We start from the raw sequence: 54,301 nt of genomic DNA, 5'->3' as shown, positions 1-54,301 counted from the left end.
GGGCGCGGGGGTGTCGTCGGTGGCGTGTACGACGAGGGTGAGGCCGGTGTCGGTGTGGGCGGGGGAGATCCTGTGGCCGGCGAGGATCTGCGGGGCGGGGACCTGGAGGCCGGCGGCCGGGGTGGCCTCGCCGAGTTCCGCGTACCGGTCGAGCCCGGCTCCGGACAGCCGGACCTGGACCTGCCACCGGCCCTCCCCGAGCGGTCCGCCACCCGCCGCGTGCCGCGGGTCGATCGTCACGGTCCCGGTGACGAGGGGGCGTACGAGCGTGCGGCCGTCGGCGCCGACCTCCTCCTCAAGGACGAGGGACGTCCGGTGCGGGAGGACCCACACATGCGCGGTCTCCGTGTGGCGCAGCAGAACATCGACCTTGAAGGTCTTCAACTCGCGTGTCACGTCGATGGGTTCGTCGACGATGCCGTCCGTCAGATACGGCGCGAGGAAGTGCCGGTCGCCGTCGCGGGAGAGGACGAGCCCCGAGCCGCCGGGGCTCTCCTCGAAGCGCGCGGTGAACGCGACCTTGAGCCGGTCGCGGTTCCAGGTCGCGGACTCCGCTGTGCACCGGGCCCTGAGGTCCGTCTGGCGGAGGGTGAACTCCTCCAGTTCCCCCGGCCGGTTCTGCCGCAGCAGTGTGGAACGGACCCGCAGGAGCGGGGACAGACCGTCGTGCATTCCGTCGGTGACGAATTCCTCGGCCAGTTCGCGTACCGCCTCGAACGGGTCGCCGTCGAACCGGGGGTCCATGAGAGCGCCACGGGCCGGTACGCCGAGCCTGGACAGCATCTCCACCCGGTAGAAACGGCGGAGAAGGCGGTCGCGATCGGCACCCGGCCCGGTGCCCGCGACCACGGTCGCCATGATCTGGCGCAGATTTCCGTAGTACCAGCGCGGGTCCATGAGCGCGGTGCCGGCGTTCTCCTCGTCCTCCCGCGCCCAGTACGAGTACGTGACGTAGTCGCCCACCACCGAGACGACGGACGCCTTGAGGTAGGAGCGGACCATGAAGAGCTGGTCCTCCAGGATCCAGGGACCTTCCGGGTGCACGATGCCGTGCTCGCGCAGGAACGCGGTGCGGAACATCTTGTGCGGCGTCAGGCTGTCGATCAGCGGCGCGTTCCAGACGGTGCAGGACTCACGGGTCCGGCTCATCAGGCCGTAGGGAACCCCGCGGCTGCGGAAGTTGCTCGCGACCTTCCCGATGACGATGTCGGAACCGTTGCGCTGCCCCATGGCGCAGAGCCGCTCAAGTGCTTCGGGCGCCAAGCGGTCGTCGTGGTCGGCGAACTGCACGTACTCACCGTCGGCCTGATCGACGCCGACGTTGCGGGGCCTGCCCGGCCATCCCGAGTTCGGGATGCGGGTCATCCGGAAGTGGTCGTGCTCGCCGACCAGGGCCTCCAGCCGCGCGGGGGTGTCGTCGGTCGAACCGTCGTCGACGAAGAGCACCTCGAACTCGTCCGCGGGCAGCGTCTGCCGCAGCAACGAATCGACCAGTGCTTCGATGTGGCTTCCCGAGTTGTACGTCGGGACCACCACCGTGACCTTGACCGCCATCCCACCCCACGCTTTCAGCCGCACACAAGTCCGTCACTTCGGACCCGCAGACCCTACACAGGTGAGTTCGCAGGCGTCGACGACGTCACCGCGGGGCCCCGGTGCGGAGCGCGGTGTCCGGGGCGTCGACGGCCACGGCCCGGTCCGGCGGCAGGGCGGCGCAGGCGGCCGCGCCGTGGCGCGGTACGCGGGGAGGGGTGAGGAGGAACGGAAGGCGGACGGGATCCCCGGCCCGGGTCAGGCGGCGGGGGCGGTGGCGGCCGCCGAGGCCTGGAGCTCGCCGCGGCGGTGGATCTGCCGGAACGTGAAGTTCGTCAGGTCGTTGCCGGTGGTGTAGACGTTCTTGTCGGCCGTGGTGACGCTCTTGCCGTTGGTGAACCCGCTGATGGCGAAGTAGGCGTAACGGCCGTAGGAGTTGGCGGTGCGGCGGCAGACCGAACCGGCGGGGCAGAAGGCCGGCACGCCCGAGCCGCTCAGCGTGGCGATGCTGCCGCTCGCCTGCCGGGCCGCCTTCTTGGCCTGGGCCTCCGACGGGAAGACCGCGAGGCCGACGGTGACGGCGACGCCGTCCTTGCTGTAGGTGGCCCGGATCACCTGGTCGCAGCCGTTGTTCACGAGGACCGTGCCGAGCGCGCCCTTCGTGGTCGCGGCGCAGTGCTTGGTCTGCTGCGTCGCGCCCTTGGCGTAGACGCGGTCGCCCATCGTCAGCTTCTTGCCGGGGAAGAAGGTGTCGACGGTGATCGGCGCCCGGTCCTTCTTCGCGTCGGAGATGTAGTCCTTCGGGTTCGGCGGGGGCGGCGGCGCCACCGAGGAGAAGGACGGTTCGGGCTCGGCGGTCTCGCTCGGCAGGTCGCTCGGCGCGGGCAGCTCGCCGGCGTTCTTGCCGGAGCCGGTCGGGCTGTTGTGCTTGTTGGCCGAGATGACGGCGGTGGCCACGATCGCGCCGATCGCCGCGGTGGCGAGCACGCCGCCGCCGATCAGCAGCCACCTCTTGCGTCGCTTGCGCGCGGCGGACTCGTCGGCCAGCGCTGCCCAGTCCGGAGTCTGTGCGCCCCCGGGCCCCCATGAGGGCTCCCCTTGCCCAAAGCTCATGCCGCGATCCTAGAGGAGACGTAAACCGGTTGGGCCAGGGCTTCGCGGGCCGTGACAATGCTGTGTATGGGACATCTTGAAGCGGGCCACCTGGAGTACTACCTACCGGACGGGCGGGTGCTGCTCGGCGATGCTTCGTTCCGGGTGGCGGACGGGGCCGTGGTCGCCCTGGTGGGGGCCAACGGGGCCGGCAAGACGACGCTGCTCAGGCTGCTCGCCGGGGACCTCCAGCCGCACGGCGGCTCCGTCTCGGTGAGCGGCGGGCTCGGCGTGATGCAGCAGTTCGTGGGCTCGGTGCGGGACGAACGCACGGTCCGGGATCTGCTCGTCTCCGTCTCCCAGCCGCGCATCAGGGAGGCGGCCCTCGCGGTCGACCGGGCCGAGGAGCTGATCCTCACCGTCGACGACGAGGCCGCGCAGATGAAGTACGCGCAGGCCCTGAGCGACTGGGCGGAGGCGCGCGGGTACGAGGCCGAGACCGTCTGGGACATGTGCACCATGGCCGCGCTCGGCGTCCCGTACGAGAAGGCGCAGTGGCGCGAGGTGCGCACACTCTCCGGCGGTGAGCAGAAGCGGCTGGTGCTGGAGGCGCTGCTGCGCGGGCCCGACGAGGTGCTGCTGCTCGACGAGCCGGACAACTATCTCGACGTGCCCGGCAAGCGATGGCTGGAGGACCGGCTCAAGGAGACCCGCAAGACGGTCCTGTTCGTCTCGCACGACCGCGAGCTGCTCTCCAGGGCCGCCGAGAAGATCGTCAGCGTGGAGCCGAGCCCGGCGGGCAGCGACGTGTGGGTGCACGGCGCCGGCTTCGACACGTACCACCAGGCGCGCAAGGACCGGTTCGCCCGGTTCGAGGAGCTGCTGCGGCGCTGGGAGGAGGAGCACGCCCGGCTGAAGGCGCTGGTCCACCGGCTGCGGCAGCAGGCGGCGATCAGCCCCGACATGGCCTCCCGCTACCGGGCGATGCAGACCCGCTTCAAGAAGTTCGAGGACGCGGGCCCGCCGCCGGAGCCGCCGCGCGAGCAGGACATCAAGATGCGGCTGCGCGGCGGCCGGACCGGGGTGCGCGCGGTGACCTGCAAGAACCTTGAGCTGTCCGGCCTGATGAAGCCGTTCGACCTGGAGGTCTTCTACGGGGAACGGGTCGCCGTCCTCGGCTCGAACGGATCGGGCAAGTCGCACTTCCTGCGGCTCCTGGCGGGCGAGCAGGTCGCGCACACCGGGGAGTGGAAGCTCGGGGCCCGGGTCGTACCGGGCCACTTCGCACAGACCCACGCCCACCCCGAGCTGCTCGGGCACACCCTCGTCGAGATCCTGTGGACCGAGCACGCCAAGGACCGCGGCGGGGCGATGTCCGTGCTGCGCCGCTACGAGCTGGAACGGCAGGGCGACCAGCCCTTCGAGAAGCTGTCCGGCGGCCAGCAGGCACGGTTCCAGATCCTCCTTCTGGAGCTGGCCGGCACGACCGCGCTGCTGCTCGACGAGCCGACGGACAACCTGGACCTGGAGTCGGCGGAGGCCCTCCAGGACGGCCTGGAAGCCTACGAGGGGACCGTGCTGGCCGTCACGCACGACCGCTGGTTCGCGAAGTCCTTCGACCGCTACCTGGTGTTCGGTTCCGACGGAGTCGTACGGGAGACGGCGGAGCCGGTGTGGGACGAGCGGCGGGTGGAACGGGCCCGGTGACGCGGCGGCTCCCCGGCCGGGATCCCGCACCGGCCGGCCCGTCCGGCGATCGAGGACGAAACCCCCGGCAGCGGGGCCGGCCGGGCCGGGGAACCCCGCTGCCGCCCGCCCGGGGCCACGCGTTTTGACCCGTCCGGGGCGGGGCGGGTAGTCTCGTCGATTGTTATGCGTATTGGCTTCGTCGTTCTCACGCGTAGGGCCCTTACGTAGGTTCTCTGGAGCAGTTACCAGTGGCTCGCATACGGGCAGCGTCCCCGGCATTGTGAGCCCCAGCTGCATGATCGCTTCAGAGGTGCCATGTGTCTGGACCCCATCCACTGAAGAAGCGAAGGCTACGAAGTGCGTACGTACAGCCCCAAGCCCGGCGATGTGACGCGCCAGTGGCACATCATTGACGCGCAGGACATCGTCCTGGGCCGTCTTGCCACCACGGCTGCGAACCTCCTCCGCGGCAAGCACAAGGCGATCTACGCCCCCCACATGGACATGGGCGACTTCGTCATCATCATCAACGCCGAGAAGGTTCACCTCTCCGGCAACAAGAAGACCCAGAAGATGGCGTACCGCCACTCCGGGTTCCCGGGTGGTCTGCGCTCCGTCCGTTACGACGAGCTGCTCGCCAAGAGCCCCGAGAAGGCCGTCGAGAAGGCCATCAAGGGCATGATCCCCAAGAACAGCCTGGGCCGTCAGATGCTCTCGAAGCTCAAGGTCTACGCGGGCGACCAGCACCCGCACGCTGCGCAGCAGCCGGTCCCGTTCGAGATCACCCAGGTCGCGCAGTAGTTCCGGCCTCCCCCTAAGACCAAAAGAAAGATCTGAGGAGAATCGTGGCCGAGACCACTGTTGAGAACCCCATCGAGGGCACCGAGGGCGAAGAGGTCTTCGCCGAGGTGACCACCTTCGAGTCCGAGGTTCCCGTCGAGGGCGAGTACACCAGCGAGTCGCTGGCGTCCCGCTTCGGCGACCCGCAGCCCGCCGCCGGCCTTGGCCGTCGGAAGAACGCCATCGCCCGCGTCCGGATCGTTCCGGGCACCGGCAAGTGGAAGATCAACGGTCGCACCCTTGAGGACTACTTCCCCAACAAGGTGCACCAGCAGGAAGTCAACGAGCCCTTCAAGGTGCTTGAGCTCGACAACCGCTACGACGTCATCGCCCGCATCTCGGGTGGCGGCGTCTCGGGTCAGGCCGGCGCCCTGCGTCTCGGCGTGGCCCGTGCGCTGAACGAGGCGGACGTGGACAACAACCGCGCCCCGCTGAAGAAGGCCGGCTTCCTCTCCCGTGACGACCGTGCGGTCGAGCGCAAGAAGGCCGGTCTCAAGAAGGCCCGCAAGGCCCCGCAGTACAGCAAGCGCTAAACCGCCTGCTCATCCGCTTTACACGTTCGCCCCGGCGGCACTTCTCGTGCTGCCGGGGCGTTCGTTTATCGGCACCCTCAGGCGTATAACGGCATAAGACGTTCATAGGCTTGTTTGTGACGGCTTTGTGTTGCCCGGCGGTCCGTGCGCGGTGTTCCGCGCATTCTGTTGCGGTGTTGCTTTGCTTTGGTTGATTTGGTTGTGCGGTTTCGGAGCATCTTCGGAGGACACCAGTGGGACGACTCTTCGGCACGGACGGTGTGCGCGGTGTCGCCAATGCGGATCTGACGGCCGAGCTGGCGCTCGGTCTCTCGGTCGCGGCGGCGCATGTACTCGCCGAGGGGAGCACCCTCGACGGGGCCCGGCCGACAGCCGTGGTGGGCCGTGACCCACGCGCGTCCGGAGAGTTCCTGGAGGCCGCCGTCGTGGCCGGTCTCGCCAGCGCCGGCGTGGATGTGCTGCGGGTCGGTGTGCTGCCCACCCCGGCGGTGGCGTATCTCACCGGTGCGCTGGGCGCCGACCTCGGTGTGATGCTCTCCGCGAGCCACAACTCGATGCCGGACAACGGTGTCAAGTTCATCGCGCGCGGCGGTCACAAGCTCTCCGACGAGCTGGAGGACCGCATCGAGTCGATCTACCAGCAGCACCGCTCCGGCGAGCCGTGGGAGCGCCCGACCGGTGCCGGTGTGGGGCGCGTCACCGAGTACGCGGAGGGCTTCGACCGTTACGTGGCCCACCTCGTCGCGGTCCTGCCGAACCGGCTCGACGGGCTGAAGGTCGTGCTCGACGAGGCGCACGGCGCGGCCTCCCGGGTGTCGCCCGAGGCGTTCGCGCGGGCCGGCGCCGAGGTCGTCACGATCGGCGCGGACCCGAACGGCCTGAACATCAACGACGGCTGCGGTTCCACCCACCTGGAGCCGCTGAAGGCTGCCGTCGTCGAGCACGGCGCCCACTTCGGTATCGCGCACGACGGCGACGCCGACCGCTGCCTGGCCGTGGACGCCAACGGCGAGGAGGTCGACGGCGACCAGATCCTGGCCGTCCTGGCCCTCGCCATGCGCGAGGCCGGACAGCTGCGCAAGGACACCGTGGTCGGCACCGTCATGTCCAACCTCGGCTTCAAGATCGCGATGGAGCGGGAGGGCATCCAGCTCGTCCAGACCGCCGTCGGCGACCGCTACGTACTGGAGTCGATGAAGGCCGAGGGCTACGCGCTGGGCGGCGAGCAGTCCGGCCACGTCATCGTCCTGGACCACGCCACGACCGGCGACGGCACGCTGACCGGCCTGCTGCTGGCGGCCCGGGTCGCCGCCACCGGCCGTACGCTCGCCGATCTGGCCGGGGTCATGCAGCGGCTGCCGCAGCTGCTGATCAACGTCCGCGACGTCGACAAGTCCCGGGTCGCGACCTCCCCGGAGGTCGCCGCAGCCGTGGCCGAGGCCGAGCGCGAGCTGGGCTCCACCGGACGCGTACTGCTGCGCAAGTCGGGCACCGAGCCGCTGGTGCGGGTCATGGTCGAGGCGGCCGACATCGAGCAGGCCCGGGCGATCGCCGAGCGGCTGGCCGATGTGGTGAAGTCCGCGCTGGGCTAGAGGGCGTCCGGCCGATGCCTGCGGCGTCGCGGGGTCAGCCGCCGGACGGGTCCGTGGCGAGGGCCGTCCGGCGGCGGTGGGCGGCCCACAGGGCCTTCTGGACCAGCAGGGTCAGCGTTCCCGCGACCACGATTCCGCCCAGGTTCGCCAGCAGCTGGGCCGTGGAGCCGGACATCTGGTGGTAGTCGCTGTAGCTGAACGCCACCGCCGCGTTGGCCGCGGCCGGCACGGTCGTCACCGAGATGGCGACGCCGATCAGCGCCCCGGACTTCGCCGAGGTGAGCGAGAGCGTCCCGGCGATCCCGGCCAGGAACGCCACCACGAACGACATCGCGTCCGGCTTCCAGATGAACGCCGTGTTGGGGCGGTCGGCCTCGATCATCGAGCGGGTGAACAGCCCGGAGGCGTCCATCAGCCAGGCGAACCCGGCCGTCAGCACCATCGCCGCGGCGAAGCCGCCGATCAGCGCGTACAGGGAACGCAGCGCCAGCCGTGGCGCGCGCTGCACCAGAGCCGTGGAGATCCCGGCCAGCGGGCCGAACTCCGGGCCGACCGCCATCGCGCCCACGATCAGGATCGCGTTGTCGAGCATCACACCGCAGGCGGCGAGCATCGTCGCGACGGTGAGGAACGCCACGTACGTGACGCTGAACGTCGACTCCTCGTGGGTGGCCTCCGTCAGCTCCTCCCACAGCACCGCGTCCGCGCCCTCGCCCGGCGCGGCCTCCTCGGCCCGGTCGGCGTGCGCGGAGAGCGTCAGGTCCATGTTCTCGACGGTGATCGAACCGGACTTGTCGATCCCGAGGCGGCGCAGCGCGGAGATCAGCCCGTCGCCCGCCTCACGGGCCACGTCGCACAGGATCATGTCGCCCGCCGGGTCGCGGGCGGCTCCGGTCAGCACGACGAGATGTGTCGTGCCGAGGGTGTTGTCCACCAGGTGCAGCACCTCGTCCGTACGGTCGGCGGGGACGATCAGGCGCAGATGCAGCACGTGGGGACTCCCGGAGGGCTCGCAGGCTCAGAGCTTGCGCAGGGACAGCCGCTGGACCTTGTGGTCCGGGCCCTTGCGCAGCACCAGGGTGGCACGGCCCCGGGTGGGTGCGACGTTCTCCACCAGATTGGGCTTGTTGATGGTCCGCCACATCGTCGCCGCGTACTCCATGGCCTCTTCCTCGGAGACCTGGGTGTACTTGCGGAAGTACGAGGACGGGTCCTGGAACGCGGTGTCGCGCAGCTTGCGGAAGCGGTTGAGGTACCAGGTCTCGATGTCCTCGGTGCGCGCGTCCACGTACACGCTGAAGTCGAAGTAGTCGGCGAGACCGACCCTGGTCCGGCCGTCGCTGCCGGGCATCGCGGGCTGGAGCACGTTCAGCCCCTCGACGATCAGGATGTCGGGGCGGGCCACGGTGAGCCGCTGGTCCGGCACGATGTCGTAGATCAGGTGTGAGTAGACGGGTGCGGTCACCTCGTCCTTGCCGGCCTTGATGTCGGCGACGAACCGGGTCAGGGCGCGCCGGTCGTACGACTCGGGGAACCCCTTGCGCGACATCAGCCCGCGGGCCCGGAGCTCCTTCATCGGCAGCAGGAACCCGTCCGTGGTCACCAGCTCGACGCGCGGATGCTCGGGCCACCGGGCCAGCAGGGCCTGGAGGATGCGCGCGGTGGTGGACTTGCCGACCGCGACACTGCCCGCGACGCCTATGACGAACGGCGTGCCGCGCTGTGCGCCGTGGCCGTTGCCCGCGTCCCCGAGGAAGGTGTTCAGGGCGCCGCGCAGGCCCGAGGTGGCCTGGACGTAGAGGTTGAGGAGCCGGGAGAGCGGCAGGTAGACGTCCCGCACCTCGTCGAGGTCGATGACGTCCCCGAGTCCGCGCAGCCGCTCCACCTCGTCGGCGGTCAGCGGCAGCGGAGTCTTGTCGCGCAGCGCGCTCCACTCGGCGCGGGACAGATCGACGTACGGCGTCGCCGCGTGCTCGGCGCGTCGGTGGGTGCTCCGTGGCGGCGAAGTGATCACGGGTTCATTGTCGCGGGAGTTCTGCCGCAGTGGGGGGTGGGCTCGGTCACGTGGGGTGGGGCGGAATCGGCGCCGGCCGGTGGCGACGTCATGGTGCACCCGGGGCCGTGCGCCGCCGTCGGCGGGTCCGGTGTCCGCCCTCCCCCCGCGGCGGACACCGACCCCGGTCCACGGCCCCGCAGGGATCAGGGCTTCTCGCCCTCGGCGTCGACGACGGCGGCCTCGACCCGGGCGTCGCTCGTCAGGATCTGCCCCTTCTCGAACCTGAACACCGGGCCCTTGGCCCCGTCGACGGCGAGCTTGTACGTGTGGTCCTCGGTGACCACGGCACGCGTCCCGAGGTAGCCGAAGTCGTGCGGGTCGAGCAGGATCTCCCGCTGTTCGCGCCGGTCGTCCTCCTTCCGGGTGATGGCGATGGCCTCGCGCCCGGCCGCGTCCTTCACCAGGTGGCCGGTGACGCGCACACCGGGGACGGTGGCCATGGCCCGGTAGATCCGGGCGAGGGCGGCCGGGGCGATCGGGTACGCCTCGGCCATCAGCCCGATCGCGCGGAAGCTGTGCTGCGCCTCGCGCTCGGGCGGGTTCCCGGCCGTGTGACCGGTCGGGTAGAGGGAGCGGAGTTTCGCCAGCAGCCGCGCCGGGTCGTCGGGCAGCGCGTTCGCGGCCCGGTGGACCTCGCGGGCGGTGCGGTAGTCGGAGTCCTTGCCCTTCGCGGCCGCGGCCGCGTTGTCGTACGGCACCCAGTCGGCGTCGTACGTGACGGGGCCGAGGGACGAGCCGTTCCCGTTGCCCTGCGAGGCCACCTGCGCGGTCCTGGTGTAGATCCACTGGTCGTCGCGCGGCTCCGGTCCGGCCGACTGCTTCTCCAGTGCGTCGGCGGCCCGGTTCAGCACCTCGGCCGGGCTGTCCAGCCGCAGGGTTCTGGTGGTCGACGCGGGGGCGGAGCGGGAGGGTGCGGCGGCGTCCCCGAGCCGGGTGCCGAGCACCGCCGCGACGGTGATCGCCGCGGCCGCGCCGACCACGGCGAGCCGCCGGCCGGCGCGCAGCCGGCGGACCCGGCGGCCCGGGGCCGCGGCCTCGGTGAGCCGCCGCCGGCCGGGGGCGAGCGTCGCGCGGTCCGGAACGGGTGCGCCGGCGCGGAGCCCGCGCAGCTCGGTCATTTCGTCCATGACGGGCTCAGCTCCATGGCGTCGGGAGTGAACGAGGGGTCGGTGCTGAGGGCCGCGCGGACCCTGCGGCGGGCGCGATTGAGCCGGGACCGTACGGTGCCGAGCGGGATGCCCAGTGCCTGGGCGACCTCCTGGTACCCGAGATCGGCCCAGGCGACGAGCAGCAGTACATGGCGGTCGCCGGGGGAGAGCGCGGCGAGCGCCGCCGCCAGCGGTGCCCGGGCGGCGATCCGGTCGTCGCAACGGTCGCTCCAGGACGCGGCCACCGGGTCCTGCCCGGTACGGGCCAGGGCCCGCAGCCCGCGCTCCTCGCTGCGCCGGTGCTTGCCGATGAGGTTCGCCGCGATCCCGTACAGCCAGGGGCGGGCGCTGCGCCGGGAGCGGTCGAAGCGGCGCCGGGTGCGGAAGGCGATGAGGAAGGTGTCCGCCGTGATGTCGTCCGCCGCGCCCTCCCCGAGGCGGCGGGCGGCATAGCGGTGGATGTCCGGGGCGTGACGGTCGTAGAGCCCGGCGAAGATCTCGGGTTCCTCCAGCGACTGCGCGATGACCTCGGCATCGTCGTCGGGGCTGGCCGGCGGTCCGGTCACATCGGCTCCTGGGGCTTGTCCGGTGGGCGGGTCACCCCTTGTTCCCCGCAGGGGCCGGAAAGGTTCACAGGGTAGGCGGAGCGGTGCGGGTGCCCGGATCCGTCACGCCGCCCCGCCCCTTCGCCGGCCCCCGTGCCTCTCCCGCGGGCTGTCGAGCGCAGGAACGGGTACGGGCCGGAGACAGGGCCTGCTGGCCCCCATCGGGCGGCCGGGCCCCGGGCCCGGCCGCCCGCCGCACGCACCACGCCGTCCTCCCCGCCGCCCTGTTCGCCTTCTGCGACGATGCGGAGAAGAAGGGGGATTGGCCAAGAAGGGAACGGTATGTGCGGAATCGTCGGTTACGTCGGTGGGCAGTCGGCGCAGGACGTCGTCGTCGCGGGGCTCAAGCGCCTTGAGTACCGGGGTTACGACTCGGCGGGCATCGCGGTCCTCGCGGACGGCGGCCTGGCCGCGGCGAAGCGGGCCGGCAAGCTCGTCAATCTGGAGAAGGCGCTGGCCGAGACACCTCTCCCGGCCGGGACCACCGGGATCGGGCACACCCGCTGGGCCACCCACGGCGCCCCCACCGACGCCAACGCCCACCCGCACCTGGACAACGCGGGCCGGGTCGCCGTCGTGCACAACGGGATCATCGAGAACTTCGCCGCGCTGCGCGCCGAACTCGACGAGCGCGGCCACGACCTGGCCTCCGAGACCGACACCGAGGTCGTCGCCCATCTGCTCGCCGAGGCGTTCTCCTCCTGCGCCGACCCGGCGGAGGCGATGCGGCAGGTCTGCCGCCGGCTGGAGGGCGCCTTCACTCTCGTCGCCGTGCACGCGGACGCGCCCGGCACGGTGGTCGGAGCCCGGCGCAACTCACCGCTCGTGGTGGGGGTGGGGGAGACCGAGTCGTTCCTGGCCTCCGACGTCGCCGCGTTCATCGCGCACACCCGCTCCGCGATCGAACTGGGCCAGGACCAGGTGGTCGAGCTGCGAAGGGAGGGCGTCACCGTCACCGACTTCGACGGACGGCCCGCCGAGGTCCGCAAGTACCACGTGGACTGGGACGTCTCCGCCGCCGAGAAGGGCGGCCACGACTACTTCATGCTCAAGGAGATCGCCGAGCAGCCGAAGGCCGTCGCCGACACCCTCCTCGGACGGATCGACGGCGCGGGCTCGCTCCGCCTCGACGAGGTCCGCATCCCGCCGCACGAGCTGCGGGAGGTCGACAAGGTCGTCATCGTCGCCTGCGGCACCGCGTTCCACTCCGGGATGATCGCCAAGTACGCCATCGAGCACTGGACCCGCATCCCCTGCGAGACCGAGCTGGCCAGCGAGTTCCGCTACCGCGACCCGATCCTCGACCACCGCACCCTGGTCGTCGCGATCTCGCAGTCCGGCGAGACGATGGACACCCTGATGGCCCTGCGGCACGCCCGCGAACAGGGCGCCAAGGTCCTCGCCATCTGCAACACGAACGGCTCCACCATCCCCCGGGAGTCCGACGCCGTGCTCTACACGCACGCCGGTCCCGAGGTCGCCGTCGCCTCCACCAAGGCCTTCCTCACCCAGCTGGTCGCCTGCTACCTCGTCGCCCTGTACCTCGGGCAGATCAGGGGCACGAAGTGGGGCGACGAGATCCGCACCGTCATCCGCCAGCTCTCCGAGATCTCCGGCGCGGTCGAACAGGTCCTGGAGACCATGGAGCCGGTGCGCGAACTCGCCCGCTCCCTCGCCGGTCACGACACCGTGCTCTTCCTGGGCCGCCACGTCGGCTACCCCGTGGCCCTGGAAGGCGCGTTGAAGCTCAAGGAGCTCGCGTACATGCACGCCGAGGGCTTCGCCGCCGGTGAGCTCAAGCACGGCCCGATCGCGCTCATCGAGGACGGCGTCCCGGTCGTCGTGGTGGTCCCGTCGCCGCGCGGCCGGTCGCTGCTGCACGACAAGATCGTGTCGAACATCCAGGAGATCAGGGCCCGCGGCGCCCGTACCGTCGTCATCGCCGAAGAGGGCGACGAGGCGGTCGTCCCGTACGCCGACCACCTGATCCGGATCCCCATTACGCCTACGCTGCTCCAGCCGCTGGTGTCGACGGTGCCGCTCCAGGTCTTCGCCTGCGAACTGGCCACGGCCCGCGGCAACGATGTGGACCAGCCACGCAATCTGGCGAAGTCCGTGACCGTGGAGTAGCGAGGGATGAGGGGACGCGCGTGATCATCGGGGTCGGGATCGACGTGGCCGAGATCGAACGGTTCGACGCGGCGCTGGAGCGTACGCCGCAGATGGCCGAACGGCTCTTCGTGGAACGGGAGTTGCTGCTGCCCAGCGGTGAGCGGCGGGGCATCGCCTCGCTCGCCGCCAGGTTCGCCGCCAAGGAGGCCCTCGCGAAGGCGCTCGGCGCGCCCGCCGGACTGCTCTGGACGGACGCCGAGGTGTACGTCGAGGACAGCGGGCAGCCCCGGCTGCGGGTCGCCGGCACCGTCGCCGCCCGCGCCGCCGAGCTGGGCGTACGGCACTGGCACGTGTCGCTCAGCCATGACGCGGGGGTGGCGTCGGCCGTGGTGATCGCGGAGGGTTGAGCACATGCGTAACGCCTACAGCGTCCAGACCGTACGGGCCGCCGAACGGGCCCTGATGGCCCGGCTCCCCGAGGGCGCGCTGATGCAGCGCGCCGCCGCCGGACTCGCGGCGGCCTGTGCCGACGTGCTGCGGCGGCGCGGCCGGGTCTACGGCTCACGGGTCGTCCTCCTCGTCGGCAGCGGCGACAACGGGGGCGACGCGCTGTACGCGGGCGCCCGGCTCGCCCGTCGCGGCGCCGGAGTGCGCGCCGTGCTCACCGCGCCCGGCCGCGCCCACCCGGGCGGCCTGGCGGCCCTGCTCGCGGCCGGCGGGCGGGTCGCGGAGGGGGCGCGGGGCACGGATGCCTGGGGCGGCCACATCGACCTCGTCGTGGACGGGATCACCGGCATCGGCGGCCGCGGCGGGCTGCGGCCGGACGCCGCCGAGCTGGTGCGGGCCTTCGCGGCGACCGGCGCGCCGCTGATCGCCGTCGACCTGCCCAGCGGGGTCGAGGCCGACACCGGCGAGGTGCTCGGCGAGGCGGTGCGCGCCGACGCGACCGTCACCTTCGGCACGTACAAGCCGGGCCTGCTCATCGACCCGGCCGCCGAACGGGCGGGCGCGCTGCACCTCGTCGACATCGGGCTCGGACCCGAGCTTCCCGCCGTGCCCGAGCTGGAGGTGCTCCAGTACGCGGACGTCGCCGCGCTGCTGCCGGTCCCCGGCGCGGAGAGCGACAAGTACCGGCGCGGGGTCGTCGGCATCGTCGCCGGGTCCGCGCGCTACCCGGGGGCGGCGGTGCTGGCCGTCTCCGGGGCGCTGCGGGGCGGCGCGGGGGCCGTGCGGTACGTCGGTCCGGGCGCCGGAGCGGTGATCGCCCGCCATCCGGAGACGCTGGTCCACGCGGGGCCGCCGTCGAAGGCGGGGCGGGTGCAGGCGTGGGTCGTCGGGCCCGGACTCGGTGACGGAGCGGAGGCCGCCGAGGCGGTCCGCGACGTGCTGGCGGCAGAGGTCGCGGTGCTCGTGGACGCGGACGGGCTGCGCCTGCTGGACGCCGGTGTCCTGCGCGAGCGCACCGCGCCGACCGTCCTGACCCCGCACGCCGGTGAGGCCGCCGCGCTGCTCGGCGTGCCGCGCGAGGAGGTCGAGGCGGGGCGGCTCGCCGCCGTACGGGAGCTGGCCGCCCGCTACCGGGCCACCGTGCTGCTCAAGGGGTCGACGACCCTGATCGCCACCGACGACCCGGACACCCCCGTACGGGTCAATCCGACCGGCACCTCCTGGCTGGCCACGGCCGGCAGCGGCGATGTCCTGTCCGGGCTGACCGGCTCCCTGCTCGCCGCGGGCCTCGCCCCGCGCGACGCCGCGTCGGCCGGTGCCCATCTGCACGGACTCGCCGCCCGGCACGCCTCCGACGGCGCGCCCGTCGCCGCGCAGGACGTCGCGGAGGCGATCGGTGCGGCGTGGCGGGACGTACGGGCCTGAGTGATCCTGGGTGCAGCCGGCACCGACCGCAGCCGACAGGAGGGCCGACCGTGGGCAGCAGCAGCGACGTACGCGTACGCCGGGTGTACGAGCCGAAGGAGGACGCCGACGGCACCCGCGTCCTGGTCGACCGGCTCTGGCCGCGCGGCGAGTCCAAGGAGAGGGCCGCGATCGACAAGTGGCTCAAGGACATCACCCCGTCGAACGAGCTCCGTGACTGGTACCACGAGGACCGCACCGCCATCCGCTACGACGAGTTCGTCGACCGCTACCGCGCCGAACTGACCGACCCCGTCCACACGGCGGCCGTGCGGGAACTGGTCGAACTCGTCCGGGAGGGCGGCCCGGTGACGCTGATCACGGCGGTCAAGGACGTACCCCACAGCCATGTCCCGGTCATCGTCGACCATCTGGAACACGAGCTGCGCGACCACTGAGGGACGGCCGGGTGACCTGCCGCCCGAGGGCCCTGCCGGGCACCTCTGAGAGACTGGGCGCGATGAACGAGACAGCGTCCTTGAGAGCCCGTGCCGAGATCGACCTCGACGCGCTGCGCGCCAACGTGCGTGTGCTGCGCGCGCGGGCGGCGGGCGCGCAACTCATGGCCGTCGTCAAGTCCGACGCTTACGGGCACGGGGCGGTGCCCTGCGCCCGCGCCGCGCTGGAGGCCGGGGCGACCTGGCTGGGCACCGCGACCCCGCAGGAGGCGCTCGCCCTGCGGGCCGCCGGACTCGGCGGCCGGGTGATGTGCTGGCTGTGGACCCCGGGCGGTCCCTGGCGCGAGGCGATCGAGGCCGACATCGATGTGTCGGTGAGCGGGATGTGGGCGCTGCGCGAGGTGGTCGCCGCGGCCGCGGAGGCGGGCGTCCCGGCCCGGATCCAGCTCAAGGCCGACACCGGCCTCGGGCGCAACGGCTGCCAGCCCGCCGACTGGCCGGAGCTGGTCGCCGCCGCCCGTGCCGCCGAGGCCGGGGGCACCGTCCGGATCACCGGCCTGTGGTCCCACTTCGCCTGCGCCGACGAGCCCGGCCACCCCTCCATCGCCGCCCAGCTGGCCGTGTTCCGGGACATGGTGGAGCACGCCGAGAAGGCGGGCGTCGAGCCCGAGGTGCGCCACATGGCGAACTCCCCGGCGACGCTGACGATCCCCGAGGCCCACTTCGACCTGGTGCGGACCGGGATCGCGATGTACGGCATCTCGCCCAGCCCCGAGCTGGGCACCCCGGCCGACTTCGGGCTCCGCCCGGTCATGCGGCTGGTCGCGTCGGTCGCCCTGGTCAAGCAGGTGCCGGCCGGTCACGGGATCAGCTACGGCCACCACTACACGACCTCCGCCGAGACCACGCTGGGCCTGGTGCCGGTCGGCTACGCGGACGGCATCCCGCGCCACGCCTCCGGCCGGGCGCCGGTCCTGGTCGGCGGCGTCGTCCGGCGGATCGCCGGCCGGGTGGCCATGGACCAGTTCGTCGTCGATCTCGGCGGCGACCGGATCGAGGTGGGCAGCGAGGCGGTGCTCTTCGGCCCGGGGGACCGGGGCGAGCCGACCGCCGAGGACTGGGCGCAGGCCGCCGACACGATCGCGTACGAGATCGTCACCCGGATCGGCGCCCGCGTACCGCGCCTGCATCTGCACGCCACCCCGGCCGAGTCCTGACCGATCGATCGCCGCTGACCAGGCACGATCGGATCACGACCGGGACGGACCGGCCCTGACCTGACGGATACGACCGACGAGGAGCGCGGCACGGTGAGCGAGATCGGTGCGGGGGACGCTGTGACGACGGCTGCTGCGGCGGTCGGCTGGCGCCGGGCAGGTCTCGCCGGCGCCGCCATAGGCGTGATCGCGGCGGGGGCGGCGGCCGGTGTCGCGGTCGAGCGGCTCACCGTCGGCCGGGGCATGCGCAGACGGGCCAGGCTGGCGCTGGACGCCACCGGGCCGTACGGCTCGCTGCGCGGGCTGCCGGGCCGGGCCGCGGCGGACGACGGCACCGAGCTGTACTACGAGGTCGACGAGGTCGAACCGGACGGCGGCACGGACACCGCCGACGGCGGCAGCGGCACCGGCTCCCATGCCGCCACGGGCACCGGCACCCGCCGCCGCAGGCTCTTCGGCCGCAAGGCCCCCGCACCGGTCACCGTCGTCTTCAGCCACGGCTACTGCCTCAGCCAGGACTCCTGGCACTTCCAGCGGGCGGCGCTGCGCGGCCTGGTCCGCACCGTCCACTGGGACCAGCGCAGCCACGGCCGCTCCGAGCGGGGCCGGGCCCAGGCGCAGGGCGTCCCCGTCGGCATCGACCAGCTCGGCCGCGATCTGATGGCCGTGATCGAAGCGGCCGCCCCCGAGGGGCGGCTGGTGCTCGTGGGGCACTCGATGGGCGGCATGACGATGATGGCGCTGGCCGACCAGTTCCCCGCGCTGATCCGGGACCGGGTCGCCGCCGTCGCCTTCGTCGGCACGTCGAGCGGGAAGCTCGGCGAGGTCGACTTCGGACTGCCGGTCGCGGGCGTGAACGCGGTGCGCCGGGTGCTGCCCGGGGTGCTCAGGGCGCTCGGCTCCCAGGCCGAGCTGGTGGAACGGGGCCGCCGGGCGACCGCCGATCTGTTCGCCGGGCTGATCAAGCGGTACTCGTTCGGTTCGCGGGACGTCGATCCGGCGGTCGAACGGTTCGCCGAGCGGCTCATCGAGTCCACCCCGATCGACGTGGTCGCCGAGTTCTACCCGGCCTTCACCGAGCACGACAAGAGCGGCGCGCTGCCCGCCTTCCGGGCCGCCCCGGTGCTGATCCTGGCGGGCGACAAGGACCTGGTGACGCCCAGCTCGCACAGCGAGACCATCGCGGACCAGCTCCCGGACGCGGAGCTGGTCATCGTCCCGGACGCCGGCCACCTGGTGATGCTGGAGCACCCCGAGACGGTCACGGACCGGCTGGCGGACCTGCTGGTACGCGTCGGTGCCGTGCCGGCAACGGCTAACGTTGGCGGACATGGAAGCACCGCACAACAGCCCGGCGACTGAGCTCGCCGAGGGCGCCGCGTCCGACGCCGTCACCCTGAACCTGGCCGTCGAGTCCCCCGAGCAGATGCAGGCGCTCGGCCGCCGGCTCGCCGGGATCCTGCTCCCCGGCGACCTCGTGATGCTCACCGGAGAGCTGGGCGCCGGGAAGACGACGCTGACCCGGGGCCTCGGTGAGGGCCTCGGCGTGCGCGGCGCGGTCACCTCCCCCACCTTCGTGATCGCCCGTGTCCACCCCTCGCTGACCGGCGGCCCGGCCCTGGTGCACGTGGACGCGTACCGCCTGGGCGGCGGGCTCGACGAGATGGAGGACCTGGACCTCGACGTGTCGCTGCCGGAGTCGGTGGTGGTCGTGGAGTGGGGCGACGGCAAGGTCGAGGAGCTGTCCGAGGACCGGCTCCAGGTGGTGATCGACCGCGCGGTCGGCGACACGGACGACGAGCGGCGCGAGGTGACGCTGATCGGGATCGGCGCGCGCTGGGCGGGGCTGCGCGAGTTCTAGGGCCTCTTGTCCGGATCATGCCGGGCTCGCGGTGCCCGGTGCCGCGCCCCGCCGTGTCGTCGTCGGTCACCGACGACCCGCGTCGGCTTCCTCCCATGCCCCGCGACGCGCGACGCCGGGCCCCGCTCCCGGATCCGGCCTGATCCGAACGGAGGACCCCGGGCCGTGTCCGGCGGATCCGGGCGGGGCCGGATTCCGACAGGCTGTCGGCAAATTGTTGCGCCGGGCGGCACGGGCGTGGTCACATGGATGACGAGAGCGGGTTAGGCCTGCCTAACCACGCCTTCCACCGGAGCCTCAGGAGGCATCCATGACGACGTCCGCCGAACGTGAAGTGCCGCCGCCGCCATCGATGAGAGACCTGCTGGCGGCCTGTGCCGCGGCCACGGCGGTCTCCACGCCGCCACCGTCCGCGGACCGGGACGACGAAGCCCCGGCCGCCGCTCCCGTACCCCGTCCCGGGGCCGGTCTCGAACGACGGGCGGGGTGACCCGGCAGGCCGGGTGAGCCGCCGGGCGGGGCGTCCTACGGGACGACGACCACCTTCGTGCCCACCATCGCGAAGTCCCACATGGCGTCCCCGTCGGCCCGGGACATCCGCACGCCACCCGTCTTCAGCGTCGGGTCCGGGCTCTCCATCGAGCCGTCCACCGCCGCGCTGAACCCGATGGCCACGTTGTCCACCACCGCGAACCGGACCACGTGCTCGATCATCACGCCGTCCGAGCCCTTGGTGGGGGCTCCCGAGCGCGGGGTGTTCACCTTGTAGGTGCCGGGGAGCGGATTCAGCGCGCTCGGCATGACCTCGAAGGTCCGGTCCACCTCCCCGTCCTCGTCGACGAGCCACACGTGGCGGTCCTCCAGCGCGTACACGACCCGCTTCCCGGTGCCGGAGCCCTTGGGGAGCGGGGCCGGGCGCGACTTCTCCTTCGGCTTCGCATGCTCCGTGGCGGTGGCGGAAGCCTTCGGTTTGGGGGCCGCGAGGTTGTCGGGAGCGTTCGCCGATGCCTGGAAGGCCAGGACGCCGACGGCGACGAGTGCCGCCGCAGTGAGCCCGGCCACGATTCCCGAGCTGCCCCTAGACACCGTGCGCGCCCCTTTCGCTTCCGCATGTCGTACAAGCGTTTAGCGTGTACGTCGTACCCGCCGTGTGCACGGTGACGGTAGCAGCCGGGGCCGGTCGGGCCGGGACGCCGTACGGGGCGCCGTACCCCCGTCGGCGGAGCCGTAGGCTGTTTGCGTGCTCTTGCTCGCCGTGGATACCGCCACCCCCGCCGTCACCGTCGCCCTGCACGACGGGACCTCCGTCGTCGCCGAGTCCGGGCAGGTCGACGCCCGAAGGCACGGGGAGCTGCTGCTGCCCGCCGTCGACCGGGTGCTCGCCGAGGCCGGGGTGAGACTCGACGCCGTGACCGGCGTGGTCGTCGGCGTCGGCCCCGGACCGTACACCGGGCTCCGGGTCGGTCTGGTCACCGCCGCGACCTTCGGCTCCGCCCTCTCCGTCCCCGTGCACGGGCTGTGCACCCTGGACGGCCTCGCGTACGCCGCGGGCCGGGCCGGGCTGGAGGGCCCGTTCGCCGTCGCGACGGACGCCCGCCGCAAGGAGGTCTACTGGGCGAGATACGAAGACCCGCGCACCCGGGTCGCCGGGCCCGCCGTCGACCGGCCCGCCGACATCGCCGAACGGCTCGCCGGGCTTCCCGTCGTCGGAGCGGGCGCGGTGCTCTACCCCGAGGCGTTCCCGGATGCCCGGGGACCCGAGCACGTCGGCGCCGGAGCGCTGGCCGCCCTCGCCGCCGAGCGGCTCGCCGCGGGCGCGGAACTGCTGCCGCCGCAGCCGCTCTACCTCCGCAGGCCCGACGCCCAGGTGCCGAAGAACTACAAGGTGGTCACTCCGAAGTGACGACCACGACTGCCGTTCTGCGCGAGATGCGCTGGTGGGACATCGATCCGGTGCTGGAGCTCGAACACGAGCTGTTCCCGGACGACGCCTGGTCGGCCGGCATGTTCTGGTCCGAGCTGGCGCACTCCCGCGGCCCCCGGGCCACCCGCCGCTATGTCGTCGCCGAGGACCCCGTCACCGGCCGGATCGTCGGCTACGCGGGCCTCGCCGCGGCCGGCGACCTCGCCGACGTACAGACGATCGGGGTCACCCGCGACCACTGGGGCGGCGGCCTCGGCTCGGTGCTCCTGACCGACCTGCTGAAGCACGCCACGGCCTTCGAGTGCGCCGAGGTGCTCCTCGAAGTCCGCGTCGACAACACCCGGGCCCAGAAGCTGTACGAACGCTTCGGCTTCGAACCGATCGGCTTCCGACGCGGCTACTACCAGCCGGGCAACATCGACGCACTCGTGATGCGCCTCCACGTACAGGAACACGTGCGAGAGCACGTACAGGGAACAGAGACTGACTGATGGCTGACGAACCGCTCGTACTCGGCATCGAGACCTCCTGCGACGAGACCGGCGTCGGCATCGTCCGGGGCACCACCCTGCTCGCCGACGCCGTCGCGTCCAGCGTCGACACCCACGCCCGCTTCGGCGGAGTCGTCCCGGAGATCGCCTCCCGCGCCCATCTGGAGGCGATGGTCCCCACCATCGAGCGCGCCCTGAAGGACGCCGGGATCAGCGCCCGCGACCTCGACGGCATCTCGGTCACCGCGGGCCCCGGCCTCGCGGGCGCGCTGCTGGTCGGCGTGTCGGCGGCGAAGGCGTACGCGTACGCGCTGAACAAGCCGCTCTACGGGGTGAACCACCTCGCCTCGCACATCTGCGTGGACCAGCTGGAGCACGGCCCGCTGCCCGAGCCGACGATGGCGCTGCTGGTCAGCGGCGGCCACTCCTCGCTGCTGCTCGCGCCGGACATCACCAACGACGTACGGCCGCTCGGCGCGACCATCGACGACGCGGCCGGCGAGGCCTTCGACAAGATCGCCCGGGTGCTGGACCTGGGCTTCCCCGGCGGCCCGGTCATCGACCGGCTGGCGAGGGAGGGCGACCCGGCCGCGATCGCGTTCCCGCGCGGACTCACCGGTTCGCGCGATGCCGCCTACGACTTCTCCTTCTCCGGCCTGAAGACCTCGGTGGCCCGCTGGATCGAGGCCAGGCGCGCGGCGGGCGAGGAGGTGCCGGTACGGGACGTGGCGGCGTCCTTCCAGGAGGCCGTGGTCGACGTGCTCACCCGCAAGGCCGTCCGGGCCTGCAAGGACGAGGGCGTCGACCACCTGATGATCGGCGGCGGGGTCGCGGCCAACTCGCGGCTGCGGGCGCTGGCCGAGGAGCGGTGCGAGCGGGCCGGCATCCGGCTGCGGGTGCCGCGCCCCGGGCTGTGCACCGACAACGGCGCGATGGTCGCGGCGCTGGGCGCGGAGATGGTCGCCCGCAACCGGCCCGCCTCGGACCTGGAGCTGTCCGCGGACTCCTCGCTGCCGGTCACCGACACCCACGTACCGGGCGCCCACGCGCACACCCACGACCACGACCACGTGCACGAGATCAGCAAGGACAACCTCTACTCATGAGCGGTACGACCGTCGCGCTGATGTGGGAGGCCCGTGCCGTGGCCGGCCGGGGCGCCGAACTCCTGGAGTGGGCGCGGGCCCGTTCGGCGGAGCAGGCCCGCGAGCCGCTCCGCCGCGAGCTGCTGCGCGCCCCGCAGGACCGGGTCCTGGTCATCACCTGGTGGGAGGGCGCCTACGGTGACGAGCTGCCCGAACTCCCCGAGCCGGACGCCGGGCTGATCACCCGTCCGGTGCACCGCTGGCGCTTCGAGTCGCTGGGGGACTTCGGACCCGCCGGGGGCTGATCGCCGGGGGACTCCCGGCCTGCCGGGGGCCGACCGGTCCCTCAGCCGGTGCCGGACCCCCGGCCCAGCAGACCCCGGATGATCGCGTCGAGTTCGTCCGTCACGTCGTAGTCGGCGGCGTACGCGCGCCAGTCGTCCTTGATCGCGGCGAGCCGGGGCAGCGCCGCCGTGTCCTGATCGGTCACCATCTCGGGGAAGAAGCGCCTGCTCGGCGGGGTCTGCGCGCGGCGTTCGACCGCCCGGCGGAATATCAGGTCGCCGTAGACGTAACTCCAGATCGTCCGGTACGCGCGTACCGCCTGGGCCGGGGAGAGGCCGCAGGCGAGCGCCGAGTCGATGATCTCCTCGACCATCCACAGCGCGTTCTTGTCGGTCAGCTCGCCCAGCGCCAGGATGTCCAGCACCCACGGGACCCGCTCCAGGATGCCGTGCATGTGCACGGCCACGGCCAGCAGCCGCTCGCGCGGGTCCTCGGGCAGTTCGGGGCGGGGGAAGGCGGCCGCGGTGCCCGACAGGGTGAGCATCAGCAGCTCGTCCTTGTCCTGCACGTAGTGGTAGAGCGCCATCGGCGTGGAGCCGAGCTCCTTCGCCACCCGCCGCATGCTCAGGGCGTCCACGCCCTCTTCCTCGATGATGCGGCGCGCGATGGAGACCATCGCCTCCGGGTCGAGCCTGCGCGGCCGCCCCACGGATCGTTTGGCAGGAGCCCGGTTCGCAGCCGGTGCCTGCTTCTTCTCTGTCCCTGACACCTGGACATTGTCTCGCGTGCCGCCCTGCCCGTGCCTTCCGGGGCCCTCCCGCGGCTAATTTCTATATGCGTACAATAATTATCGACCGGATGATCGCGGAGGAAGGGAAAGTCGTGGACGAACAGTCACGGCACACGCGTTGGCTGCTGGTGGTGGCCCTCGCCGTGCAGTTCATGGTGGCGTTGGACATGTCGGTGGTGAACGTCGCGCTGCCGGACATGCGAAGCGATCTGGGCTTCACGCCCCAGGGGCTGCTCTGGGTGGTGAACGCCTACGCGCTGGCCTTCGGCGGGCTGCTGATGCTCGGTGGACGGCTCGCCGATCTGCTCGGCAGCCGCCGGGTCCTGATGGTGGGCCTGGTGCTCTTCGGCGTGGCGAGCCTGGTCGGCGGGCTGGCCGGTTCGCCCGGCACCCTGATCGCGGCGCGGGCGGTGCAGGGGGTCGGGGCCGCCGCGCTCGCGCCGGTCGCCTTCGCGCTGATCGCCCTGGCCTTCCCGGCCGGTCCGGCCCGCTCCCGGGCCCTGGGGATGTGGGGCATGGCGGGCGCGGCGGGCGGCGCGGTCGGCGTGCTCGCGGGCGGGATGCTCACCGACGCGGCGGGCTGGCGCGCGGTGATGCTGGTGAACGTGCCGATCGTGGCCTTCGCGCTGGTGGGCGCCGTGCGCGCCGGACTGCCGGGCGACCGGGGCCGAACCGGCGGCCGGCTCGACGTCACGGGAGCGCTGCTGGCCACCACCGGTACGACGCTGCTGGTCCTCGGGATGGTCCGCACCTCGACCGACGCCTGGGGATCCTCCCGGACCCTGGGCACCCTCGGCGCCGCCGTACTGCTGCTGATCGCCTTCGTCGCCGTCGAACTGCGCACCAGCACTCCGCTGCTGCGCCCCGGGCTGCTGAAGGGGCGGCCGGTCCTGGCCGCGAATCTCTTCTGCCTGCTGCTCAGCTCCGGGCAGTTCGCCTCGTTCTACTTCGTCTCGCTCTACATGCAGCAGGTGCTCGGCTACGGGCCGACCGCCGCCGGTGTCTCCTTCCTGCCGTTCACGGCGGGCGTGGTGACCGGCTCGGTCATCGCCACCCGCACGGTCGCGACGTTCGGCACCGGACGGCTGCTCGCGCTCGGCGGCGTCCTGGCCGCGCTCGGCCTCGCCGGATTCGCCGCGACCGCCCGGGCCGACGGCAGCTTCCTGTACTCGATCCTCGGCCCGTCGCTGGTCTGCAGCGTCGGCGTCGGGATGTGCTTCGTACCGCTCGGCACGGCGGCCACGACCGATGTGGCGCCCGACGAGACGGGGATGGCCTCCGGGCTGCTGAACAGCGCCCGCCAGGTGGGCGGCTCGCTGGGGCTCGCGATGCTGGTCACCGTCGCCGCCCGGGTCACCGGCGACGGGCACCGCCCGGCCGACCTTGCGGCCGGGTACTCGGCGGCGTTCTGGGTCTGTGCCGGACTGCTCGTGGTGGCGGCGGCCGCGGCCCTGCTGCTGCTTCCGAAGACCTCGGCGCGGGGCGCCGAGGCCACCGCCGAGGCAGCCGCGGATGCCGTCCCGGATGCCGTTCCGGTGGCCGGTCAGGAAGATTCTCAGAAGAATTTCCAGGGACCTGTCGATCCGGCCCGGGCCCGTTCGACGCAAGGGTGAGAGACGGGGAGAGCCCCCGCCCTCCCGACCGAGGAGTCACCATGCCGCGCTTCATGTCGCTGATCCGCATCGACGAGCAGAACCCCTACGACGAGCCCGACCCCGGGTTCGAGGCCCGGATGGGTGTGCTGTTCGAGGAGATCACCAAGGCCGGCGTCATGCTGGAGACGGCCGGGCTCACCCCGACCTCCCAGGGTTCCAGGGTCACCTGGTCCGGCGGGAAGCTCAGCCAGACCGACGGACCCTTCACCGAGACCAAGGAGGTCGTCGGCGGCTACGCCATCCTCCAGGCCAAGGACATGGCCGAGGCCCTGGAATGGACCCGGCGCTTCCTGCGGATCCACCCGGAGAGCTGGACCGTGACCTCCGAGGTCCGCCGGATCGACGAGGCCACCACGGGCCCCTGACCGGCCCGCTTGCCCCGCCCCGGCGCGGCTGCTGTGATGAGTGATCATGACGGCAGCAAGTCCGGAAGCGGCGGTCGAAGCGGTCTTCAGGATCGAGTCGGCGCGGATCGTCGCAGGTGTCACCCGCATCGTGCGGGACGTCGGCATCGCCGAGGAGCTCGCGCAGGACGCCCTGGTGGCCGCATTGGAACAGTGGCCGGAGTCAGGTGTCCCGGACCGGCCGGGGGCCTGGCTCATGGCCACCGCCAGACACCGCGCGATCGACCTCGTACGCCGCAGGGAGACGTACGCGCGCAAGCTCGCCGAGGTGGGGCGGTCCCTGGCGGACGTGCCGCCGCCCGAGCCCGCCGGGACGGACGACATCGACGACGACCTGCTCCGGCTGATCTTCACCGCCTGCCACCCGGTGCTCTCCACCGAGGCCCGGATCGCCCTCACCCTGCGGCTGCTCGGCGGCCTCACCACCGAGGAGATCGCCCGCGCCTTCCTGGCCCCGGAACCGACCGTCGCCCAGCGCATCGTCCGGGCGAAACGGACCCTGGGCCGCGCGGGCGTCCCCTTCGAGGTGCCCACCGGTCCGGAGCGCGCCGCCCGCCTCGGTTCCGTGCTCGAAGTCATCTACCTGATCTTCAACGAGGGCTACGCGGCCACCACGGGCGACGACTGGCTGCGCCCGGCGCTCTGCGAGGACGCGTTGCGGCTGGCCCGGGTGCTGGCCGGGCTGATGGAGCGGGAGCCCGAGGTCCACGGCCTGGCGGCGCTGCTGGAGCTCCAGGCCTCGCGCACCGTCGCCAGGACCGGGCCGGACGGTGCGCCGGTGCTGCTCGCCGACCAGAACCGGGCCCGCTGGGACCGCCTGCTGATCCGGCGCGGGGTCGCTGCCCTGGAGCGGGCCGTGGCGGCGACCGGTCAGGGGGCCGGGCTCGGTCCGTACACCGTGCAGGCCGCGATCGCCGCCTGTCACGCGCGCGCCGCGACGTACCGGGACACCGACTGGACCACCATCGCCGCCCTCTACGACCGCCTCGCCGCGATCACGCCGTCCCCGGTGGTCGAGCTGAACCGGGCCGTGGCCGTCTCGATGGCGCGCGGCCCGGCCGCCGGCCTCGCCCTGGTCGACGCCCTGGCCGGCGAACCGGCGCTCCGGGACTACCACCTGCTGCCCAGTGTGCGCGGGGACCTGCTGGCCAGGTCGGGACGTACGGACGAGGCCCGGGCGGAGTTCCTGCGGGCGGCCGGGCTGACCCGCAACGAACGGGAACGGGCGATGCTCCTGGAGCGCGCCGGGCATCCGGCCCGCGACGGCCGATGAGTTCCGGCCACCGCACGGGTCCACCCTCCACGGCTTTCCGCACCACCCGGCAGGAGCGGACCATGCGGAAGACCACCACCTTCCTCCGGTTCGGCACCCGGGCGGCGCAAGCGGCGAACTACTGCGTGTCCGTCTTCGGCGGCGACTCGGCAGTGCTCGGGACGACGTACTGCAAGGACGCGGCGCCGGGGCGGGCAGGATCGGTGCTGACCGTTCGGTTCCGGCTGGCCGGCCAGGAGTACGCCGCGCTCAGCGGCGGCCCGCAGTTCCCCTTCACCGAGGCGGTCTCGCTCTGCGTGGACTGTGCCACGCAGGAGGAGGCGGACACCCCGTGGGCCGAGTTCACCGCCGAGGGCGAGGAGGGGCGGTGCGGCCGGCTCAAGGACAAGTACGGCCTGTCCTGGCAGCTCGTGCCCCACGGCTTCGACGAGGTGCTGTCCGACCCGGACCCGGCCAGGGCGGAACGGGCCGTGAAGGCGATGACGGGCATGCGGAAGCTGTACATCGAGGCACTGCGCAACGCCTGAACCGCGCCCGCGCGGTCGGTAGGGTCGTGCCCATGTCTCGCCGAGCACAACTGCCGCCGCCACCACCGCCCGTGGAAATACGTTCCTGGCCCGACCGGGAGGCCATGCTCACCGACCGGGCCGCGGTGCTCGGGGAGTTGGTGAGGGCCCATGTCGCGCCGGGGCGGCTGGCGATGCTCTGGCTGTGGGGCGCGATCTGCGCGCTCGGCTGGCTCCTGGTGGGCACCGCGCTCATCACCTTCGAGGAGTCCTACGACGTCATCAGCGCCGGGGTCGGCGTGATCATCGCCGCCATGGGGGTCGGCTGCATGGTGCCGGCGGTCGTGCTCGTCGTCGTCGGCCTGCGCCGCGACCGCAGGATCCGCCGACTGCTCGACGCCTGGGGCGGGTTGGACCGCGATCCGGCACGCGACGCGGCGCTGCGGATGCCGGGCGCCGGCACCGCCTGGCTGGTGCTGTCCTTCCTGCTGTGCGCGGTCGGGCTGGTCACCTGCTTCGTGGTCCCGGCGGCCGCCACCGCGGAGCGGGACAGCTACGGCCTGGTCGCCCTGACCATGGGGCTCGGGCTGGTCGCCTGGATCGTCGGACTGATCGGCGTCGTCAAGGCGTTCGCCCACCGCCGCTGGGTGCGGCGGGTGCTGATCGGAGCGCCCGCTCCGGAGCCGCTGATCTCCGTCGGGGGCGGTGCCCACCGCTGACCGCGGACCTATCCTGACGGGACCGGTGAGTCACGCAGGGGGAGGCCGACATGGAGTGGTACTGGTGGGTGCTCATCATCTTCTGGACGGGCGGCTTCGGATGGGTCGTCGACAACGTCCGTACGGCGCTGCGCAATCGGCACACCCGCAAGCTGGAACTGATCGAGGCGGCCCGGCAGGAGCGGCTGGCCCTGGAATCGGCCGGTCGGCCGCCGGAGCCCGTCTGCGGCTGCACGCACCACCTCGCCAAGCACGACAAGCAGGGCAAGTGCCACGAGCGGATCGAGGTGCCGACGGCCTGGGACGAGGCCAAGAAGCCGGTCCGCTTCGAGTCCGGGCAGTGCAACTGCCAGCAGTACGTGGGGCCTGAGCCGCTTTCACAGGTGTACGCCCCGGACCTGACCGACCTCGCCTGACGCCCGCCGGTCAGGCCGGTCCGGCGAGCGGGTGGCCGATCAGCATCGTCGGTGCGCCGGCCACCCGGGTCAGGAAGACCGTCGCGGAGTTGGGCCCCTGGAGCTTCATCCTGCGGCGCAGCTCCTCCGGTTCGACCGCCGAGCCGCGCTTCTTGACGGTCAGTACGCCCACCTTCCGCTCGCGCAGCAGCGCCTTCAGCCTCTTCATGCTGAAGGGCAGCTGGTCGGTGATCTCGTACCCGGAGGTGTACGGGGACTCGTACCGCTCGTCGCCGGTGATGTACGCGATCGTCCCGTCGATCAGCCGGCCGTCGCACCGGGCCACGAGGTCGGCGACCAGATGGGCGCGGATGACGGCGCCGTCCGGTTCGTACAGATAGCGGCCGACCGGGCCGACCGGCGGGGCGGGCAGCGGGGCCGCGGACCACAGGCCGGCCCCGGCCGGGAGCACGGTGGCGCGGAACGAACCGGCCGCGAAGCCCTCGCCGAACCAGAGCACCGCCTCCTTCACGTCGCCGCCGTCCGAGATCCACTCGGCCTCGGCCTGCGCCGGGATCGCCTCGTGCGGGATGCCCGGGGCGATCTTCAGGGCCGCGCGGGGGGCCGCGAGCGCGGCACCGGTCGCCCAGGAGAGCGGCGGGGAGTACGCCTCGGGGTCGAAGATCCGGCCCCTGCCGCCGCGCCGGGCCGGGTCGACGAAGACCGCGTCGTACGGCGAGGTGTCGATGTCGGCGACATCGGCGCACCGCACCTCGATCAGACCGTCCAGGCCCAGCGCGGCGGCGTTGGCGCGGGCCACCTCGGCGGTCAGCGGGTCGCGGTCGACGGCGAGGACGGACACGCCCGCCCGCGCGAGCGCGATCGCGTCGCCCCCGATCCCGCAGCACAGGTCGGCGAGGCTCCGCACCCCGCCCGCCGCGAAACGCCGCGCGCGATGGGTGGCCACCGACGTGCGGGTCGCCTGCTCGACGCCGTTCGGCGTGAAGAACATCCGGTACGCGTCCTCGGCGCCGAACTTCGCCACCGCCCGCTGCCGCAGCCGCGCCTGTCCCAGCGCCGCCGAGACCAGCGGGGCCGGGTGGGAGCGGCGCAGCCGGGTGGCGGTGGCGAGTTCCCGGGAGGGGTCGTACGACCGCAGCTCGGCCAGCAGCCCGGCGCCCTCGGGGGTGAGCAGGGCGTGGAAGGCGGCAATGGGGTCTGCCTCGCCCGAGCTCGGGGGAGGGCCGGGGTCGTCGGACCGGTCGTCGGCGGGCGGGTCGTTCGGGGCGAGAGCGTTCACCCGCCCCATTGTGAGCCAGCCGGGTAGACCGCCGGGCCGGGCGGCGGTGTCGGACCGGGAGGCCGTTCCCGGGCTGGCAGTATGCGGCGCCATGCAGCTTGTACGACAAAACGAAAAAAACACTATGAAGCGGAGCGGATCGGTCATGCCCCGGTCCGGGCACGGCCGGGGCTCCGGCGCGCACCGGCCCGCCTGCGCCGTGCTGGCCGCACTCCTGGTCGCCGCGGTCGGCTCCGGCTGCGCCTCCGGGTCCGGCGGGCAGCCGGGCGACACCGAGCACCGGGACCGGCCGCTGGCCGGGAACCCGGGCTCGAACCCGGAGCTGAGCCCCACCGTGAGCCCCGGCGTCAACCCCGGCGCCGGGCACCCGGGCGGTCCCGGGCGGCGCGCGGGCCGGGACCGGACACCCGGTGGAACCCATGAGAACGCGCAGCTCAGCCCCGCCGTGCGGGCGACGCTCGCCAAGAAGTGGGGGCTGGACAGGACGCCGCTGATCGCACCGCGGCCCCCCGCCGTGAAGCTGCGCGTCACCACCCGCGAGGGGTTCGAGGTGGAGGGGGGCGACGACTCGCTGCCGCCGGTCTTCACCACCGTCCCGACCAAGGACCGGGTCGTCTTCCTGACGATGGACGACGGCTCCGAGAAGGACCCCGAGCTGTTGCGGATGATGGACGAGCTGGACATCCCGTACAGCGCGTTCCTCAGCGACTACGAGGTGAGCGACGACTACGGGTACTTCGGCGAGGCGCAGCGGCTGGGCGTCGGCATCAACAACCACACGCTCAACCACCCCTACCTGCCCGGGCTCTCCTACGCGGAGCAGGAGCGCGAGATCTGCGGCGAGCAGGAGATCATCGAGAAGCGGTTCGGCAAGCGGCCCGCCCTCTTCCGCCCGCCGTACGGCAACTACAACGGGGACACCCTCCGCATCGCGAAGTCCTGCGGGATCAAGGCCGTGCCCCTCTGGAACGCCGAGGCGTTCCCGGACCACATGGAGTGGCGCGAGGAGGACGAGGACCTGCACCCGGGCGACATCATCCTCACCCACTTCCGGGGCCGCGGTGAATGGGACGGCAGCATGACCGACCTGGTCCGGGCCGTCATGAAGACCGTCACGGACCGGGGTTACGCCGTGGCCCGGCTGGAGGACTACGTATGAGAAGGGCGCACCGGCTGCTGGCCGGACTGCTGGTGGCCGGTGCGCTCCTCACCACCACCGGCTGCGCGCAGTCGGTGGATCCGATCGAACGGCTGGGCCGCAAGGCCGCGCAGAAGGTGAGCCGTCCGTCGCGGACGCCGGCGGCGGGCCCGCCCGCGCGGCCGTGCGGAACGGTCCGGCCCGCCCGTACGTTGCCCCCGTGTTGTCCGGACTGTTGTCCGCATCGCGCCCCGGCGGTGACGCCACGACCGTCCGAATTGGCACTCCGCTTGACCGAGTGCTAATCCCGGTCATAGTCTCGGTGCTGGCACTCACCACTGGAGAGTGCCAGCAGTACTGCGCGACTGGCAGGTCCGGCACCCGCGACGACGGATCGACCTGGTCGCCACTCCAAGACTGTTACCCCGTGAGATCTCCGAAGGGGGAGACCGGATCGTGTCGACCGCCAGCACCAAGGTTGCGATCAAGCCGCTTGAGGACCGCATTGTGGTCCAGCCGCTCGACGCCGAGCAGACCACGGCCTCCGGCCTGGTCATTCCGGACACCGCCAAGGAGAAGCCCCAGGAGGGCGTCGTCCTGGCCGTGGGCCCGGGCCGCTTCGAGAACGGCGAGCGCCTTCCGCTCGACGTCAAGACCGGCGACGTCGTGCTGTACAGCAAGTACGGCGGCACCGAGGTGAAGTACAACGGCGAGGAGTACCTCGTCCTCTCGGCCCGCGACGTGCTCGCGATCGTCGAGAAGTAATTCACCCACGTTTGCTTCTGTTCTGCGCCCCTGGCCCCCTGCGAATAACCAGCCGGGCGGTCGGGGGCGCAGTTCGTTCGAGAGGAAAGCTCAGCTCCCATGGCGAAGATCCTGAAGTTCGACGAGGACGCCCGTCGCGCCCTTGAGCGCGGCGTCAACAAGCTTGCCGACACGGTCAAGGTGACGATCGGCCCCAAGGGCCGCAACGTCGTCATCGACAAGAAGTTCGGCGCTCCCACCATCACCAACGACGGTGTCACCATCGCGCGCGAGGTCGAGCTCGACGACCCGTACGAGAACCTCGGTGCCCAGCTGGTGAAGGAGGTGGCGACCAAGACCAACGACGTCGCGGGTGACGGTACGACCACCGCGACCGTGCTGGCCCAGGCGCTCGTCCGCGAGGGTCTGCGCAACGTCGCCGCCGGTGCTTCCCCGGCCGCCCTGAAGAAGGGCATCGACGCCGCGGTCAAGGCCGTGTCCGAGGAGCTCCTCGCGACCGCCCGGCCGATCGACGACAAGACCGACATCGCCGCCGTGGCCGCGCTCTCCGCGCAGGACCCGCAGGTCGGCGAGCTCATCGCGGACGCGATGGACAAGGTCGGCAAGGACGGTGTCATCACCGTCGAGGAGTCCAACACCTTCGGTCTGGACCTCGACTTCACCGAGGGCATGGCCTTCGACAAGGGCTACCTGTCCCCGTACATGGTGACCGACCAGGAGCGTATGGAGGCCGTCCTCGACGACCCGTACATCCTGATCCACCAGGGCAAGATCGGCTCGATCCAGGAGCTGCTCCCGCTGCTGGAGAAGGTCATCCAGGCCGGTGGCTCCAAGCCGCTGCTGATCATCGCCGAGGACGTCGAGGGCGAGGCGCTGTCGACCCTCGTCGTCAACAAGATCCGTGGCACCTTCAACGCCGTCGCGGTGAAGGCCCCGGGCTTCGGCGACCGCCGCAAGGCCATGCTCGGCGACATCGCCACCCTCACCGGTGCGACCGTCATCGCCGAGGAGGTCGGCCTCAAGCTCGACCAGGCCGGTCTGGACGTGCTGGGCACCGCCCGCCGCGTCACCGTCTCCAAGGACGACACCACGATCGTGGACGGCGGCGGCGAGCCCGGCGACGTCAAGGGCCGGGTCAACCAGATCAAGGCCGAGATCGACGTCACCGACTCCGACTGGGACCGCGAGAAGCTCCAGGAGCGCCTCGCGAAGCTGGCCGGCGGCGTGTGCGTGATCCGCGTCGGTGCCGCCACCGAGGTGGAGCTCAAGGAGAAGAAGCACCGTCTGGAGGACGCCATCTCCGCGACCCGCGCCGCGGTCGAGGAGGGCATCGTCTCCGGTGGTGGCTCCGCTCTGGTCCACGCCGTCAAGGTCCTTGAGGGCAACCTCGACAAGACCGGCGACGAGGCCACCGGTGTCGCGGTCGTGCGCCGCGCCGCCGTCGAGCCGCTGCGCTGGATCGCCGAGAACGCCGGCCTTGAGGGCTACGTCATCACCTCGAAGGTCTCCGAGCTCGACAAGGGCCAGGGCTTCAACGCCGCGACCGGCGAGTACGGCGACCTGGTGAAGGCCGGCGTCATCGACCCGGTCAAGGTCACCCGCTCCGCGCTGGAGAACGCCGCGTCCATCGCGTCGCTGCTGCTCACGACCGAGACCCTGGTCGTCGAGAAGCCGGCCGAGGAAGAGGCCGAGGCCGGCCACGGCGGCCACGGTCACTCGCACTGACGCGTAGCCGCTGAGGGCTCCTGGCTCCCGGAGGGCCGACAGCCGAAGAAGGCCCCCTGTCCCACCGCCGAGCGGTGGGACAGGGGGCCTTCCGGTGTTCCGGAGCGCGCTTCAGGCCGAGTGGCTCAGGCTTCCGGAGTGCACCGGGTCCGCGAAGGGCAGGCCGGCCGCGAACCGCTCCAGCTCGTCCAGCGCCTGGTCCGCCATCCGGTGCAGCTCGTCGCCCAGCGAACCCGCGACGTGCGGGGTGAGCAGCACGTTCGGCAGGGTGTACAACGGCGAGTCGGTGGGCGGCAGTTCGGGGTCCGTCACGTCCAGGACCGCCTGGAGGCGCCCGGCCGTCAGCTCGGGGAGCAGCGCGCCCTCGTCGATCAGCGAACCGCGTGCCGTGTTGATCAGCGTCGTCCCGGGCGCCATCGCGGCCAGCTGCGCCGCGCCGATCAGGTGGTGGGTCTCCGGCAGCTGGGGCGCGTGCACCGAGACGACGGAGCTGCTCGCGCACAGCTCGTCGAGGGAGGTGAGCCGTACCCCGAGCCGGGCCGCCTCCGCGTCGTCCACGTACGGGTCGTACAGCAGCACGTCCAGGTCGAAGGGGCGCAGCAGCTCGATCACGCGCCGGCCGATCCGGGAGGCGCCGACGATGCCGACGGTACGGCGGTAGTTGCCGGTCCCGTCGAGTTCCGCGAGCCAGTCGTGGTCGGCGCGCAGCTCGCGGTAGCGGTCCGCGGAGCGCAGTATCCGCTTGCCGGCGAACAGGATCGCGGCGAGGGTGAATTCGGCGACCGGCAGGGCGTTGGCCCCGGCCGCCGATGTGACGGTGATGCCGCGCTCCCAGCAGGCTTCGGTGATGTGGTGCTTCACGGAACCCGCGGCGTGCACCACGGCCCGCAGCCGGGGCGCGGCGGCCAGTACTTCGGCGGTGAGCGGTGTCGCGCCCCAGCAGGTGAACAGCACCTCGGCCTCGGCGAGCGCGGCGGCCACCTCGGGCGTCGGGTCGGCCAGGTCGTGGGCGACGAAGGCCGGGTCGGTACGGGTGAGGGCGGCCAGCCGGGTGCGGTGGCGGTCGGCGAGGAGGCGGTCGGCGATGCCGGGCCCCATCGCGAGCAGGGCCGTCGGCCGGTTGTCAGTGGCGTGGGGCATGGTGGAACTCGTACTCCTCAGGGCTCGCGGTGAGGTCACTTGACGCTGCCGGCGGTCAGTCCGGCCTTCCAGTGCCGCTGCAGCGAGACGAAGGCGACGATCAGGGGGATGACGGCGAGGAGCGACCCGGTGACGACGAGCGGGTAGAAGCTCGGCTCGCCGTGGGTGTTGGTGTTCCAGGAGTACAGACCGAGGCTCAGCGGGAAGAGCTTGCGGTCCGAGAGCATCACGAGGGGGAGGAAGAAGTTGTTCCAGATCGCGGTGAACTGGAAGAGGAAGACCGTCACGAAGCCCGGCATGACCATGCGCAGTCCGATGGACCAGAAGACGCGCAGCTCGCCGGCTCCGTCGATACGGGCGGCCTCCAGGGCCTCGTTCGGTATGTAGCCGGTGCTGAACACCCGGGCGAGATACACGCCGAACGGGTTGACCAGTACCGGGATCAGCACGGACCAGTAGGTGTTGACCAGGCCGGTCTTGGAGGCCAGGAGATACATCGGCAGGGCGAGCGCCGTGGTGGGCACCAGCACGCCCATCAGCACGAGGCCGAACAGCTTCTCCTTGCCCCGGAACTCGTACTTGTCGAAGGCGTATCCCGCGGCGACGCAGATCAGCGAGCAGACGATCGCCCCGCCGCCCGCGTACATGAGGCTGTTGAGGTACCAGCGGAAGTAGATTCCGTCGCCGTAGGAGGCCAGGTTCGACAGGTTCTCGCCGAGGTTGAAGCCCTCGAAGGAGAAGGCGTTGCCCGCGAGCAGACCGCCGGTGTCCTTCGTGGCGGCGGTGACCAGCCAGACGAGGGGGAAGAGCATGTAGACGACGGCGAGCACGAGAAAGCCGTTGACGGCGGTCTTCGACATCCAGCGGCTGCGGGAGGCGGGGGAGTTCATGCTTTCTTGCCCTTCCGGCCGGTGAAGCGGGTGACGACGAAGGACAGCAGCGCGGCCGTGAGCGCCAGCAGGATGGAGGCGGCCGCGGCGAGACCGTAGTCGTTGCGCTCGAAGGCCGCGGTGTACGCGTACATGTTCGGCGTCCAGGTGGAGGTGACGGCGGAGCCGGTCCCCTTGTTGAGGATCAGCGGCTCGGTGAACAGCTGGAGCGAGCCGATGACCGTGAACAGCGCGACCATCACGACGGAGGCGCGGATCAGCGGAACCTTGATGCTGAGCGCGACGCGCCAGGCTCCGGCCCCGTCGACCGTCGCCGCTTCGAGCACGGAGCGGTCGATCGCCTGCAACGCGGCATAGAAGATCACCATGTTGTAGCCGAGCCACTCCCACAGGGCGATGTTGACGATGGAGGGAAGGGCGCCTTCGGGGGAGAAGAAGTCGAAGCCGATCCCGCCGGACTCCATGGCGCTGACCACCGGGCTGAGCTGCGGTGTGTAGAGGTACACCCAGATCAGCGCGGCGATGATGCCGGGCACGGCGTGCGGCAGGAAGAGCGCGAGCTGGAAGAACCGGCGGGCGCGGGCCAGCGCGGAGTCCAGCAGCAGGGCGAGGGCGAGGGCCCCGATGAGCAGCAGCGGAATGTAGAACAGGCAGTATCCGAGGAGTACGCCGAAGCCCTCGCGGAACGCCCGGTCGCCCAGGGCCGCCGTGTAGTTGTCGAGTCCGCTGAACACGGTCTCGGTGCCGCCGAAGCCCAGGCCGGACTGCTTCTCGGTGAACAGGCTGAGCCAGACCGCGTAACCGATCGGCAGCAGCATGGCCACGGTGAACAGTACGAAGAAGGGCCCCAGCAGGATGGCGGCGGCTCTGGTCGTCCGGGCGCGCTTCATCAGCCTGCGTCCTCGACCTTCAGTCCGCGCTTCTTCAGCTCGGCGACCGTGGCGTCGTGCCCGGCCTTCACGGCGTCCTTGATGGTGGTGCCACCGCTGGCGACCTTGCCGAACTGGTCCTTCATGGTGGTGTTCGTGGTGCCGGTGGTCGGGCCCCAGTTCCAGTTCTGGCCGATCGACGTCGCGGCGCCCTCGAAGACCTGGTAGATGTCCTCGCCGCCGTAGAAGCCGGCGTCGAAGGACTTCTTGGCCACCGGGCGCAGGTCAGCCGCGGCCGGGAAGGCGCTCGAAGTGCCGGACTCGATGCGGGCCTTGATGCCGTCCTCGGTGGTCGACATCCAGGTGGCGAACTCGACCGCGGCCTTCGCCTTCTTGCTGGTCTTGGTCACCGCGAAGGTGGAGCCGCCGAGCATGCCGCTGGCGGGCTTGCCGTCCCAGCTGGGCATCGGGGCGACGGCCCACTTGCCGCTCTGCTCGGGCAGCGTGCCCTTGAGGACACCCGCGCCCCAGGCGGCGCCGAGGTAACCGACCGTGCCGCCGTTCTTGAGGGAGTTGGTCCACTCGGGGCTGAACGAGGCGTTGGCGCGGATCAGGTCGTCGTCGAGCAGACCCTGCCAGTAGTCGGCGACCTTGTTGGTGGCCGCGTCGGCGGTGCTGACCTTCCAGGTGTCGCCCTCGGGCTTGTACCACTGGGCGCCGGCCTGCCAGGCCATCGCCTGGAACGTGGTCGGGTCGTCGGGGAAGAAGGTGCCGATCCGGGCCTTCTTGTCGGCCTTCTTGACCTTCTCGGCGGCCTTGCGGAACTCGTCCCAGGTCTTGGGGACCTCGACGCCGTACTTCTCGAACAGGTCCTTGCGGTAGTAGAAGGACTGCGGCGAGGCGTCGAACGGAACGGCCCAGTTCTTGCCGCCGAGCGTCGTCAGTTCGACCGCCTGCGGCAGCAGCTTCTTGCGGATGTCCTCGGTGAAGTACTCACCGATGTCCTGGAGCGCGCCCTGGCTGACGTACTCCGGAAGCTGCGGGTACTCGATGGAGACCAGGTCGGGCGCGTTGCCGGCCTTGACCGCGTTGGAGATCTTGGCGTAGCCGCCCGCGTTGCCGGACGGGATCTCCTCGTACACCACCTTGATGTTCTTGTGCGAGGCGTTGAACGCGTCAACGACCTCCTTGGACCCCTTGGCCCAGCCCCAGAAGGTGATGCTGACGGGCTTGCCGTCGGTTCCGGTGGCTGCGGAGTCGTCGTCGCCGCCGCCACAGGCCGTGAGAAGGGCGAGGGCGGTGGCGGTGCCGACAACGGCGAGGGACGTTCTGCTCGGACTGCGGCTCACAGCGAGGCTCCTGAACTGGCGGCGACATTGGCGTTGGCCGTGATCCTTGGACCAGTCGTGACCGAAGTCAAGAGCGAAAGATCGATTGATCGAAAAAAGATCAGATTAGTTATGTTCGGACGTACGTGGGATACCCTGCGGAATCGGGCACGGAAGCGGCGAAAACGCCTGGCCGAGGCGCGCCCCGCACGATTCCCTGACCCTCAGCTGCGGCAGCAGCGTCAGATGGCGCCGGGGAGCGCCCTCGCTCTGTCCCAGCCGTTCCACCAGCAGCTCCGTGGCGTGCCGGCCCACCTCGCGCTTGGGCGGCGCCACCGCGGTGAGCGGGGTGTCCGCGAGGGCCGCCACCTCGTCGTCGTAGGCGATCAGGGCCAGGTCCTGCGGCACCCGCACGCCCAGTTCGGCCAGGCGCTGCACCACCTGGATCGCGTCCACGTCGTTGTGGATCAGGGCCGCCGTGGCCACCCCCGAGAGCACCGCCTCGCGCAGCGCCTGCACGGCCTCCTCGAAGGCGTCCGGGGCGAGTTCGGCCGGTACGGAATCGATCACGTCCTGCGGCGCGCGCAGCCCGAGCACATCCAGCGCCTCCCGGTACCCGGACCGCACCGCGACGGCGGTCGGGGAGTCCGCGCGGGCCATCAGCAGCGGTGCCCCGTGTCCGAGGTCCACCAGGTGGCGCACCGCCAGCAGCACGCCGTGCGCGTGGTCCGAGCAGACCCGGTCCAGGCCGTCCAGCGGGGAGCCCGCGGTGGGCCTGCGCTCCAGCAGGACGGTCGGCACGGGCAGCGAGGTGATCCAGTCGCCGAACGCGGCGGGGTCGCCCGGGTCCTGCCAGCCGGGCGCGACCAGCAGCCCCTCGGCGCCCGCGGAGAGCAGGCCCTCGGTGCGGGCGTGGTCCTCCTGCGGCCGGTAGTCGGAGATCCGCAGTATCAGTCTGGCCCCGGCCTTCGCGGCGGCCTCGTGGGCACCGCGGATGACCTCGGCGAAGTAGTAGGTCGACGAGGGCGCGAGCATGCCGAGGACCAGCCCGCCGCCGCCCGCCCCGGGACCGGCTGCGGCGCCCGGGGCGGCTTCCTGCGGCCAGGACACCGAACCGTGGACCCGGTCGAGCAGGCCGCGGCCGGCCAGCTCCTCCACGTCCCGGCGCGCCGTGACGGGCGAGACGCCCAGCAGCGAGGCCAGGTCCGAGACCCGGGCCGAACCCCGTTCCCGTACCAGCCCGAGCAGGCGGTCATGACGTTCAGCAGCACTTTCGCGCACGGCGGCAGTCCCCTCGCAGTGTGGTGGCCCCGGCCCCCGGTCCGGCCGGCGCCGGGGCCCTTCTTCCGACCCTAGACCAACGTGATCGAACGATGGGAGTTTCGATCATTCAAACGCAATCCATTGACGTTCGATCAATCCAAGTCCAGGATTCCCGGCGATGCGGACTCGTCCCCGTCCCGACCCCGACTGTTCGCCCGATCCTGACTGTTCGTACGGAGGAATTGTGAGACATCGCCTCACCGCTGCGGCGCTCGTGGCCCTGACCGCCGCAGGCTGCCTGACCGTCGCGAGCCAGACCGCCGCGCAGGCCGCGCCGGCCGGCCGCACCTTCCACGTCGACTGCGCCGCGGACCCGGCCGGTGCCACCGGCAGCAAGCAGCACCCCTGGACCTCGCTCGCCGAGGCCAACGCGCACACCTACGGTCCCGGCGACCGGCTCCTGTTCAAGCGCGGCGCCACCTGCACCGGCACCCTCGCCCCCACCGGCACCGGCTCCGCCCGCGCCCCGTTCACCATCGCCGACTACGGCAACGGCCCGGCCCGCGCCAGGCTCGACGGCGCGGGCGCCCACGACGTCGTCCTGCTCGCCAACACCCAGTACGTGCACCTCAAGGCGCTGGAGATCACCAACGCCGACAACCCCGGCAGCGAGCGCAACGGCGTCCGCCTCCGCCTCACCGACTACGGCGTCGCCCGCGGCTTCGACATCTCCGGCCTCTACATCCACGACGTGCGCGGCGGCGACTACAAGACGGTCTCCGGCTCCAGCGCGATCCACATCGCCGTCGAGGGCACGGCGAAGGCCAGCTGGTACGACGGCCTGGACATCGGCAACAACCGCATCGAGGACGTCGACCGCGAGGGCATCTACTTCAAGTCGACCTTCTCCAAGCGCGATCTGGTCGGCCAGCAGCAGGACCCGAACGTCTACCCGGGGGAGTGGACGCCCAGCACCGGCGTCCGCATCCACCACAACACGCTGAAGTCCCTGGCCGGCGACGGGATGAAGCTCGACACCACCAGCGGCGCCCGGGTCGACCACAACCGGGTCGACGGCTTCCAGCTCCGCTCGCCCTCCGCCAACGCGGGCATCTGGACCTTCAACACCGACGACACCACCGTCGAGTACAACGAGGTCTCCGGCGGCGGCAACACCCACGACGGAATGTCCTTCGACGCCGACGGCGCCTCCCAGAACACCGTCTTCCAGTACAACTACAGCCACGACAACAAGGGCGGCTTCCTGCTGATCTGCCCGTACAGCGGCGCCAAGACCATCGGCACGGTCGCCCGGTACAACGTCAGCAGCAACGACGGCGCCCGCCTCGTCCAGAACTGCTGGGGCCCGATCCTGGGCACCGAGATCTACAACAACACCTTCCACAACAAGGAGCAGATCCCCGGCTACCTCGTCCAGGACGACGCCGGCAGCCCCGCCACCACCCAGCACGAACTGGCCATCCGCAACAACGTCTTCGTGAGCGAGGGCACCGGCGGCTACGCCTTCAAGAACCCGACCCCCGGGCTCTCCTTCGACCACAACGCCTTCTACGGCATCGACATGACCCGCCCGAACCCCGGCGGCATCACCGCGGACCCGAAGCTCCGGGCCGACTTCCGGCTCGGCGCCGGCTCGCCCGCCCTCGCCGCCGGAGCCGTCATCGAGAACAACGGCGGCAAGGACTACTTCGGCAACCGGATCAAGCCCGGCGCTCCCAACATCGGCGCCTACGCGGGCCGCGGGGTGCGGTAACCGGCCGCTCACTGAGGACCGTACTTGCGGCCTGTCTTGGAGGTCATCCCTCCGAGCAGGCCGCGCGGCGTCACCTTCACGACCCCCATCAGCGCCTTGTACCGAGGATCCGGGACCGAGACCGACCTGCCGCGCGCCAGGTCCGCCAGGGCCGTCGCCACCAGCTTGTCCGCGTCGAGCCACATCCAGCCCGGGATGTTGCCGGTCCCCATCCCGGCCCGCTGGTGGAACTCCGTCCGCACGAACCCGGGGCACAGCGCCATCAGCCGGACACCCGTACCGGCCATGTCCTTCGCCGCGCCCTGGGTGAACTGCACGACCCACGCCTTGGACGCGCCGTACGTCCCGCGCGGCACGAACGCGGCCACCGAGGCCACGTTGACCACACCGCCCCGGCCGCGCTCCCGCATTCCGGCCGCCGCCGCCGAGGTCAGCCGCAGCACCGCCTCGCAGTGCACCTTCAGCATCTTCAGCTCATCGGCCATGGGCACGTCCAGATAGTGGCCCTTGTTGCCGAACCCGGCATTGTTGACCAGCAGGTCCACCGGGTGCCGACGGTCCGTCAACCGGTCCTCGACCGAGGCGATCCCCTCGTCCTCGGACAGATCGGCCCTCAGTACCTCGGCCTCGATGCCGTGCCGGTCGTGCAGCTCCGTCGCCTGCTCGCGCAGCCGCTCGGTGTCGCGCGCCACCAGCACCAGGTTGTGCCCGTCCGCCGCGAGCCGCCGCGCGAAGGCGGCACCGATCCCCGCGGTCGCGCCCGTAATCAGTGCAGTCGTCATACGCGGCACGTTAGTACCTGTCCGGCACGCGGCGATCAGCCGTCCACCGCCGGCTTTCCGGCGTACTTCAGGGCGGCCCGCAGCGTCTCGGGATGCAGCGCGTCCGCCGCCACGAGGAGCCCCGGCAGCAGGTCCCGCCGCGTGGTGGCGGCCAGGAACTCCATCCGCACGGTCACGTCGTGGTCCGGGCGGTGCACGATCGCGACCGGATCCCCGGCCCGGACCGTGCCCGGCTCGATCACCCGCAGATAGGCGCCCGGGGCCGCCGCACGGGTGAACCTCCTGACCCAGCGCTCCTCGCCGACATGACCGGCGAACGTACGGCACGGGATCCGGCCCGACGTCACCTCCAGCACCAGATCGGCGCCGATCCGCCAGCGTTCACCGATCCGCGCACCGCTCACATCGACCCCACGGGTCGTCAGGTTCTCGCCGAACGCGCCATTGGCCAGCGGCCGGCCGAGCTCCCTCTCCCACGCGTCGAGCTCCTCGCGGGCGAAGGCGTACACCGCCTGGTCGGAGCCGCCGTGATGGCGCAGATCGCACACCGAGTCCCCGTCCAGACCGCTGCCGCCGACGCCCTTGGGTCCGGGGTCGGTGACATGCACCGGCCCCTCGGCAGGCCGCTTGTCGATGCCGGTCGTGCCTCCGGGGGCGTCGGTGTAGGGGACGGCCTTCGGGCGCCCCGTGTTCACGGTGAGCAGCCGCATCGGCCCGGTCGGTTCCATGGACGTCATACCGAGAACGCTAACCACTCCGCACCCAAAGATGTGCGGCAATAATGCGCCACTGGTCCAAGAGTCGCTTATGGTTGAAGGGTGATCGAAGCCCGTCATCTCCGTGTCCTGCGCGCCGTGGCCGCCACCGGCTCGTTCTCCGCCGCCGCCCGGGAACTGGGCTGCACCCAGCCCGCGGTCAGCCAGCAGATGAAGGCCCTGGAGGCTTCGGCGGGCACCACGCTGCTGATCCGTACCGGACGCGAGATGCGGCTCACCCAGGCCGGTGAGGCCCTGGTCCGCCACGCCTCCGGCATCCTCGCCGGTCTGACCGCCGCCGAGGAGGAGGTCGCCGCCATCGCCGGGCTGCGGGCCGGCCGGGTCCGGCTCGTCTCGTTCCCCAGCGGCAGCTCCACCCTGGTCCCCGGCGCCCTCGCCGCACTGCGCGCGGCCCACCCCGGAACCCAGGTCTCGCTGGTGGAGGCCGAGCCGCCGCGCTCCGTCGAGATGCTGCGCGAGGGCGACTGCGACATCGCACTGGCGTTCCGTTACGGCGCCTCCGGCACCGAATGGGACGACCTGGTGGTGCGCCCGCTGCTCACCGACCGGCTGATCGGCCTGGTCCCCGAGGGGCACCGGCTGACGCACGCCGCCGCGGTGGACATCGCCGAGCTGGCCGAGGAGTCCTGGATCGCGGGCTGCCCGCGCTGTCGCCGCCAGCTCGTGGAGGTCTGCGAGGCGTCGGGCTTCACACCCCGGATCGACTTCGCCACCGACGACTACCCGGCGGTGGTCGGCCTGGTCGGTGCCGGACTCGGGGTGGCCGTGCTGCCGGAGCTGGCGATCGAGTCGGTGCGCCCCAAGGGGGCACGCACCGTGACGGTGGAGCCGGCCATCGAGCGCGAGATCGTCGCGCTGACCCTGCCGGACCTGGCCCAGGTCCCGGCGGTGGCGGCCACCCTGGACCGGCTGTCCCTGGCGGCCTCCCGCTGAGGGCCTGCCTGTGGCCCGGCCGTTCGGTGCGGCCGGGTGCGTACCACCCTCAAGGCGGAAACGTTTCTGTTGTTGCCGTGCGAGGCGCTGGGATCAGCCGTGCCCGGACGGGGACGGCACACCCGACGGCGCCGCGGCCGCGATCAGCCGGCTGCGGGCGCGTCCCATGAGCTCCTCGCGCTCGTCCTCGGTCAGTCCGCCCCACACTCCGTAGGGCTCACGGACCGCCAGGGCGTGCGCCGCGCACTCGGCGCGTACCGGGCACCGCATGCAGACCTCTTTCGCCGAGTTCTCGCGGGCGCTCCGGGCCGCCCCGCGCTCACCCTCCGGGTGGAAGAACAGTGAGCTGTCGACCCCTCGGCAGGCCGCCAGCAGTTGCCAGTCCCACAGATCGGCGTTGGGTCCGGGTAGGCGGGAGAAATCTGCCATTGCTTGTCCCCTCGAAACCATGCTGAGTCGGAAACGTCGTTGTCGTCCGTCATCGACCGTGCCCACGACCGTACATCTACGGTGTAAGCAGATGTAAATATGACTGATTGCGAATCTATCCACAGACACCAGCAAAAGGGAAGAAAACCCGCTAAATGGGGCATACCTTCATGTGAAGTTTCGGTTGATGATTGGATGATCCGCGTCGTTCTCCTCCGTGTGCGCCCCCTCACGTAGAGTGCCGAACCCGGTTCCCCGACCCGTAACTCTTTCGAGTGACCGTCGTTGAGAGGGCGGAGGCGGTTGACGGAAAAAGCGATCGGGCAGGTGTCCGAGAGTGTCAACCGCACAGGTGACGACTTGTAACAGCCTGGAGGCTCAAGGTGACGCGCATCGGCTTCGGAGGACGGTCATGACATCCGTCCTCGTCTGCGACGACTCCCCGCTTGCCCGAGAAGCGCTTCGTCGCGCGGTCGCGACCGTGCCCGGCGTGGAGCGGGTGACGACGGCGGCCAACGGCGAGGAAGTCCTTCGCCGCTGGGGCGCCGACCGTTCGGATCTGATTCTGATGGACGTACGCATGCCCGGTCTCGGGGGTGTGGAGACGGTCCGGCGGCTGCTCTCCGCCGACCCCGGCGCCAGGATCATCATGCTGACCGTCGCCGAGGACCTGGACGGTGTCGCGCTCGCGGTCGCCGCCGGTGCCCGCGGCTATCTGCACAAGGACGCCTCCCGCGCGGAGCTGCGCGCCACCGTCACCCAGGCGCTGGCCGATCCGACGTGGCGGCTCGCCCCGCGCCGGCTGCGGTCGGCCGAGATGGGTGCGGCGCCGACGCTCACCGCGCGTGAGATCCAGGTGCTCGAAGGAATGAGCCACGGCCGTTCGAACGCCGAGATCGGCCGTGAGCTGTTCCTCTCCGAGGACACGGTGAAGACGCACGCCAGGCGCCTGTTCAAGAAACTCGGAGCCTCGGACCGGGCGCACGCCGTCGCTCTCGGTTTCCGCTGGGGCCTGGTCCGCTGAGGGCCGGCAGTGGCCGGCAGTCGATCGACTCCCCGTCCGCGCAGCGGCGGACGGGGCGACGTGACCGACATGCGCAAGGCAGGCTCCGCCCCACCGGCGGAGCCCGTCGGGCCGACGGTATGTGACGCTTCCCGGCCGATGCCGCATCCTTGAGATGTGGAGTTCCTCGGGAACGATTCGGTCGAGCGGAAGGGGAGGGCGCAGGACATGACTTCCGGCGCACCCGCTCATAACGCTTCGGTGCACAACTACGGACGCGGCAGCACGGATGACGCGGCTCCGAGGCACCATGGTCCGATGCGCGACGACGAGACGACGGCGATCGGTGCCCTGGTGCACCGTGCCGTCGAGGGCGACGCGCAGGCCACCCATGATCTGCTGGCCCATGTCCACCCCCTCGCGCTGCGCTACTGCAGGTCCCGGCTGAGCCGCCTGCCGGGTGATGCCCGCCACTTCGTGGAGGACCTGGCGCAGGAGGTCTGTGTCGCGGTGCTGATGGCGCTGCCGCGTTACAAGGACACGGGCAGGCCCTTCGAGGCCTTCGTCTTCGCCATCGCGGGCCACAAGGTCGCCGATCTCCAGCGCGCCGCCATGCGGCACCCGGGATCGACGGCCGTGCCGTCCGACGAGATGCCCGAGCGGCCGGACGATTCGCTCGGGCCCGAGGAGCGCGCCCTGCTCAGCAGCGATGCCGCCTGGGCGAAGAAGCTCCTCGCCAACCTTCCGGAGAACCAGCGCGAGCTGCTGGTCCTGCGGGTCGCCGTCGGGCTCACCGCCGAGGAGACCGGACAGCTGCTGGGCATGTCGCCGGGCGCCGTCCGGGTCGCCCAGCACCGGGCCCTGAGCAGGCTGCGGGCCCTCGCGGAGCAGTGAGCGGAGGCGGTCGCGGACGCGAGCGGGGTTCGGTACGAGGTTTCCGTACGAAACTACAGAACCTCTGGGTGATCTTGCTCGTGGAATGAGACACCCCCGGAGGCCGTTAGCATGGACATCCGCACCGATCAAGGCCATTTGGGGAAGGTGTCATGACTGCAAACGTCGACGGAGTGCCCGAGAAATTCGCGACGCTCGGGCTGACATACGACGACGTGCTGCTGCTGCCCGGCGCATCCGAGGTGCTGCCGAACGCGGTCGACACCTCGTCCCGTATCTCCCGCAACGTGCGCGTGAACATCCCGCTGCTCTCCGCAGCGATGGACAAGGTGACCGAGTCCCGCATGGCCATCGCCATGGCGCGGCAGGGTGGCGTAGGTGTGCTGCACCGCAACCTGTCGATCGAGGACCAGGTCAACCAGGTCGACCTCGTGAAGCGCTCCGAGTCCGGCATGGTGACCGATCCGATCACCGTGCACCCGGACGCGACGCTGGCCGAGGCCGACGCGCTGTGTGCCAAGTTCCGCATCAGCGGCGTCCCGGTGACCGACCCGGCCGGCAAGCTGCTGGGCATCGTCACCAACCGCGACATGGCGTTCGAGTCCGACCGCAGCCGTCAGGTGCGCGAGGTCATGACGCCGATGCCGCTCGTGACCGGCAAGGTCGGCATCTCCGGCGTCGACGCCATGGAGCTGCTGCGCCGCCACAAGATCGAGAAGCTTCCGCTGGTCGACGACGCGGGCGTCCTCAAGGGCCTGATCACGGTCAAGGACTTCGTGAAGGCCGAGCAGTACCCGAACGCGGCGAAGGACGCCGAGGGCCGGCTCCTCGTCGGCGCGGCGGTCGGCGCCAGCCCCGAGGCCCTGGAGCGCGCCCAGGCGCTGGCCGGCGCGGGCGTGGACTTCCTCATCGTCGACACCTCGCACGGACACAACAGCAACGCGCTCAACTGGATGGCGAAGATCAAGTCCAGCGTCGGCGTCGACGTCATCGGCGGCAACGTCGCGACGCGTGACGGCGCGCAGGCCCTGATCGACGCCGGTGTCGACGGCGTGAAGGTCGGCGTGGGCCCCGGCTCCATCTGCACCACGCGTGTGGTCGCCGGCATCGGCGTCCCGCAGGTCACCGCGATCTACGAGGCCGCTCTCGCCGCCCGCGCGGCCGGTGTCCCGGTCATCGGCGACGGCGGTCTGCAGTACTCCGGCGACATCGGCAAGGCGCTCGCCGCCGGTGCCGACACGGTCATGCTGGGCAGCCTCCTCGCGGGCTGCGAGGAGTCTCCCGGCGAGCTCCTCTTCATCAACGGCAAGCAGTTCAAGTCGTACCGCGGCATGGGTTCCCTCGGGGCGATGCAGTCCCGCGGCCAGGGCCGCTCGTACTCCAAGGACCGCTACTTCCAGGCCGACGTGGCCTCGGACGACAAGCTCGTGCCCGAGGGCATCGAGGGCCAGGTGCCCTACCGCGGCCCGCTGGGCAACGTGCTGCACCAGCTCGTCGGCGGGCTCCGGCAGACCATGGGCTACGTGGGCGCCGCCTCCATCGACGAGATGGAGACCAAGGGCCGCTTCGTCCGCATCACGTCCGCGGGGCTCAAGGAGAGCCACCCGCACGACATCCAGATGACGGTCGAGGCACCGAACTACAGCCGCAGCAAGTAGCCGCCGACAGGGCCAGGGGCGGTCCCGGGACTCCCGGGGCCGCCCCTGGCGCATATGTCGGGGATACTGGAAGGCGCTGAAACGCAGAGGGAAAGGCCACACACGTGACTGAGATCGAGATCGGGCGCGGCAAGCGCGGCCGCCGGGCGTACGCATTCGACGACATCGCCGTCGTTCCGAGCCGCCGTACCCGTGACCCGAAGGAGGTCTCGATCGCCTGGCAGATCGACGCCTACCGATTCGAGCTGCCGTTCCTGGCCGCTCCCATGGACTCCGTGGTCTCCCCGCAGCACGCCATCCGGATCGGCGAGCTCGGCGGCCTGGGCGTCCTCAACCTGGAAGGGCTGTGGACCCGGCACGCCGACCCGCAGCCGCTGCTCGACGAGATCGCCGAGATGCCCGTCGAGTCGGCGACCCGCCGCCTCCAGGAGATCTACGCGGCGCCGATCCAGGAGGAGCTGATCGGGCAGCGCATCAAGGAGGTGCGCGACTCCGGTGTCGTCACCGCCGCCGCGCTCTCCCCGCAGCGCACCGCGCAGTTCTCCAAGGCCGTCGTCGACGCGGGTGTGGACATCTTCGTCATCCGCGGTACGACGGTCTCCGCCGAGCACGTCTCGGGTGCGGCCGAGCCGCTCAACCTCAAGCAGTTCATCTACGAGCTGGACGTCCCGGTGATCGTCGGCGGCTGCGCCACGTACACCGCCGCCCTGCACCTGATGCGTACCGGTGCGGCCGGTGTCCTCGTCGGCTTCGGCGGCGGCGCCGCGCACACCACGCGCAACGTCTTCGGCATCCAGGTGCCGATGGCGACCGCGGTCGCCGATGTGGCCGGCGCCCGCCGTGACTACATGGACGAGTCCGGCGGCCGGTACGTGCACGTGATCGCGGACGGCGGCGTCGGCTGGTCCGGCGACCTGCCGAAGGCCATCGCCTGCGGTGCGGACGCCGTGATGATGGGCTCCCCGCTGGCCCGTGCTACGGACGCGCCGGGCCGTGGCCGGCACTGGGGCATGGAGGCCGTCCACGAGGACGTGCCGCGCGGCAAGCTGGTGGACCTGGGCTCGGTCGGCACCACCGAGGAGGTCCTCACCGGTCCTTCGCACACCCCCGACGGCTCGATGAACATCTTCGGCGCGCTGCGCCGGGCGATGGCGACGACGGGCTACAGCGACCTCAAGGAGTTCCAGCGCGTCGAGGTCACGGTGGCGGACTCGCAGCACCGCCGCTGAGCGTCACGAACATGACAGGAGGGCCCGGACCGCACTGCGGTCCGGGCCCTCCTGCGTGTTTCCGTGACCGGCCGACGGCCTAGCCGGCGGCCTTCTTGGCGCCGGAGAACGCGGCGACCGCCGCGACGGCGAAGAAGACGTACGAGATGAAGTTCGAGTCGGCCTTCCACGCCTCGTTCAGCAGGCCGAAGTGGTCGAAGAAGAGCTCGGAGACGGTGACCGGGAGCTCCTTGGCCGCGATCATCGCCTCGCCGAGCAGCTGGCCGAAGTAGACGGCGACCAGCGAGAGGACGGCGCTGACGACCGGCAGCACGGGATTGCGGCCGCCGACCTTGCCCGCCGCGAAGCCGACGATGAAGCCGACACCGACGGCCGCGTAGCCGATCTCGTGCTTGGTGGCGCCGATGATGGCGCCGTAGACGGCCGCGGCGACGACGGCCGCGACGAAGCCGGCGGCCAGGCCGAGGCCCATGTTGTTGCGTACCGGGGACGGCGGGGTGAACGGCGCGCCGGCGAACGGGGCGCCCGGCTGCTGGCCCGCGAACGGGTTGCCGCCGGGCTGGGCGCCGGGCTGCTGGCCGGCGAAGGGGTTGCCGGGCTGGGCGCCGGGCTGCTGGCCCGCGTACGGGTTGCCGCCGGGCTGGGCGTCGTGCGGCTGGTTCGGCGGCGGCACGGGCTGGCTCATGGTGGTACTCCCCCTGGGACGGATGCGCACGATTGTGCGAGAAGTGACGCCGCAGGCTAGCAGCAGCCTGTGACATCGCCTACCGAAATCCCGGGGGAGAGGTGCTACAGCCGGTGTGCGGCCCCCGCCGGGGTCGCTCCCCGGGTGTCCAGGAGGAGCTGTGCCTTCACGGCGAGGCCCTGGAGGTCGTACGTCCGGTGGTGCTGGAGCAGCACCGTGAGGTCGGCGCTGGACGCCGCCTCGTACAGCGAGTCGGCGCGCGGGACCGGGAGCTCGCGCACCCGCCAGTCCAGGACGTGCGGGTCGTGGTAGCCGATCTGGGCACCCATGTCCATCAGCCGGGTGGCGATCTCGCGGGCGGGGGAGCCCTCCTGGTCGGCGAGGTCGGGCTTGTAGGTGACCCCGAGCAGCAGCACCCGGGCGCCGCGGACGGACTTGCCGTGCTCGTTCAGCAGGGTGGCGCAGCGCTGGATCACGTACTGCGGCATCCGGCCGTTGATCTCCTGGGCGAGCGAGACCATCCGCAGGGGGTGGCCGGGGGTGCGGCTGTTGTACGGGAGGTAGCCGGGGTCGACGGGGGCGCCGTGGCCGCCGACGCCCGGCCCGGGGCGGAACGGCTGGAAGCCGAAGGGCTTGGTCTCGGCGCAGCGGATGACGTCCCACAGATCGACGCCGAGGTCGTGGCAGAGCACCGCCATCTCATTGACCAGGGCGATGTTGACATGCCGGAAGTTGGTCTCCAGGACCTTGGTCATCTCGGCCTCGCGCGGCCCGCGGGCCCGGACGACCTTGTCGGTGAGCCGGCCGTAGAAGGCGGCGGCGGACTCGGTGCAGGCGGGGGTGAGACCGCCGATGACCTTGGGGGTGTTGGAGTGGACGTGGGTCCGGTTGCCGGGGTCGAGGCGGCTGGGGGAGCAGGCCAGGTGGAAGTCGCGGCCGGCGCGCAGTCCCGAGCCCTCTTCGAGCAGCGGCAGCAGGTAGTTCTCGGTGGTGCCGGGCGGCACGGCCGATTCCAGCAGCACGGTGGTGTGCGGGCGCAGCCGGGCGGCGAGCGCGCGGGCCGCGTCGCCGACGGCGCTGAGGTCGATGGTGCGGTCGGCGCCGAGGGGGGTGGGCGCGCAGATCACCGCGGTACGGACCCGGCCCAGTTCGGCCGGGTTGGTGGTGGGCCGGAAGCCCCCCGAGAGCATCCGGCGGATCTCCGAGGCGGTGAGCGATCCCTCGACGGGGGTGCGGCCCGCGGAGAGTTCGGTACAGGCGCGTGGGTCGGTGTCGTAGCCGACGGTCTGGACGCCCGCGGCCACGGCGGCCTGGGCGAGGGGCAGGCCGAGGTGGCCGAGTCCGATGACTGCGAGGTCTGCGGGCATGTGGATGGGCCGTCCTTCCCGGTCGGGCTATGACCATGAGGGCAGAAAGCGCAACCGCTGTGGACAGCGCTATGTAACACTAGGCTTAAATATGACCTATATGTCGCATTGCGGGCTCCTGTCGTCCTGGTGTTGTCCACAGGCGGTGGCCGAAGTCGTGGACGACGGACAGAATCGAGAGGTGGGCACGGGCCGTACCGCCCGCCGGGCCGGGTCGATTCCCGTGCCGGACCACCCCGATCTACCCGGGAGGCAGCAGTGAGGACAGCGACACTGGGACCTGCGGAGCGCGCCGAGGCGCTGGCCGCGATGGCCGAGCGCGAACTGGACGTGCTGGTCGTGGGAGCGGGCGTGGTCGGCGCCGGTACGGCGCTGGACGCGGCGACGAGAGGGCTCTCGACCGGCCTGGTCGAGGCCCGCGACTGGGCGTCCGGCACATCGAGCAGGTCGAGCAAGCTGATCCACGGCGGGCTGCGGTATCTGGAGATGCTCGACTTCGCGCTCGTCCGCGAGGCGCTGAAGGAGCGCGGGCTGCTCCTGGAGCGGCTGGCCCCGCATCTGGTGAAGCCGGTGCCGTTCCTCTACCCGTTGCAGCACAAGGGCTGGGAGCGGCTCTACGCAGGTTCGGGCGTGGCGCTCTACGACGCGATGTCGGTGTCCTCGGGCCACGGCCGCGGGCTGCCCGTGCACCGCCATCTCTCCCGCCGCCGGGCCCTGCGGGTCGCCCCGGCGCTGCGGAAGGACGCCCTGGTCGGGGCGTTGCAGTACTACGACGCGCAGATGGACGACGCGCGCTATGTGGCGACCCTGGTGCGCACCGCCGCCGGTTACGGGGCGCATGTGGCCAACCGTGCGCGGGTGATCGGCTTCCTCCGGGAGGGCGAGCGGGTCGTCGGCGCCCGGGTGGAGGACGTCGAGGCGGGCGGCGAGTACGAGGTCAGGGCCAAGCAGGTGGTCAACGCGACGGGGGTCTGGACGGACGACACCCAGTCGCTGATCGGGGAGCGCGGACAGTTCCACGTCCGGGCGTCCAAGGGCATTCACCTGGTCGTCCCCAAGGACCGCATCCACTCCTCGACCGGCCTGATCCTGCGGACCGAGAAGTCCGTCCTCTTCGTCATCCCGTGGGGACGGCACTGGATCATCGGGACCACGGACACCGACTGGGATCTCGACAAGGCGCATCCGGCGGCGTCCAGCGCCGACATCGACTACCTGCTCGAACACGTCAATTCGGTCCTGGCCACGCCGCTGAGCCGGGACGACGTCCAGGGCGTCTACGCCGGGCTGCGCCCGCTGCTGGCCGGCGAGTCCGACGCGACCAGCAAGCTCTCGCGCGAGCACACGGTGGCGCACCCGCTGCCGGGCCTCGTGGTCGTGGCGGGCGGCAAGTACACGACGTACCGGGTGATGGCCAAGGACGCCGTGGACGAGGCGGTGCACGGCCTCGACCAGCGGGTGGCGGCCTGCGTCACCGAGGAGATCCCCCTGCTGGGGGCGGAGGGCTACCCGGCGATGTGGAACGCCAGGGCGAGGATCGCGGCCAGATCCGGGCTCCATGTCGCCCGGGTGGAGCACCTGCTCAACCGGTACGGCTCGGCGACCGAGCAGCTGCTCGAACTGATCCTCGCCGATCCGGTGCTGGGCGAGCCGCTGCCCTCGGCGGACGACTACCTGAAGGCCGAGATCGTCTACGCCGCCTCGCACGAGGGGGCCCGCCACCTCGACGACGTACTGACCCGCCGGACCCGGATCTCCATCGAGACCTTCGACCGGGGCACGCGCAGTGCCCGGCTCTGCGCGGAGCTGATGGCGCCGGTGCTGGGCTGGGACGAGGGCCAGATCGACCGGGAGGTCGAGCACTACGAGAAGCGGGTGCAGGCGGAGCGGGAGTCGCAGCGCCAGCCGGACGACCTCACGGCGGACGCGGCGCGGCTCGGGGCCCCGGACATCGTGCCGATCTAGGGCCTTTCCCCGGGGGCCGCGGGGCAGAACTCCGCTTCGAGCAGTGCGGCTTCGAGGGTGTCCGCGTCGGCCAGGGTGTCCGTGTCGACGCGGTATGTCAGGGTGTGCCGGCCGTCACGCGTGGCGGCGGTACGGACGTAACTGCCCGGGATATGGCCGTTGTGCCCCCAGACCGTGGTGCCGCAGGAGAGCTTCTGCGGATAGATGCCCAGGCCGTAGACGCCCTGCGTGGCCTCGGTGTTCAGCAGGGCCGCCTGCTGGGCGGGCGCGAGGAGACGGCCGCCCAGCAGGGCCGCGTAGAAGCGGTTCAGATCGTCGAGCGTGGAGATCAGCTCGCCGGCCGGGCCCGCCGTGCGGGGATCCAGCGCGGTGACGTCGCGCAGGGCGCCGCCGGCCGGATCGCGGGTGTAGGCACGGCCGTGCGGGGCGGGCAGGGAGGTCCGGGAGCCCGGGAGGGAAGTGCCCTTGAGGCGGAGGGGGGTGATGAGGCGGTCGCGGATCTCGGTGGCGTAGCCGTGTCCGGTGACCCGTTGAACGACGAGTCCGAGTACGGCGTAATTGGTATTGGAGTAGGCGTAGCGGCCGGGGGCGTTCGTCGGGCGGTGGGCCAGGGCGACGCGGACCGCCGCGGCGGGGGAGAGGGGGTGGGCGGACGGATCGCCGGTGTAGTCGTAGAGGCCGCTGGTGTGGCTGAGCAGGGTGCGCAGGGTGATGCGGCGGCCGTCATTGCCGTTGCCGCGCACCAGCCCCGGCAGCAGCCGCTCGACCGTGTCGGTCAGGTGCAGCCTTCGTTCCCGGGCGAGTTGGAGCACGACCGTGGCAATGAACGTCTTGGTGATGCTGCCCGCCCGGAACCGGTCCGCCCGTCGGATACCGGGGCCCGTCGAGCGGAAGGTGTCGTACCGTGCGGTGGAGGAGCGGTGAGCCAGCAGCGCCGCCGCCGGCGCCCGGCCCTCGGCGACGAGCCGGGGGAGGTAGGTGGCAGCGGGGGTGAGGTGTGGTTCGCTGGGCAGGGGCACTGTCGCCAGGCCGAGCAGCGCCAGCAGCAACGGGGCGGCGAACAGTGCCCTGAGTATCGGCATGGCTGGGGATTCCCTTCCTCGGGGCACATCATGACGGGCCTGCGGACCCGGCACCATGACCGGCGCCGGGGTGAGGGACAATGAACGCTCTGCCAGGGCGGGTTGATCGCAGAGGGGACGCATGTCGGAGGCGGAACAGGCACGGGAGCCCCAACGGGACAAGGAGGGGCGTCTCCTTGCGGGGCGTTACCGGCTCGGGGAGGTGCTCGGCCGGGGCGGTATGGGCACGGTCTGGCGTGCCGTCGACGAGACGCTGGGCCGCACGGTCGCGGTCAAGGAACTGCGGTTCCCCTCGGCCATCGACGAGGACGAGAAGCGCCGGCTCATCACGCGCACGCTGCGCGAGGCGAAGGCGATCGCCAGGATCCGCAACAACGGCGCGGTGACGGTCTACGACGTGGTCGACGAGGACGACCGGCCGTGGATCGTGATGGAGCTCATCGAGGGCAAGTCCCTCGCCGAAGCGGTGCGTGAGGACGGCGTGCTGACGCCGAGGCGCGCCGCCGAGGTCGGCCTCGCCATCCTCGACGTGCTGCGCTCGGCGCACCGCGAGGGCATCCTGCACCGCGATGTGAAGCCGTCCAACGTGCTGATCGCCGAGGACGGCCGGGTCGTGCTCACCGACTTCGGCATCGCCCAGGTCGAGGGCGACCCCTCGGTCACCTCCACGGGCATGCTCGTCGGCGCCCCCTCGTACATCTCGCCCGAGCGCGCCCGCGGCCACAAGCCGGGGCCGCCCGCCGACCTCTGGTCGCTGGGCGGACTGCTGTACGCCAGCACCGAGGGTTCCCCGCCGTACGACAAGGGCTCGGCCATCGCCACCCTGACCGCGGTGATGACCGAGCCGCTCGACCCGCCGAAGAACGCCGGTCCGCTGGAGGAGGTCATATACGGCCTGCTCGCCAAGGACCCCGAGCAGCGGCTCGACGAGGCGGGCGCCCGCGCCCTGCTCAACGACGTGATCCACGCCCCCGAGAAGCCGGACCCGGTGGTGGTGCCGCCCGCCGACGCCACCCAGGTCATGGCACTGCCCGGGAAGGTCGACGAACCCCGCGCCAAGGCGACGACGCCCAAGCCCGCGGAGCAGGGCGAAGGCACCAGGGACCGGCTGCGCGGCGCACTGCGCTCGGTACGGAACGCGAAGGCGGCACCGGCCGTTGCGGCAGCGGCGACCACCACGCCGCCCCCGCCC

General features: G+C 71.6%; 53 protein-coding genes. 33 read left to right on the top strand and 20 right to left on the bottom strand.

Annotation, left to right across the window (positions count from 1 at the left end; all coding sequences use genetic code 11):
* The coding region (locus AADR41_RS17840; RefSeq protein WP_342282393.1) for a glycosyltransferase family 2 protein at positions 1–1,554 on the bottom strand (1,554 nt) is incomplete at its 3' end.
* A 237-nt stretch (positions 1,555–1,791) separates the two neighbouring features.
* Positions 1,792–2,646, bottom strand: a complete 855-nt coding sequence (locus AADR41_RS17835) for a hypothetical protein (RefSeq protein WP_342282392.1) — start codon at positions 2,644–2,646, stop codon at positions 1,792–1,794.
* A gap of 57 nt (positions 2,647–2,703) precedes the next feature.
* Here AADR41_RS17835 and AADR41_RS17830 point away from each other — a divergent pair, with 57 nt between their 5' ends.
* The 4 genes from AADR41_RS17830 to glmM all read left to right on the top strand — a co-directional run bounded on the left by AADR41_RS17830 (position 2,704) and on the right by glmM (position 7,279).
* Positions 2,704–4,332, top strand: a complete 1,629-nt coding sequence (locus tag AADR41_RS17830; RefSeq protein ID WP_342282397.1) for an ABC-F family ATP-binding cassette domain-containing protein — start codon at positions 2,704–2,706, stop codon at positions 4,330–4,332.
* 339 nt (positions 4,333–4,671) lie between these two features.
* Positions 4,672–5,115 (top strand): 50S ribosomal protein L13, encoded by a 444-nt coding sequence (rplM, locus tag AADR41_RS17825; protein ID WP_072486702.1) that lies wholly within the window; start codon positions 4,672–4,674, stop codon positions 5,113–5,115.
* Positions 5,116–5,159: 44 nt separating this feature from the next.
* A complete protein-coding gene (rpsI, locus tag AADR41_RS17820) occupies positions 5,160–5,687 on the top strand; it encodes a 30S ribosomal protein S9 (RefSeq protein ID WP_030979658.1) in 528 nt (175 codons plus the stop codon).
* Between the two features lie 233 nt (positions 5,688–5,920).
* On the top strand, positions 5,921–7,279 hold the full coding sequence (gene glmM, locus AADR41_RS17815) for a phosphoglucosamine mutase (RefSeq protein WP_342282391.1): 1,359 nt from the start codon (positions 5,921–5,923) through the stop codon (positions 7,277–7,279).
* Positions 7,280–7,313: 34 nt separating this feature from the next.
* Here the strand turns inward: glmM and AADR41_RS17810 are convergent, their stop codons facing one another.
* The 4 genes from AADR41_RS17810 to AADR41_RS17795 form a co-directional block, all read right to left on the bottom strand.
* Entirely contained in the window at positions 7,314–8,270 is a 957-nt protein-coding gene (locus AADR41_RS17810; RefSeq protein WP_342282390.1) for a DUF389 domain-containing protein, read from the bottom strand.
* A 27-nt stretch (positions 8,271–8,297) separates the two neighbouring features.
* On the bottom strand, positions 8,298–9,293 hold the full coding sequence (gene coaA / locus AADR41_RS17805; protein WP_342282389.1) for a type I pantothenate kinase: 996 nt from the start codon (positions 9,291–9,293) through the stop codon (positions 8,298–8,300).
* 185 nt (positions 9,294–9,478) lie between these two features.
* The gene (locus AADR41_RS17800; protein WP_342282388.1) at positions 9,479–10,462 is read right to left on the bottom strand and encodes a CU044_5270 family protein; all 984 of its coding nucleotides are present in this window, start codon (positions 10,460–10,462) and stop codon (positions 9,479–9,481) included.
* Positions 10,450–11,049: an RNA polymerase sigma factor gene (locus AADR41_RS17795; protein WP_342282387.1), complete on the bottom strand. Its 600-nt coding sequence runs from the start codon at positions 11,047–11,049 to the stop codon at positions 10,450–10,452. The genes AADR41_RS17800 and AADR41_RS17795 overlap by 13 nt, the downstream gene beginning before the upstream one ends.
* A gap of 321 nt (positions 11,050–11,370) precedes the next feature.
* Between AADR41_RS17795 and glmS the strand changes: the two genes are divergently transcribed.
* From glmS to AADR41_RS17755, 8 genes are all read left to right on the top strand, one after another.
* Positions 11,371–13,218, top strand: a complete 1,848-nt coding sequence (gene glmS / locus AADR41_RS17790; protein WP_342282386.1) for a glutamine--fructose-6-phosphate transaminase (isomerizing) — start codon at positions 11,371–11,373, stop codon at positions 13,216–13,218.
* A 20-nt stretch (positions 13,219–13,238) separates the two neighbouring features.
* Positions 13,239–13,607, top strand: a complete 369-nt coding sequence (locus AADR41_RS17785) for a holo-ACP synthase (protein ID WP_342282385.1) — start codon at positions 13,239–13,241, stop codon at positions 13,605–13,607.
* 4 nt (positions 13,608–13,611) lie between these two features.
* Positions 13,612–15,072, top strand: a complete 1,461-nt coding sequence (locus AADR41_RS17780) for an NAD(P)H-hydrate dehydratase (RefSeq protein ID WP_342282384.1) — start codon at positions 13,612–13,614, stop codon at positions 15,070–15,072.
* A gap of 50 nt (positions 15,073–15,122) precedes the next feature.
* Complete coding sequence (locus tag AADR41_RS17775; protein ID WP_342282383.1) at positions 15,123–15,509, top strand: DUF488 domain-containing protein; 387 nt, start codon at positions 15,123–15,125, stop codon at positions 15,507–15,509.
* Between the two features lie 62 nt (positions 15,510–15,571).
* Entirely contained in the window at positions 15,572–16,726 is a 1,155-nt protein-coding gene (gene alr, locus AADR41_RS17770; RefSeq protein ID WP_342282382.1) for an alanine racemase, read from the top strand.
* A 93-nt stretch (positions 16,727–16,819) separates the two neighbouring features.
* Entirely contained in the window at positions 16,820–18,088 is a 1,269-nt protein-coding gene (locus AADR41_RS17765; RefSeq protein ID WP_342282381.1) for an alpha/beta fold hydrolase, read from the top strand.
* Positions 18,057–18,587 (top strand): tRNA (adenosine(37)-N6)-threonylcarbamoyltransferase complex ATPase subunit type 1 TsaE, encoded by a 531-nt coding sequence (tsaE, locus tag AADR41_RS17760; RefSeq protein ID WP_342282380.1) that lies wholly within the window; start codon positions 18,057–18,059, stop codon positions 18,585–18,587. The genes AADR41_RS17765 and tsaE overlap by 32 nt, the downstream gene beginning before the upstream one ends.
* A 310-nt stretch (positions 18,588–18,897) precedes the next feature.
* Positions 18,898–19,077 carry a hypothetical protein gene (locus tag AADR41_RS17755; RefSeq protein ID WP_342282379.1) on the top strand — a complete coding sequence of 60 codons (180 nt, stop codon included), beginning with the start codon at positions 18,898–18,900 and terminating at the stop codon, positions 19,075–19,077.
* A 35-nt stretch (positions 19,078–19,112) separates the two neighbouring features.
* On the opposite strand, the gene AADR41_RS17750 is transcribed toward AADR41_RS17755, so the two are convergent.
* Positions 19,113–19,673: a hypothetical protein gene (locus AADR41_RS17750; RefSeq protein ID WP_342282378.1), complete on the bottom strand. Its 561-nt coding sequence runs from the start codon at positions 19,671–19,673 to the stop codon at positions 19,113–19,115.
* Positions 19,674–19,827: 154 nt separating this feature from the next.
* Between AADR41_RS17750 and tsaB the strand changes: the two genes are divergently transcribed.
* The 4 genes from tsaB to AADR41_RS17730 are packed head-to-tail and all read left to right on the top strand — an operon-like array spanning position 19,828 to position 22,392.
* Positions 19,828–20,490, top strand: coding sequence for a tRNA (adenosine(37)-N6)-threonylcarbamoyltransferase complex dimerization subunit type 1 TsaB (gene tsaB, locus AADR41_RS17745; protein ID WP_342282377.1), 663 nt, complete (start codon positions 19,828–19,830; stop codon positions 20,488–20,490).
* Positions 20,487–21,002, top strand: a complete 516-nt coding sequence (gene rimI / locus AADR41_RS17740) for a ribosomal protein S18-alanine N-acetyltransferase (protein ID WP_342282376.1) — start codon at positions 20,487–20,489, stop codon at positions 21,000–21,002. The genes tsaB and rimI overlap by 4 nt, the downstream gene beginning before the upstream one ends.
* Entirely contained in the window at positions 21,002–22,108 is a 1,107-nt protein-coding gene (gene tsaD / locus AADR41_RS17735; RefSeq protein ID WP_342282375.1) for a tRNA (adenosine(37)-N6)-threonylcarbamoyltransferase complex transferase subunit TsaD, read from the top strand. The genes rimI and tsaD overlap by 1 nt, the downstream gene beginning before the upstream one ends.
* On the top strand, positions 22,105–22,392 hold the full coding sequence (locus tag AADR41_RS17730; protein ID WP_342282374.1) for a hypothetical protein: 288 nt from the start codon (positions 22,105–22,107) through the stop codon (positions 22,390–22,392). The genes tsaD and AADR41_RS17730 overlap by 4 nt, the downstream gene beginning before the upstream one ends.
* Positions 22,393–22,433: 41 nt before the next feature.
* Here the strand turns inward: AADR41_RS17730 and AADR41_RS17725 are convergent, their stop codons facing one another.
* The gene (locus tag AADR41_RS17725) at positions 22,434–23,141 is read right to left on the bottom strand and encodes a TetR/AcrR family transcriptional regulator (RefSeq protein ID WP_342282373.1); all 708 of its coding nucleotides are present in this window, start codon (positions 23,139–23,141) and stop codon (positions 22,434–22,436) included.
* An 89-nt stretch (positions 23,142–23,230) separates the two neighbouring features.
* Here AADR41_RS17725 and AADR41_RS17720 point away from each other — a divergent pair, with 89 nt between their 5' ends.
* From AADR41_RS17720 to AADR41_RS17695, 6 genes are all read left to right on the top strand, one after another.
* Complete coding sequence (locus AADR41_RS17720; protein WP_342282396.1) at positions 23,231–24,775, top strand: DHA2 family efflux MFS transporter permease subunit; 1,545 nt, start codon at positions 23,231–23,233, stop codon at positions 24,773–24,775.
* A gap of 41 nt (positions 24,776–24,816) precedes the next feature.
* A complete protein-coding gene (locus AADR41_RS17715) occupies positions 24,817–25,182 on the top strand; it encodes a YciI family protein (RefSeq protein ID WP_342282372.1) in 366 nt (121 codons plus the stop codon).
* 46 nt (positions 25,183–25,228) lie between these two features.
* Entirely contained in the window at positions 25,229–26,494 is a 1,266-nt protein-coding gene (locus AADR41_RS17710; protein WP_342282371.1) for an RNA polymerase sigma factor, read from the top strand.
* 62 nt (positions 26,495–26,556) lie between these two features.
* Positions 26,557–27,021, top strand: a complete 465-nt coding sequence (locus tag AADR41_RS17705) for a VOC family protein (RefSeq protein ID WP_342282370.1) — start codon at positions 26,557–26,559, stop codon at positions 27,019–27,021.
* A gap of 32 nt (positions 27,022–27,053) precedes the next feature.
* A complete protein-coding gene (locus AADR41_RS17700; protein WP_342282369.1) occupies positions 27,054–27,719 on the top strand; it encodes a hypothetical protein in 666 nt (221 codons plus the stop codon).
* Positions 27,720–27,769: 50 nt separating this feature from the next.
* Positions 27,770–28,135, top strand: coding sequence for a hypothetical protein (locus AADR41_RS17695; RefSeq protein ID WP_342282368.1), 366 nt, complete (start codon positions 27,770–27,772; stop codon positions 28,133–28,135).
* A 10-nt stretch (positions 28,136–28,145) separates the two neighbouring features.
* On the opposite strand, the gene AADR41_RS17690 is transcribed toward AADR41_RS17695, so the two are convergent.
* On the bottom strand, positions 28,146–29,423 hold the full coding sequence (locus tag AADR41_RS17690; RefSeq protein WP_342282367.1) for a class I SAM-dependent methyltransferase: 1,278 nt from the start codon (positions 29,421–29,423) through the stop codon (positions 28,146–28,148).
* Positions 29,424–29,505: 82 nt separating this feature from the next.
* On the opposite strand from AADR41_RS17690, the gene AADR41_RS17685 reads away from it, so the two are divergent.
* The 3 genes from AADR41_RS17685 to groL all read left to right on the top strand — a co-directional run bounded on the left by AADR41_RS17685 (position 29,506) and on the right by groL (position 33,042).
* Entirely contained in the window at positions 29,506–30,573 is a 1,068-nt protein-coding gene (locus AADR41_RS17685; protein WP_446751066.1) for a polysaccharide deacetylase family protein, read from the top strand.
* Between the two features lie 435 nt (positions 30,574–31,008).
* Entirely contained in the window at positions 31,009–31,317 is a 309-nt protein-coding gene (groES, locus tag AADR41_RS17675) for a co-chaperone GroES (RefSeq protein ID WP_124716902.1), read from the top strand.
* Between the two features lie 99 nt (positions 31,318–31,416).
* Complete coding sequence (groL, locus tag AADR41_RS17670) at positions 31,417–33,042, top strand: chaperonin GroEL (protein ID WP_342282366.1); 1,626 nt, start codon at positions 31,417–31,419, stop codon at positions 33,040–33,042.
* A gap of 111 nt (positions 33,043–33,153) precedes the next feature.
* Here the strand turns inward: groL and AADR41_RS17665 are convergent, their stop codons facing one another.
* The 5 genes from AADR41_RS17665 to AADR41_RS17645 form a co-directional block, all read right to left on the bottom strand.
* Complete coding sequence (locus AADR41_RS17665) at positions 33,154–34,182, bottom strand: hydroxyacid dehydrogenase (RefSeq protein ID WP_342282365.1); 1,029 nt, start codon at positions 34,180–34,182, stop codon at positions 33,154–33,156.
* A gap of 35 nt (positions 34,183–34,217) precedes the next feature.
* Positions 34,218–35,072, bottom strand: a complete 855-nt coding sequence (locus tag AADR41_RS17660; protein WP_124716899.1) for a carbohydrate ABC transporter permease — start codon at positions 35,070–35,072, stop codon at positions 34,218–34,220.
* The gene (locus AADR41_RS17655; RefSeq protein ID WP_124716898.1) at positions 35,069–35,962 is read right to left on the bottom strand and encodes a carbohydrate ABC transporter permease; all 894 of its coding nucleotides are present in this window, start codon (positions 35,960–35,962) and stop codon (positions 35,069–35,071) included. Before AADR41_RS17655 ends, AADR41_RS17660 begins: the two co-directional genes overlap by 4 nt.
* Complete coding sequence (locus AADR41_RS17650; protein WP_342282364.1) at positions 35,962–37,290, bottom strand: ABC transporter substrate-binding protein; 1,329 nt, start codon at positions 37,288–37,290, stop codon at positions 35,962–35,964. Before AADR41_RS17650 ends, AADR41_RS17655 begins: the two co-directional genes overlap by 1 nt.
* A 105-nt stretch (positions 37,291–37,395) precedes the next feature.
* A complete protein-coding gene (locus AADR41_RS17645) occupies positions 37,396–38,550 on the bottom strand; it encodes a substrate-binding domain-containing protein (RefSeq protein ID WP_342282363.1) in 1,155 nt (384 codons plus the stop codon).
* Positions 38,551–38,776: 226 nt separating this feature from the next.
* On the opposite strand from AADR41_RS17645, the gene AADR41_RS17640 reads away from it, so the two are divergent.
* Positions 38,777–40,306, top strand: coding sequence for a right-handed parallel beta-helix repeat-containing protein (locus AADR41_RS17640; protein ID WP_342282362.1), 1,530 nt, complete (start codon positions 38,777–38,779; stop codon positions 40,304–40,306).
* A gap of 8 nt (positions 40,307–40,314) precedes the next feature.
* Here the strand turns inward: AADR41_RS17640 and AADR41_RS17635 are convergent, their stop codons facing one another.
* Together AADR41_RS17635 and AADR41_RS17630 are read right to left on the bottom strand one after the other, a co-directional pair.
* Positions 40,315–41,088 carry an SDR family NAD(P)-dependent oxidoreductase gene (locus tag AADR41_RS17635; RefSeq protein ID WP_342282361.1) on the bottom strand — a complete coding sequence of 258 codons (774 nt, stop codon included), beginning with the start codon at positions 41,086–41,088 and terminating at the stop codon, positions 40,315–40,317.
* A gap of 35 nt (positions 41,089–41,123) precedes the next feature.
* A complete protein-coding gene (locus tag AADR41_RS17630; RefSeq protein ID WP_342282394.1) occupies positions 41,124–41,798 on the bottom strand; it encodes an MOSC domain-containing protein in 675 nt (224 codons plus the stop codon).
* A gap of 108 nt (positions 41,799–41,906) precedes the next feature.
* Between AADR41_RS17630 and AADR41_RS17625 the strand changes: the two genes are divergently transcribed.
* Positions 41,907–42,797 carry a LysR family transcriptional regulator gene (locus AADR41_RS17625; protein WP_342282360.1) on the top strand — a complete coding sequence of 297 codons (891 nt, stop codon included), beginning with the start codon at positions 41,907–41,909 and terminating at the stop codon, positions 42,795–42,797.
* 93 nt (positions 42,798–42,890) lie between these two features.
* On the opposite strand, the gene AADR41_RS17620 is transcribed toward AADR41_RS17625, so the two are convergent.
* Positions 42,891–43,226, bottom strand: a complete 336-nt coding sequence (locus AADR41_RS17620) for a WhiB family transcriptional regulator (protein WP_124716892.1) — start codon at positions 43,224–43,226, stop codon at positions 42,891–42,893.
* A gap of 412 nt (positions 43,227–43,638) precedes the next feature.
* Here AADR41_RS17620 and AADR41_RS17615 point away from each other — a divergent pair, with 412 nt between their 5' ends.
* The 4 genes from AADR41_RS17615 (at position 43,639) to AADR41_RS17600 (ending at position 48,010) form a co-directional block, all read left to right on the top strand.
* Positions 43,639–44,250, top strand: coding sequence for a response regulator transcription factor (locus AADR41_RS17615; protein ID WP_003948568.1), 612 nt, complete (start codon positions 43,639–43,641; stop codon positions 44,248–44,250).
* A 297-nt stretch (positions 44,251–44,547) separates the two neighbouring features.
* Positions 44,548–45,123: a sigma-70 family RNA polymerase sigma factor gene (locus tag AADR41_RS17610; RefSeq protein WP_259932496.1), complete on the top strand. Its 576-nt coding sequence runs from the start codon at positions 44,548–44,550 to the stop codon at positions 45,121–45,123.
* A gap of 152 nt (positions 45,124–45,275) precedes the next feature.
* Positions 45,276–46,781 (top strand): IMP dehydrogenase, encoded by a 1,506-nt coding sequence (gene guaB / locus AADR41_RS17605; protein WP_124716890.1) that lies wholly within the window; start codon positions 45,276–45,278, stop codon positions 46,779–46,781.
* Between the two features lie 104 nt (positions 46,782–46,885).
* Positions 46,886–48,010, top strand: coding sequence for a GuaB3 family IMP dehydrogenase-related protein (locus AADR41_RS17600; protein ID WP_003966886.1), 1,125 nt, complete (start codon positions 46,886–46,888; stop codon positions 48,008–48,010).
* Positions 48,011–48,089: 79 nt separating this feature from the next.
* On the opposite strand, the gene AADR41_RS17595 is transcribed toward AADR41_RS17600, so the two are convergent.
* Together AADR41_RS17595 and AADR41_RS17590 are read right to left on the bottom strand one after the other, a co-directional pair.
* Entirely contained in the window at positions 48,090–48,695 is a 606-nt protein-coding gene (locus AADR41_RS17595; RefSeq protein ID WP_342282359.1) for a hypothetical protein, read from the bottom strand.
* A gap of 104 nt (positions 48,696–48,799) precedes the next feature.
* Positions 48,800–50,062, bottom strand: coding sequence for a nucleotide sugar dehydrogenase (locus tag AADR41_RS17590; RefSeq protein ID WP_342282358.1), 1,263 nt, complete (start codon positions 50,060–50,062; stop codon positions 48,800–48,802).
* Positions 50,063–50,320: 258 nt separating this feature from the next.
* Between AADR41_RS17590 and AADR41_RS17585 the strand changes: the two genes are divergently transcribed.
* On the top strand, positions 50,321–52,027 hold the full coding sequence (locus AADR41_RS17585) for a glycerol-3-phosphate dehydrogenase/oxidase (protein ID WP_342282357.1): 1,707 nt from the start codon (positions 50,321–50,323) through the stop codon (positions 52,025–52,027).
* Here the strand turns inward: AADR41_RS17585 and AADR41_RS17580 are convergent.
* On the bottom strand, positions 52,024–53,109 hold the full coding sequence (locus AADR41_RS17580) for a serine hydrolase domain-containing protein (protein ID WP_342282356.1): 1,086 nt from the start codon (positions 53,107–53,109) through the stop codon (positions 52,024–52,026). The genes AADR41_RS17585 and AADR41_RS17580 overlap by 4 nt on opposite strands.
* A 121-nt stretch (positions 53,110–53,230) precedes the next feature.
* On the opposite strand from AADR41_RS17580, the gene AADR41_RS17575 reads away from it, so the two are divergent.
* The coding region (locus tag AADR41_RS17575; protein ID WP_342282355.1) for a serine/threonine-protein kinase at positions 53,231–54,301 on the top strand (1,071 nt) is incomplete at its 3' end.

Source organism: Streptomyces sp. CLV115 (genome assembly GCF_038448545.1).
In the GTDB taxonomy this organism is placed as follows: Bacteria; Actinomycetota; Actinomycetes; order Streptomycetales; family Streptomycetaceae; genus Streptomyces; species Streptomyces sanglieri.
Note: the sequence above shows the minus strand (reverse complement) of the source record. Positions and strands in the feature narration are given on the sequence as shown.

What these genes read in the sequence shown, in the direction of transcription:
- AADR41_RS17720 (WP_342282396.1), top strand. Translation starts at nt 23,231, where the DNA reads ATGATCGCGGAGGAAGGGAAAGTCGTGGACGAACAGTCACGGCACACG.
- AADR41_RS17635 (WP_342282361.1), bottom strand. Translation starts at nt 41,088, where the DNA reads ATGACGACTGCACTGATTACGGGCGCGACCGCGGGGATCGGTGCCGCC.
- glmS (WP_342282386.1), top strand. Translation starts at nt 11,371, where the DNA reads ATGTGCGGAATCGTCGGTTACGTCGGTGGGCAGTCGGCGCAGGACGTC.
- AADR41_RS17710 (WP_342282371.1), top strand. Translation starts at nt 25,229, where the DNA reads ATGACGGCAGCAAGTCCGGAAGCGGCGGTCGAAGCGGTCTTCAGGATC.
- AADR41_RS17700 (WP_342282369.1), top strand. Translation starts at nt 27,054, where the DNA reads ATGTCTCGCCGAGCACAACTGCCGCCGCCACCACCGCCCGTGGAAATA.
- AADR41_RS17830 (WP_342282397.1), top strand. Translation starts at nt 2,704, where the DNA reads ATGCTGTGTATGGGACATCTTGAAGCGGGCCACCTGGAGTACTACCTA.
- AADR41_RS17610 (WP_259932496.1), top strand. Translation starts at nt 44,548, where the DNA reads ATGCGCGACGACGAGACGACGGCGATCGGTGCCCTGGTGCACCGTGCC.
- AADR41_RS17620 (WP_124716892.1), bottom strand. Translation starts at nt 43,226, where the DNA reads ATGGCAGATTTCTCCCGCCTACCCGGACCCAACGCCGATCTGTGGGAC.
- AADR41_RS17615 (WP_003948568.1), top strand. Translation starts at nt 43,639, where the DNA reads ATGACATCCGTCCTCGTCTGCGACGACTCCCCGCTTGCCCGAGAAGCG.
- AADR41_RS17780 (WP_342282384.1), top strand. Translation starts at nt 13,612, where the DNA reads ATGCGTAACGCCTACAGCGTCCAGACCGTACGGGCCGCCGAACGGGCC.
- AADR41_RS17705 (WP_342282370.1), top strand. Translation starts at nt 26,557, where the DNA reads ATGCGGAAGACCACCACCTTCCTCCGGTTCGGCACCCGGGCGGCGCAA.
- AADR41_RS17730 (WP_342282374.1), top strand. Translation starts at nt 22,105, where the DNA reads ATGAGCGGTACGACCGTCGCGCTGATGTGGGAGGCCCGTGCCGTGGCC.
- AADR41_RS17665 (WP_342282365.1), bottom strand. Translation starts at nt 34,182, where the DNA reads ATGCCCCACGCCACTGACAACCGGCCGACGGCCCTGCTCGCGATGGGG.
- AADR41_RS17690 (WP_342282367.1), bottom strand. Translation starts at nt 29,423, where the DNA reads ATGGGGCGGGTGAACGCTCTCGCCCCGAACGACCCGCCCGCCGACGAC.
- AADR41_RS17580 (WP_342282356.1), bottom strand. Translation starts at nt 53,109, where the DNA reads ATGCCGATACTCAGGGCACTGTTCGCCGCCCCGTTGCTGCTGGCGCTG.
- tsaD (WP_342282375.1), top strand. Translation starts at nt 21,002, where the DNA reads ATGGCTGACGAACCGCTCGTACTCGGCATCGAGACCTCCTGCGACGAG.
- AADR41_RS17655 (WP_124716898.1), bottom strand. Translation starts at nt 35,962, where the DNA reads ATGAAGCGCGCCCGGACGACCAGAGCCGCCGCCATCCTGCTGGGGCCC.
- AADR41_RS17660 (WP_124716899.1), bottom strand. Translation starts at nt 35,072, where the DNA reads ATGAACTCCCCCGCCTCCCGCAGCCGCTGGATGTCGAAGACCGCCGTC.
- tsaE (WP_342282380.1), top strand. Translation starts at nt 18,057, where the DNA reads ATGGAAGCACCGCACAACAGCCCGGCGACTGAGCTCGCCGAGGGCGCC.
- alr (WP_342282382.1), top strand. Translation starts at nt 15,572, where the DNA reads ATGAACGAGACAGCGTCCTTGAGAGCCCGTGCCGAGATCGACCTCGAC.
- AADR41_RS17835 (WP_342282392.1), bottom strand. Translation starts at nt 2,646, where the DNA reads ATGAGCTTTGGGCAAGGGGAGCCCTCATGGGGGCCCGGGGGCGCACAG.
- AADR41_RS17685 (WP_446751066.1), top strand. Translation starts at nt 29,506, where the DNA reads ATGCAGCTTGTACGACAAAACGAAAAAAACACTATGAAGCGGAGCGGA.
- AADR41_RS17755 (WP_342282379.1), top strand. Translation starts at nt 18,898, where the DNA reads ATGACGACGTCCGCCGAACGTGAAGTGCCGCCGCCGCCATCGATGAGA.
- AADR41_RS17800 (WP_342282388.1), bottom strand. Translation starts at nt 10,462, where the DNA reads ATGGACGAAATGACCGAGCTGCGCGGGCTCCGCGCCGGCGCACCCGTT.
- AADR41_RS17715 (WP_342282372.1), top strand. Translation starts at nt 24,817, where the DNA reads ATGCCGCGCTTCATGTCGCTGATCCGCATCGACGAGCAGAACCCCTAC.
- AADR41_RS17590 (WP_342282358.1), bottom strand. Translation starts at nt 50,062, where the DNA reads ATGCCCGCAGACCTCGCAGTCATCGGACTCGGCCACCTCGGCCTGCCC.
- AADR41_RS17695 (WP_342282368.1), top strand. Translation starts at nt 27,770, where the DNA reads ATGGAGTGGTACTGGTGGGTGCTCATCATCTTCTGGACGGGCGGCTTC.
- guaB (WP_124716890.1), top strand. Translation starts at nt 45,276, where the DNA reads ATGACTGCAAACGTCGACGGAGTGCCCGAGAAATTCGCGACGCTCGGG.
- AADR41_RS17595 (WP_342282359.1), bottom strand. Translation starts at nt 48,695, where the DNA reads ATGAGCCAGCCCGTGCCGCCGCCGAACCAGCCGCACGACGCCCAGCCC.
- groL (WP_342282366.1), top strand. Translation starts at nt 31,417, where the DNA reads ATGGCGAAGATCCTGAAGTTCGACGAGGACGCCCGTCGCGCCCTTGAG.
- AADR41_RS17630 (WP_342282394.1), bottom strand. Translation starts at nt 41,798, where the DNA reads ATGCGGCTGCTCACCGTGAACACGGGGCGCCCGAAGGCCGTCCCCTAC.